Annotated in this window: 45 protein-coding genes (1 of these 45 running past the window's edge); 36 read left to right on the forward strand and 9 right to left on the reverse strand. The window is 34.7% G+C overall.

Going from position 1 to position 43,222, the window contains the following annotated elements; genetic code table 11:
- The 18 genes from ACNART_RS16525 to ACNART_RS16610 all read left to right on the forward strand — a co-directional run.
- A protein-coding gene (locus tag ACNART_RS16525; RefSeq protein ID WP_198632588.1) for a protein-tyrosine phosphatase family protein crosses the window boundary here: on the forward strand, nt 1-490 show its 3' portion. 893 nt of this gene lie to the left of the window's left edge; 490 of the gene's 1,383 nt are visible here — the last part of the coding sequence; its start codon lies off the left edge, out of view; the stop codon is at nt 488-490.
- A gap of 272 nt (nt 491-762) precedes the next feature.
- The gene (locus tag ACNART_RS16530; protein WP_368927880.1) at nt 763-1,350 is read left to right on the forward strand and encodes a TetR/AcrR family transcriptional regulator; all 588 of its coding nucleotides are present in this window, start codon (nt 763-765) and stop codon (nt 1,348-1,350) included.
- Between the two features lie 26 nt (nt 1,351-1,376).
- The gene (locus ACNART_RS16535) at nt 1,377-2,237 is read left to right on the forward strand and encodes a transcriptional regulator (protein WP_368927881.1); all 861 of its coding nucleotides are present in this window, start codon (nt 1,377-1,379) and stop codon (nt 2,235-2,237) included.
- Nucleotides 2,237-2,755, forward strand: coding sequence for a FidL-like protein (locus ACNART_RS16540; RefSeq protein WP_006536331.1), 519 nt, complete (start codon nt 2,237-2,239; stop codon nt 2,753-2,755). Before ACNART_RS16535 ends, ACNART_RS16540 begins: the two co-directional genes overlap by 1 nt.
- A gap of 665 nt (nt 2,756-3,420) precedes the next feature.
- Entirely contained in the window at nt 3,421-3,699 is a 279-nt protein-coding gene (locus ACNART_RS16545) for a BMC domain-containing protein (RefSeq protein ID WP_004249182.1), read from the forward strand.
- A gap of 20 nt (nt 3,700-3,719) precedes the next feature.
- Nucleotides 3,720-4,004 (forward strand): BMC domain-containing protein, encoded by a 285-nt coding sequence (locus ACNART_RS16550; RefSeq protein ID WP_006536329.1) that lies wholly within the window; start codon nt 3,720-3,722, stop codon nt 4,002-4,004.
- A gap of 14 nt (nt 4,005-4,018) precedes the next feature.
- On the forward strand, nt 4,019-4,297 hold the full coding sequence (locus ACNART_RS16555) for a BMC domain-containing protein (protein WP_006536328.1): 279 nt from the start codon (nt 4,019-4,021) through the stop codon (nt 4,295-4,297).
- 73 nt (nt 4,298-4,370) lie between these two features.
- Nucleotides 4,371-6,038 (forward strand): acetaldehyde dehydrogenase (acetylating), encoded by a 1,668-nt coding sequence (locus ACNART_RS16560; protein ID WP_196532949.1) that lies wholly within the window; start codon nt 4,371-4,373, stop codon nt 6,036-6,038.
- 26 nt (nt 6,039-6,064) lie between these two features.
- Complete coding sequence (locus ACNART_RS16565; RefSeq protein ID WP_064721253.1) at nt 6,065-6,328, forward strand: EutN/CcmL family microcompartment protein; 264 nt, start codon at nt 6,065-6,067, stop codon at nt 6,326-6,328.
- Nucleotides 6,329-6,335: 7 nt separating this feature from the next.
- The gene (locus tag ACNART_RS16570) at nt 6,336-7,484 is read left to right on the forward strand and encodes a 1-propanol dehydrogenase PduQ (protein WP_368927882.1); all 1,149 of its coding nucleotides are present in this window, start codon (nt 6,336-6,338) and stop codon (nt 7,482-7,484) included.
- A 56-nt stretch (nt 7,485-7,540) separates the two neighbouring features.
- Nucleotides 7,541-10,972: a choline trimethylamine-lyase gene (gene cutC / locus ACNART_RS16575; protein ID WP_198620596.1), complete on the forward strand. Its 3,432-nt coding sequence runs from the start codon at nt 7,541-7,543 to the stop codon at nt 10,970-10,972.
- A gap of 100 nt (nt 10,973-11,072) precedes the next feature.
- Nucleotides 11,073-12,023 (forward strand): choline TMA-lyase-activating enzyme, encoded by a 951-nt coding sequence (cutD, locus tag ACNART_RS16580; protein WP_198620595.1) that lies wholly within the window; start codon nt 11,073-11,075, stop codon nt 12,021-12,023.
- Between the two features lie 13 nt (nt 12,024-12,036).
- Nucleotides 12,037-12,564, forward strand: a complete 528-nt coding sequence (locus ACNART_RS16585; protein WP_198626485.1) for a BMC domain-containing protein — start codon at nt 12,037-12,039, stop codon at nt 12,562-12,564.
- On the forward strand, nt 12,564-13,208 hold the full coding sequence (locus tag ACNART_RS16590; protein ID WP_198626484.1) for a phosphate propanoyltransferase: 645 nt from the start codon (nt 12,564-12,566) through the stop codon (nt 13,206-13,208). The genes ACNART_RS16585 and ACNART_RS16590 overlap by 1 nt, the downstream gene beginning before the upstream one ends.
- 17 nt (nt 13,209-13,225) lie before the next feature.
- Nucleotides 13,226-13,930 carry a hypothetical protein gene (locus ACNART_RS16595; RefSeq protein WP_198620592.1) on the forward strand — a complete coding sequence of 235 codons (705 nt, stop codon included), beginning with the start codon at nt 13,226-13,228 and terminating at the stop codon, nt 13,928-13,930.
- Between the two features lie 35 nt (nt 13,931-13,965).
- The gene (locus ACNART_RS16600) at nt 13,966-14,373 is read left to right on the forward strand and encodes a DMT family transporter (protein WP_416303642.1); all 408 of its coding nucleotides are present in this window, start codon (nt 13,966-13,968) and stop codon (nt 14,371-14,373) included.
- Nucleotides 14,374-14,457: 84 nt separating this feature from the next.
- Nucleotides 14,458-14,784, forward strand: a complete 327-nt coding sequence (locus ACNART_RS16605) for a DMT family transporter (RefSeq protein WP_004245856.1) — start codon at nt 14,458-14,460, stop codon at nt 14,782-14,784.
- A 172-nt stretch (nt 14,785-14,956) separates the two neighbouring features.
- The gene (locus ACNART_RS16610) at nt 14,957-16,279 is read left to right on the forward strand and encodes a protein-tyrosine phosphatase family protein (protein ID WP_416303643.1); all 1,323 of its coding nucleotides are present in this window, start codon (nt 14,957-14,959) and stop codon (nt 16,277-16,279) included.
- A gap of 84 nt (nt 16,280-16,363) precedes the next feature.
- On the opposite strand, the gene ACNART_RS16615 is transcribed toward ACNART_RS16610, so the two are convergent.
- Both ACNART_RS16615 and ACNART_RS16620 read right to left on the reverse strand, forming a co-directional pair.
- Complete coding sequence (locus ACNART_RS16615; protein ID WP_416303644.1) at nt 16,364-19,441, reverse strand: MexW/MexI family multidrug efflux RND transporter permease subunit; 3,078 nt, start codon at nt 19,439-19,441, stop codon at nt 16,364-16,366.
- A 12-nt stretch (nt 19,442-19,453) separates the two neighbouring features.
- Complete coding sequence (locus tag ACNART_RS16620) at nt 19,454-20,560, reverse strand: efflux RND transporter periplasmic adaptor subunit (RefSeq protein ID WP_416303645.1); 1,107 nt, start codon at nt 20,558-20,560, stop codon at nt 19,454-19,456.
- Between the two features lie 208 nt (nt 20,561-20,768).
- Between ACNART_RS16620 and soxR the strand changes: the two genes are divergently transcribed.
- The gene (gene soxR / locus ACNART_RS16625; RefSeq protein ID WP_196532938.1) at nt 20,769-21,218 is read left to right on the forward strand and encodes a redox-sensitive transcriptional activator SoxR; all 450 of its coding nucleotides are present in this window, start codon (nt 20,769-20,771) and stop codon (nt 21,216-21,218) included.
- Between the two features lie 6 nt (nt 21,219-21,224).
- Here soxR and ACNART_RS16630 read toward each other — a convergent pair whose 3' ends face one another.
- The 7 genes from ACNART_RS16630 to ACNART_RS16660 form a co-directional block, all read right to left on the reverse strand.
- Entirely contained in the window at nt 21,225-21,656 is a 432-nt protein-coding gene (locus tag ACNART_RS16630) for a hypothetical protein (RefSeq protein ID WP_416303646.1), read from the reverse strand.
- Nucleotides 21,646-22,338, reverse strand: a complete 693-nt coding sequence (locus ACNART_RS16635; protein WP_198626480.1) for a MoaD/ThiS family protein — start codon at nt 22,336-22,338, stop codon at nt 21,646-21,648. The genes ACNART_RS16630 and ACNART_RS16635 overlap by 11 nt, the downstream gene beginning before the upstream one ends.
- The gene (locus tag ACNART_RS16640) at nt 22,319-22,879 is read right to left on the reverse strand and encodes a type III secretion protein (RefSeq protein ID WP_349442932.1); all 561 of its coding nucleotides are present in this window, start codon (nt 22,877-22,879) and stop codon (nt 22,319-22,321) included. The genes ACNART_RS16635 and ACNART_RS16640 overlap by 20 nt, the downstream gene beginning before the upstream one ends.
- On the reverse strand, nt 22,863-23,624 hold the full coding sequence (gene sctJ / locus ACNART_RS16645; RefSeq protein ID WP_416303647.1) for a type III secretion system inner membrane ring lipoprotein SctJ: 762 nt from the start codon (nt 23,622-23,624) through the stop codon (nt 22,863-22,865). Before sctJ ends, ACNART_RS16640 begins: the two co-directional genes overlap by 17 nt.
- Nucleotides 23,625-23,626: 2 nt before the next feature.
- On the reverse strand, nt 23,627-23,911 hold the full coding sequence (gene sctI / locus ACNART_RS16650; RefSeq protein WP_151436217.1) for a type III secretion system inner rod subunit SctI: 285 nt from the start codon (nt 23,909-23,911) through the stop codon (nt 23,627-23,629).
- 23 nt (nt 23,912-23,934) lie between these two features.
- Nucleotides 23,935-24,189 (reverse strand): type III secretion system needle filament subunit SctF, encoded by a 255-nt coding sequence (sctF, locus tag ACNART_RS16655; RefSeq protein ID WP_198620585.1) that lies wholly within the window; start codon nt 24,187-24,189, stop codon nt 23,935-23,937.
- Nucleotides 24,190-24,905: 716 nt separating this feature from the next.
- Nucleotides 24,906-25,310 carry a hypothetical protein gene (locus tag ACNART_RS16660; protein ID WP_416303648.1) on the reverse strand — a complete coding sequence of 135 codons (405 nt, stop codon included), beginning with the start codon at nt 25,308-25,310 and terminating at the stop codon, nt 24,906-24,908.
- A gap of 296 nt (nt 25,311-25,606) precedes the next feature.
- Here ACNART_RS16660 and ACNART_RS16665 point away from each other — a divergent pair, with 296 nt between their 5' ends.
- The 17 genes from ACNART_RS16665 to ACNART_RS16745 all read left to right on the forward strand — a co-directional run.
- Nucleotides 25,607-26,362 (forward strand): helix-turn-helix domain-containing protein, encoded by a 756-nt coding sequence (locus ACNART_RS16665; protein ID WP_416303649.1) that lies wholly within the window; start codon nt 25,607-25,609, stop codon nt 26,360-26,362.
- Entirely contained in the window at nt 26,346-28,058 is a 1,713-nt protein-coding gene (gene sctC / locus ACNART_RS16670) for a type III secretion system outer membrane ring subunit SctC (protein ID WP_198620582.1), read from the forward strand. Before ACNART_RS16665 ends, sctC begins: the two co-directional genes overlap by 17 nt.
- A 4-nt stretch (nt 28,059-28,062) precedes the next feature.
- Nucleotides 28,063-29,139, forward strand: coding sequence for a type III secretion system gatekeeper subunit SctW (sctW, locus tag ACNART_RS16675; protein WP_416303650.1), 1,077 nt, complete (start codon nt 28,063-28,065; stop codon nt 29,137-29,139).
- 27 nt (nt 29,140-29,166) lie between these two features.
- On the forward strand, nt 29,167-31,272 hold the full coding sequence (locus tag ACNART_RS16680; RefSeq protein ID WP_198620580.1) for an EscV/YscV/HrcV family type III secretion system export apparatus protein: 2,106 nt from the start codon (nt 29,167-29,169) through the stop codon (nt 31,270-31,272).
- Nucleotides 31,273-31,280: 8 nt separating this feature from the next.
- Nucleotides 31,281-31,694: a type III secretion protein gene (locus tag ACNART_RS16685; protein ID WP_196532927.1), complete on the forward strand. Its 414-nt coding sequence runs from the start codon at nt 31,281-31,283 to the stop codon at nt 31,692-31,694.
- 3 nt (nt 31,695-31,697) lie between these two features.
- Nucleotides 31,698-32,999, forward strand: a complete 1,302-nt coding sequence (sctN, locus tag ACNART_RS16690; protein ID WP_198620579.1) for a type III secretion system ATPase SctN — start codon at nt 31,698-31,700, stop codon at nt 32,997-32,999.
- Nucleotides 32,983-33,447: a type III secretion protein gene (locus ACNART_RS16695; protein WP_198620578.1), complete on the forward strand. Its 465-nt coding sequence runs from the start codon at nt 32,983-32,985 to the stop codon at nt 33,445-33,447. Before sctN ends, ACNART_RS16695 begins: the two co-directional genes overlap by 17 nt.
- Entirely contained in the window at nt 33,425-34,735 is a 1,311-nt protein-coding gene (locus ACNART_RS16700; protein ID WP_368927890.1) for a hypothetical protein, read from the forward strand. Before ACNART_RS16695 ends, ACNART_RS16700 begins: the two co-directional genes overlap by 23 nt.
- On the forward strand, nt 34,732-35,655 hold the full coding sequence (locus tag ACNART_RS16705) for a FliM/FliN family flagellar motor switch protein (protein WP_368927891.1): 924 nt from the start codon (nt 34,732-34,734) through the stop codon (nt 35,653-35,655). The genes ACNART_RS16700 and ACNART_RS16705 overlap by 4 nt, the downstream gene beginning before the upstream one ends.
- Nucleotides 35,656-35,659: 4 nt before the next feature.
- On the forward strand, nt 35,660-36,319 hold the full coding sequence (locus ACNART_RS16710; protein ID WP_198626475.1) for an EscR/YscR/HrcR family type III secretion system export apparatus protein: 660 nt from the start codon (nt 35,660-35,662) through the stop codon (nt 36,317-36,319).
- Nucleotides 36,319-36,573, forward strand: coding sequence for a type III secretion system export apparatus subunit SctS (gene sctS, locus ACNART_RS16715; RefSeq protein ID WP_072069116.1), 255 nt, complete (start codon nt 36,319-36,321; stop codon nt 36,571-36,573). The genes ACNART_RS16710 and sctS overlap by 1 nt, the downstream gene beginning before the upstream one ends.
- A gap of 5 nt (nt 36,574-36,578) precedes the next feature.
- On the forward strand, nt 36,579-37,352 hold the full coding sequence (gene sctT, locus ACNART_RS16720; RefSeq protein WP_349442924.1) for a type III secretion system export apparatus subunit SctT: 774 nt from the start codon (nt 36,579-36,581) through the stop codon (nt 37,350-37,352).
- Nucleotides 37,345-38,403: an EscU/YscU/HrcU family type III secretion system export apparatus switch protein gene (locus ACNART_RS16725; protein ID WP_198626474.1), complete on the forward strand. Its 1,059-nt coding sequence runs from the start codon at nt 37,345-37,347 to the stop codon at nt 38,401-38,403. Before sctT ends, ACNART_RS16725 begins: the two co-directional genes overlap by 8 nt.
- Nucleotides 38,404-38,555: 152 nt before the next feature.
- Nucleotides 38,556-39,071: a type III secretion system translocator chaperone SicA gene (gene sicA / locus ACNART_RS16730; RefSeq protein ID WP_198620572.1), complete on the forward strand. Its 516-nt coding sequence runs from the start codon at nt 38,556-38,558 to the stop codon at nt 39,069-39,071.
- Nucleotides 39,064-41,202 (forward strand): type III secretion system translocon subunit SctE, encoded by a 2,139-nt coding sequence (sctE, locus tag ACNART_RS16735; RefSeq protein WP_368927893.1) that lies wholly within the window; start codon nt 39,064-39,066, stop codon nt 41,200-41,202. The genes sicA and sctE overlap by 8 nt, the downstream gene beginning before the upstream one ends.
- A gap of 28 nt (nt 41,203-41,230) precedes the next feature.
- Nucleotides 41,231-42,082, forward strand: coding sequence for a type III secretion protein (locus ACNART_RS16740; protein WP_416303651.1), 852 nt, complete (start codon nt 41,231-41,233; stop codon nt 42,080-42,082).
- Nucleotides 42,083-42,085: 3 nt separating this feature from the next.
- The coding region (locus tag ACNART_RS16745) for a hypothetical protein (RefSeq protein ID WP_416303652.1) at nt 42,086-43,222 on the forward strand (1,137 nt) is incomplete at its 3' end.

The raw sequence follows: 43,222 nt of genomic DNA on the forward strand, positions 1-43,222 counted from the left end.
TTTTAAGTATTTTGATTATTTTATGAATAATAATGATGTGGCTGTAATAGGAAATAGTTATGAAAAAAAACAAAGTGAGATGTATGATAATTATCCTATTATAAATTTTGAATTATATACTAATAATGTAAGCGATCGAGATAAAGAAAAGTATATTAAATTTGTTCATATAAATAATTGGAGAGCTGGAACATTAATGGATCCTTTTATCTTAGAAAACACGATTAAGTTTATAGAAAAAGAAAAGTTAGAGACAGACAACTATAACTTCCTTATTCATGGAACTGATGGAATGAATAGAACAAGTGAGTTCTTTGTTATAAAGGAGATAATGGATACTATAAATAATAGTGGGGAAAATAACCAATCATTAGAGGATATTATTCATCAATTAAAAGCTGATAGAAGCCCTCACGTGCTTAATAGTCCTGAGATCCTTATTGAACTTGCTGCTTATGCTTTGGCTAAAGGTATTCCTTTGGTTAAATAGTAAAATAATGGGTAAAATTGACAAGTAATAAGTAAATATTTTTAATGGTTTATTGTTTGTTGATAATAGTCAAATTGTTATTATCTCAAATTTATAAATATAAAGATGAAATCAATATTTATATTTTTATTTTATATTTTCAAAAATAATATAGTTAAATAAATAAGGGAGTGTGAAGTGAACTACAATATTTATAATTAATCGACTTGAGTCTAAAAGGGATTGATTTCGATCAATAAGGAACATACCGACTGGTCGGTATTATCCTTGTCATGAATACAACTGCGCATCACCGAAAAAAAGACCCAATCCGAGTTCAAGAACAATTATTGGAAGCGGCAAGCATTATTGTGGCTAATGAAGGAATAGCCTCTCTCTCTTTAAATGCCGTAGCAAAAGAAGCAGGGGTAAGTAAAGGTGGATTACTTCATCATTTCCCCGGAAAACTAGAGTTGGTGCACGCGGTCTTTAAGCGTTTATTAGGTATTATGGATAGCCGTATTGCCGTTATTATGGAAAATGATCCTATTGAAGCGGGGCGTTTTTCTCGCGCATATTTAACTTATATTTCTGATTTAAAACAGTCAGACGAAAGTCGCCAATTAGCCATATTGTCTTTAGCCATGCCAAATGAACCTATTATGCGCAAATGCTGGCGAGATTGGATGTTAGAACATTTAGCCAAAGGCGATAAATTAGATAATAGTTATTTAGGGACTTTAATTCGTTATGCTGCCGATGGTCTTTGGTTATCTGAATTAACAGAAGGCCCTACGATTTCACAAGAAGAGCGTAGTGCATTAGTTAGACGATTATCTGAAATGACATTTGACTATATGGCAAACACAGCAAATCAGTAATTTTAATCAGGATGAATGAGGGCACAATGAAATACAAAATAAATGCCTTAATTTATTACGACGCAACGGATGGCGCGATATCGTTAGAAAAAGAGAGTGTTGATACACATCTTTCTATTACCGCAAATGCGTTACTCTTTTATTTTATTCAGCACCCTGGAGTTGTTAATCGTGATGAAGTATTAAAACGGGTTTGGGATGATAACGGATTAGTTTCATCAAACAGTAATTTAAACCAATATTTGAGTTTATTACGAAAAACATTTCGTCATTATGGCATTGAAAACATTATTGTTACTATTGCAAAAGGGCGATTAGAATTTAATCCGGATATTTCAGTTGAACTCATTGATGATTCAACGCTATTACCTTCAACTCAAACGAATGAAGAAGCACCTATTTTAGTTAAAGATGAAAATCAAATAGCTGTTGAAACAACGACACCTTTATCTTTAACGCAAACTCAAATACCTTTAGAGTCTACGCAAGAAGAAGCGCCCCAAAAAACACAGAAACCTGAAATTTGCTGGTATTTAGCCAGCATTGGTTTTTTATTAGGTACAATATTTCTTGCGGTGATCATCTTTTTTAACCAACATCAATCAAAGCCAATTTCACTAACACCATTAACACACAATGATTGTGAATTACTTTCTAATGAAGCCATGATTAATTCTGCAGTAAGTGATAATTATGTTCGCAATTTTGATGCGGTAAGAAAGAAGCTTAATTTACAGTGTGTAAAAGGCGAGCGATTTGTTTTCTTTTATGGTGATAAATTACAAACAAATGGATTAGGGCGGGTATTTTTAGCACATTGTGCAAAGAACGAAGATAACCCATTTAGTTATTGCGATAATTACTTTTACTATTCTTGGAAATACTAATGAAAATCTCAGGGAAACTTTTATGTTTTTTATCGGCCCTGATTTTTATCTTGGTCGCCACTTATGCAGCAACAAGATTATTAACCATTAAAAATGAAGGTGTCATGGTTTGCTCAACCAAAGGCATTATGCGTTTTGAAAATATGGAAGATGAAAATGTAAATGGTAATATTCATTTTTCATTTGGTGCCAATGGTAAAGGATCGATTGTTGTTGAAGGGTATACCACCTCAAAAGCAGGGTGGTTGTATTTACAACGCTATGTGAAATTTGATTATACAACTAAGCGTGTTTCACCGACTGAACGTCACTATTTTGTTAGCCAATGGGATGCTAGTGCATCATCAATTGATGAATCACCTGATGTGATTTTTGACTATTTTATGCGTGAAATGTCAGACAGTCATGATGGGTTATTTATTAATGCACAGAAGCTAAATGAGAAAACATTACTTTTAAGTTCGCTCAATTCACCCCTCTATATTTGTACCTTAAAACCGGGTAGTAAATTCGATTAATTGCCCTGATTATTTGGTCTCATTTTTGCAAAGGTGGCTTGTACATAGCCGCCTTTTTGTTTGTCTAAAACTCAATATATCCCATCCCCTTAATTAATCTTCTTTTCTCACACATTCCTGATTTTAGCTCTTTTGCTTATTCCTTAATTTGAACCGATTGTCTACATGACATTTATAGTAAAGAGTACCCATCTTTATTTTTTATACACCGTAGTAAAGGTTTAATTTTGATAAATACGTTATCAACAAAAAAATAGCACGATTTGTATATAGACTCTATTTAGCCTTTTTCAATTATTGATCTCACGTTCAAATATCAGTGATATTCCGCACATCTTTCCCGTCGATATGTACCGGCTTTTTGCACCTTTTCAACATCCTTCTAACAAAGTTAATTTGCCTGTTTTTTAATCTATTTTTTATGAGGTTCAATAATTTTATAACGATGAAAAAATGAAATTAACAGTATGAAAATATAAATAGAGGCATAAATAACGCTAAATAGCAGAGTTAAATTCTATATGTGTTCATATCATGGATTTATATTTTGTTTTCTTTTTTGCGCGTTATAGTGATTTTGAAACCAACGTCTGCGTTTAAAAAATCACCACGCAGACACAATGGGCAAACGTAAACCGTTAAACGGCTTCTCGGAGGAAATGAAAATGGGTGATGCATTAGGTCTGATCGAAACCAAAGGTCTGGTGGCATGTATTGAAGCCGCTGACGCTATGTGTAAAGCCGCGAACGTTGAACTTATTGGCTATGAAAATGTGGGTTCAGGTCTCGTGACTGCGATGGTGAAAGGCGACGTAGGCGCAGTGAAAGCTGCAGTGGATTCAGGTGTGGAGTCAGCACAACGCGTGGGTGAAGTTGTTACATCGCTCGTGATTGCTCGTCCTCACAATGACATCAACAAGATTGTTATCAAACACAAGGCATAGTTTCTGCCTTAGGAGAACGTATGGGTGATGCATTAGGACTTATTGAAACTCAAGGGCTGGTTGCTTGTATTGAAGCAGCTGACGCGATGTGTAAAGCGGCAAATGTTGAGTTAATCGGCTACGAAAATGTGGGTTCAGGTTTAGTAACTGCAATGGTGAAAGGTGATGTAGGTGCCGTTAAAGCCGCTGTGGAATCTGGCTTAGAAGCTGCTCAACGTGTTGGTACGGTTGTGACTTCATTAGTCATCGCTCGTCCACATAACGATATTCAAAAAATCGTTGCCCAGTACAAAGTGACTGAATAACGAAGGAAATAAATATGAAAGAAGCACTAGGTCTAGTTGAAACCAAAGGTCTTGTCGCTTGCATTGAAGCTGCTGATGCAATGTGTAAAGCAGCCAATGTTGAACTGATTGGTTATGAAAACGTCGGTTCAGGTTTAGTGACAGCGATGGTGAAAGGCGATGTCGGTGCAGTCAATGCAGCGGTTGAGTCAGGTGTTGAAGCGGCGAAACGTATCGGCACCGTCGTGACTTCTCGTGTTATTGCAAGACCGCATAACGATATCGAGAAAATCGCACAACAGCACAAAGCCTGATTACTCAGGCGTGCTGTAAAGCAAAGAAATAAGTTATTCAGCTAAATTTTTTAACTCCTGTATGGGGGAAGACATGGTTGCATTAGATAAAGATTTGCAATCCAGACAACTGGCTCGTGAGCTAGTTCGTAACGCGAAAAATGCACAACTTGTTTATGCTAAGTTTTCGCAGGAAAAAATCGACAGTATTGTAAAACACATTGCATTTGAAGCCGCTCGTCATGCAGAAGAGTTGGCGAAAATGGCGAACGAAGAAACAGGCTTTGGTAAGTGGGAAGACAAAGTGCTGAAGAATACCTTCGCGTCATTGCGTGTGTATGAACATATGAAAGACATGAAGACCGTTGGCATTATCAATGACGATAAAGTGAAAAAAGTCATGGATGTTGGCGTGCCTTTAGGTGTTATCACGGCGTTAGTCCCTTCAACTAATCCAACATCAACCATTATCTATAAAACCCTAATTGCACTGAAAGCGGGTAATGCGATTATTTTCTCTCCGCATCCAAATGCAAAACAGTGTAGTTTCCGTGCGTTAGAAATTGTTAAAAAAGCGGCGCTAGAAGCTGGTGCGCCAGCAGGTATTGTTGATGGTGTGACATTACTGACTCTGGAAGCGACAAAAGAATTAATGCACAGCAAAGATGTGTCATTGATTTTAGCGACTGGTGGTGAAGGTATGGTGCGTGCAGCTTATGCATCTGGTACGCCAACCATCAGTGGCGGCCCAGGTAATGGTCCTGCATTTATCGAACGTAGTGCGGATATCAAAAAAGCAGTGAGCGATATCATCACCAGTAAAACATTCGATAACGGAGTTATCTGCGCATCAGAGCAATCCATTATCGTAGAACGTTGCATTTATAACGAAGTTCACCGCGAGTTATTAGCGCAAGGTGCTTACTTTATGAATGACGAAGAAGCAACAAAAGTGGCTTCAATGTTACTGCGTGCTAACGGTACGATTAACCCAGCCGTTGTGGGTAAAGATGCGATTTATTTAAGCCAACGTGCGGGCTTTAGCGTACCCGCAAATACGCGTGTATTAATCGCATTACAAGATACTGTTTCACCAAAAAATCCGTATTCACGCGAAAAACTATGCCCAATCTTAGGAATGTATATCGAAGAAGATTGGAAATCAGCGTGCGATCGTGTGGTGCAATTACTGACTAACGAAGGTTTAGGTCATACCTTAGTTATTCATACCAAAAATGAAGATGTTATTCGTCAGTTCTCTTTAGAAAAACCCGTTAACCGTATTCTGATTAATACCCCTGCGGCATTAGGCGGTATCGGAGCAACAACCAATATTACTCCTGCACTTACTTTAGGTTGCGGTGCTGTTGGTGGCGGTTCTAGCTCTGACAACGTTGGTCCAATGAATCTACTGAATATTCGTAAAGTAGGTTATGGCGTGCGTACCGTTGAAGAGTTGAAACAACCTTGTCCTTTAGCACAAGAAGCTGCTCAAGTTGCTGTTTCTGCTTGTGCTGTTTCTAGCGCAAATCACCAGACCAGCATTCTTGATGATGACCGTTTTCGTTCACCTTCTTTAACCCCTGTTCATGCTGAATGTGCCACTGCACAACGTCAAACTCAAGGTGATGATCGCTTTGGTGCATCTCCTTATGCAACGACAGTCAGTGCTTGTGCGCAGCAAGTGATTGAACAAGGTGATATTACCGAAGAAAACGTGGAACGCATTATCAAGGAAGTTCTCGGACGTCTGAGTAAATAACTCATTGATATAAGGCGATATAAACCATGATCCTCGCAAAGGTAATCGGACACGTAGTAGCGACACAAAAAAGCCCAGAACTTAAAGGTAGCAATTTATTAATGATAGCCACCTTAGATGATGAGCTTAAGCCACTGAAAAACAAAACGTATGTTGCAGTGGACAGTGTAGGTGCAGGTATCAACGATGTTGTGTTGGCTGAAGAATACTTTGCACTGAACAAAGATCGTTACAAGGCGATGTCAGTGGTTGCCATTGTTGAGAAGGTTTATCGGGACAGTAAGGAGTAATAACGACATGAGTGAGTTTCTGATAAAACCCAAAATTCAGTTTGGCGCCAATGCACTGGATTTTCTCTCTGGGTTAACTGCCCGCCGCGCATTTGTGGTGACAGATAAAGCAATGGTGAAGTTTGGCTTTGCAAATAAAGTCACTGATAAGTTAATGCAACGAGGTATCGAGTTTCAAGTCTATGATGATGTGGCATCTGATCCTGATATTTCAGCCATTGTTAGTGGTATGAAAATGATGGATGCCAACTATCCAGACTTGGTTATCGCACTCGGTGGTGGGTCTGTTATCGATGCCGCGAAAGCCGTTATGTACTCCCTCTGGCATACCCGTAAAGAGAGCAACAGAACAAAACCACAATTTATTGCGATCCCAACCACAAGTGGCACGGGCTCTGAAGTGACCTCTTTTTCAGTGATCAAATCACGCAGTGAAAAACTGGTCTTGGTTGATGAGTTTATGTTGCCTGATGTCGCCATTCTCGATCCTGAGTTGGTGAAATCTGTACCACCTGCCATTACCGCTGATACAGGTATGGATGTCCTTTGTCATGCGCTAGAAGCTTATGTTTCTAAAGCTGCATCTGATTTCTCTGATGCGATGGCAGAGAAAGCCGTCAAGTTAGTCTTTGGTCATCTTATTGATTGCCACCATCAAGGTGACAACTTAAGGGCTCGCGAAAAAATGCATAACGCATCTTGTATTGCAGGTATGGCATTTACTAACGCTTCGCTGGGTATTACTCACAGTCTTGCCCACGCATTAGGCGGTGTATTCCACGTTCCTCACGGTCGTGCAAATGCGTTATTGATGACACATGTTGTCGCCTTTAACGCCAATCTTCATGGTGATTGTAATAGTGAAGCAGCAAAACGTTACGCCTATCTTGCTCAAAGCTTAGGGCTTCCGGCTAGCACCGTAAGAGAAGGGGTAACCAGTTTAATCGTCGCCATTAATGTATTGAAAGATGAAATGGGTATGCCGAAGAGTATTCGCGATACCGGTGTCAGTGAAGCGGACTTTTATGCCCGTTTAATGGAAATGGTCGGACAGGCTTTACGAGATAGCTGTACGCCGACAAATCCGCGTGACGTGAACACACACCAATTAGAAACATTGTATCGTCAGGCATTTGCCGGTGTATCACACAGTTAATGCTCAACCGAATTAATACCGATTAGGTCAAGTAAAGAACATCAGGAGAGCCTCACATGGCCAAATATTCTTTGACGCCACGCGTAAAAATGCTGGCAGAACGTTTAGTTTCACGTAATAGCTCAATCAGTACAGAGCGTGCGACAATTTTTGATTCATTAGACAACAGCATTGCAGGTGTTCCTCAAGCGATTAAACCTGCACAGCGTTTTTATGAGTTTATCCGCCATTTTCCAAGCTATATTGCACAAGATGAACTGATTATCGGCAGCCAGTCATCAACACCACGCGGTGCGATTTTTCACACTGAAGAAGAAGTGCGTAGTGATTCTATCTACCGTTTCTTAAGTATTAATAATAGCGTTGCATCACCTGATTATATGCTGGTGGTAAACCAAGGTTTCTTAGCAATTAAAGCACAGCTTGAAGACAGAATTAGAAGTATTGGTAGTGCCGTAAATCGTAGCAGTATGGACGAAGCTAATTACTGTAAATCAGCTATTTATGCATGTGATGCAGCACTGTATTTCGCACAAATTCTGTCTGCAAAAGCAGAGAATTTAGCAGCAATGGAAGGTAACCCATACCGTAAAGCTGAATTATTAGATAGTGCGGCTGTATTACGTAAAGTCCCTGCAAAACCAGCAGAAACCTTTAAAGAAGCGGTTCAAGTATTCTATTTACTGCAATTAGTTTTACATCTGGAAAATGGTAGTTACGCAATCAACCCAATGGGATTTGATAAAGCGTTATATCCATTCTATCAACGTGATATTGACCAAGGTCGCTTAACGCAAGCACAAGCCTATGAAATTGTTGAAAGCGTATGGCTGAAATTAGCTGAGCTTTCAGAAGTGCGCGCAACCAAAGAAGTTGATGGTTACCCAATGTTTGATGCAATGACACAGGGTGTGGATATTAACGATCCACGAGTCAGCATCAACGAACTGTCAGAGATGCTGTTATCAGCTCGCGCTAATCTGTCAACCTTACACAGCTCACTGCAAGTGCGTTTATATAATGGCCGTGTGAATTCACAACCTCAATACGCTGCACCTTCTGCAAATTTTGTTGCAGCACCAAGTGCTGATGCGGGCGAATTCAAAGTAATGGAAGGTTTAACGCCTCGCTTACAACGCTTACGTAATCGCTATTTAGAAGCACGCCCAAGTGTCTCTATTTATAGAGCATTAGCATTTACTGAAATTGTTCGTAATAACCCGGGTTTACCACCAATTTTACTGCGCGCTAAAGCTTTCCGTCGCGCATGTGAAACCGCACCTATCTTAATTCAAGATGAAGAGCTGATTGTGGGACATCCTTGTGGAAAAGCGCGTGCTGGTGCTTTCTCTCCTGATATCGCATGGCGATGGGTTCGTGATGAACTCGATACCATGAGTACACGTCCACAAGATCCATTCCAAATTTCAGAAGAAGACAAAAAAGTTATTCGCGAAGAGATTGTTCCATTCTGGGAAGGTCGTTCTTTAGATGAGATCTGCGAAGCACAATATCGTGAAGCGGGTGTGTGGGAATTTAGTGGTGAAACCTTTGTCAGTGACCTTTCTTATCACCAAATTAATGGTGGTGGCGATACTTGTCCTGGTTATGACGTACTGCTTTTCACTAAAGGTATGAACGGTATTAAAGCCGATGCGCAAGCCAAACTGGCTGAATTAAGCATGGAAAACCCTGCTGATATCGACCGTATCTACTTCTACAAAGCATCTATTGAAAGTTGTGAAGGTGTCATTGCTTACGCACATCGCATTGCAGAACATGCGCGTGAATTAGCATCAAAAGAGCGTGATCCACAACGTCGTGAAGAGTTACTGACGATTGCTCAAGTCAACGAAAATGTACCCGCTAACCCACCAAAAACGCTACAAGAAGCATTGCAAAGTATTTGGACAGTTGAGTCATTGTTTGAAGTAGAAGAAAACCAAACAGGTCTTTCTTTAGGTCGTTTAGACCAATACTGCTTCCCAATGTATGAAAACGATATCAAATCAGGCCGTTTAACGCGTGAACAAGCACTGGAAATGATGCAAGCCTTTATCATCAAATGTGCTGAATTAATGTGGATGTCGAGTGAGTTAGGTGCGAAATATTTCGCAGGTTATCAGCCATTTATCAACTTAACCATCGGTGGACAAAAACGCTCTGGTGGCGATGCATGTAACGATTTAACTTATTTGATTATGGATGCTGTGCGCTTTGTGAAAGTGTATCAACCATCACTCGCATGTCGTATTCATAACCAATCACCACAGCAATATATGGAAAAAATCGTTGATGTAGTAAAAGCGGGTATGGGTTTCCCAGCCTGTCACTTCGATGATTCTCATATCAAGATGATGCTGCGTAAAGGCTTCGACTTTGAAGATGCTCGAGACTACTGCTTGATGGGTTGTGTTGAGCCACAAAAATCAGGTCGTATTTATCAGTGGACATCAACAGGTTATACCCAATGGCCTATCGCAATTGAATTTGTATTAAACCGTGGTCGTATGGTGCTGTTTGATAGCTATCAAGGTTTAGATACAGGCGATTTACGCGACCTGCGTACTTATGAAGATTTCGACCGCGCTGTAAAAGAGCAAGTGGCACATATCGTTCGTTTATCGGCAATCGGTACGGTGATCAGCCAACGTGTTCACCGCGATGTTGCACCGAAACCATTAATGTCTCTGCTGGTTGAAGGCTGTATGGAACAAGGTAAAGACGTCACTGCGGGTGGTGCGATGGTTAACCATGGCCCAGGTCTGATTTTCTCAGGTTTAGCGACTTATGTGGACTCAATGGCGGCTATTCGCAAACTTGTTTATGAAGATAAGAAATACACCTTAGAGCAAATCCGTGATGCGCTATTAGCTAACTTTGAAGGTCATGATGAGTTATTACGTGACTGCTTAAATGCACCGAAATTTGGTAATGACGACGATGTTGTTGACCAATATGCGTTAGATATTACGGAATGGACTGAGCGTGAATGCCGTAAATACAAAATGCTCTATTCCACTCTGAGCCACGGCACATTATCTATCTCTAACAATACACCAATTGGTGAGTTAACCGCAGCGACTCCAAATGGTCGTTTTGCATGGAAACCATTGTCAGATGGTATCAGCCCAACACAAGGCGCAGATAAACATGGTCCAACAGCAATCATCAAATCAATCAGTAAGATGAATGTTGAAACTATGAATATCGGTATGGTTCATAACTTCAAATTCCTGAAAGGTTTGTTAGATACTAATGAAGGACGCCAAGGTTTAATTACCTTATTAAGAACGGCTTCAATTCTGGGTAACGGCCAGATGCAATTTAGCTATGTTGATAATGAAGTACTGAAAAAAGCGCAATTAGAGCCTGAAAAATACCGCGATTTGATTGTTCGCGTTGCAGGTTACAGTGCTTACTTCGTTGAATTATGTAAAGAAGTTCAGGATGAAATTATCAGTCGTACTGTGATTGAGAAATTCTAATCATAGCCATAGGGATGGCACAGGCTATCCCTTTTAATCGACAAGACAAGATTTAAATTTATCGAACAGGGATGTTTGATGCAGATTTGGAGGCGTAAAGATGGAGACGGCGGCAGAAACAAGAGGTCGGATATTTAATATCCAGAAATACTCTATTTATGACGGTGATGGTATTCGTACTCTCGTTTTTTTAAAAGGCTGTAATATCCGCTGCCCTTGGTGTTCAAATCCAGAAGGTCTTAGCAGTGAATTTCAAGTGATGTACTCTCGCGACAAATGTGTAGATTGCGGTAAATGCGTTGATGTTTGTCCGGCGGGTGTGCATTACATGACAACCAATGAAAGTGGTAAACAAGTTCATCGTGTTGATCGCGCTGTTGATTGTATTGGTTGTCGCAAATGTGAAGAAGTGTGTATCTCTGATGCGCTTGATATTATGGGAAAAGATGTTTCTGTTTCTGAGTTAATGAAAATCATCATGCAAGATTATGACTTTTACATCTCTTCAGGAGGTGGTGTCACAATCGGTGGCGGTGAAATGAGTTTACAAACTGATTTTGCGGTTGCACTTTTACGAGAATGTAAAAAGATGATGATCAATACCGCCGTGGAAACACAAGCAACCACTAATGTGGCGAATTATGAAAAATTAGCGGAAGTTGTTGATCAATTTCTTATTGATATCAAACACATTGATACCACTCAGCATAAAGCGTTGTTTGGCATTGGTAATGAGAATGTCCGCCGTAATCTAGAGCGTTTAATGGATCTTGGTGCAAATGTGGTTGTCCGTATGCCTTTAGTGCGAGGTTATAACGACTCTTATGATGCGATCACTGGCGCGATTAACTACGCAATGGAACTTTCAAAACGCGGTAATCTTCAGCGCATCGATATTCTTCCTTATCACCAATTTGGACGTAATAAATACGAAAAATTGGAAATGATTTACCCAATGAAAACTGATCCAAGTTATACGCCTGAAGAGCTTGACAGCTTAGAAGCCTTCTTTAAGAAATTTGATTTCGATATCCGTCTTGTCCGCCACTAAGTAGGAGAGAAAGATGAACAGTTTAGGTGTGATTGAAACACGAGGGTTGACTGCAGCCATTCAGGCAGCTGATGCCGCTTGTAAAGCAGCAAACGTGGAAATTATCGGGTACCGAAAAGTGGGTTCTGGGTTGGTATCAGTCTGTTTTCAAGGTGAGATCAGTGCTGTTAAAACAGCGATTGATCATGGTGTTGATGTCGTGAGCCAAAAAGAGTTGGTTATCGGATCATTGGTGATCGCAAGACCAGAGCTAAGTGTTATTACTAAATTACTGACAGTAAAAAGTAAGAAAAAAGCGCCCGCCGTTGCTGAAATAACGCAAGAGACTGCTCTTGAAACAGTCGTTGAAACAATTGCTGAAAAAATAGCTGAAACAAGAGTTGAAGCCCCTGTTAAAAACGAAGTTGAAAACCCTGAAGCTACAAAAGCAGTTGCAGATTTACAGGTTCAAAAGATTGCCTCTGAAACTAAGGCCGCTACAGATAAAGCTCAAAGCAGTAAAAAAGAGATCAAACCAGAAAGCCGCAAAGGTAAAAAATAATGATTAATCAACAACTCATGGGAAAAATTCTCTCTCGCTTACCCGCACATGGCGTAATGTTGGGAGAGACGCAAGGAATGGCTATCCCTGTTGGTATTTCTAATCGTCATGTGCATCTTTCACAGCAAGATGTTGAAGTCTTATTTGGCAAAGGTTATCAACTCACCCCGTTTAAAGATCTTAAACAACCGGGTCAGTTTGCAGCAAAAGAGTGTGTCATTGTTGTGGGATCTAAAGGCTCGATCAGTAAAGTTCGTGTTTTAGGGCCAGTTCGTCCCCAAAGCCAATTAGAAATTTCAAAAGCTGACTGTTTTGCATTAGGTGTAAAAGCGCCAGTACGTGAATCGGGTGATTTAGCCGGTTCTGGCAATGCTGTTTTAATGGGACCTGCGGGTCATGTTGAATTAAAAGAGCAAGTGATTTGTGCTCAACGCCATATTCATATGAGTGAAATTGACGCCAGAATGTTAAATGTCACTAATGGTCAAAAAGTGCATGTCAAAACAGAAGGCGAGCGTAGCCTGATTTTTGATGAGGTCGTTGTTCGAGTCAGTGAGAAATTTTCTTTGGAATTTCATATAGATACTGATGAGGCGAATGCAGCAGGACTTCGTAACAACGATAGCGTATTTATTGTCAGCTAAGGCAATGAGGTGACGTAATGGACAATCAGTTAATTGAAAGGATAGTCGCTGAAATAGAAAAAAGAATGAAAAAGTCAGTGTTGTTAGCGCTTACACCTGCACCGGGATACCAAGATGAAATCTGTCAGCGTATCAACACGTTTTCTCATATCCGATTTTCTCTTTTTGTTACAACACAGGCACAAGTCAGTCATGATTTGTCGAAATGGCGTCATCTAGGAGAAATGCATAACGCGAGTGAGTTCGATTGCCAGCAGTTATCGACTTATCACGCACTGTTTGTTCCTTATTTTGATAAAAAGCTGGTGGGTGAAATTATTAATGGGCTATTTATCAGTGAAGAAGGGAAGTTAATTCATTCTGCACTCGCTCAAAATATTCCTGTTATCGCATTACCTTATTTTTGCCAACCAGAAAGTGAATTAAATGAGATTTTAGGTTTAAATAAAAATAAAGAGTACAACCTGCTTATTCAGGAAAATATTAGTCGATTAAAATCAATGGGTATTATTTTTCATCCTATAAATGATGTTGAAGCTAATTTAATAAACCATGATATTAACCATCAAGCTAAACCTGAATATAAACCTGAAATTAAACAAGAGAATAATAATCGCTATATTACTTTAAATGAAGTAATGAATAAACCTGGAGAATATCATTTATCGAAAGATAAATTGACGGATTCTGCTATTGAATATTTAAAAAGTTTGAAAAATTAATCTTAAATTATATCTGATAACTCAGGAGTCTTATTATGTCACCAAAAGCTAAATCATGGCTTTGGATGCTGGCGGTTATTATTTCAGAAACCTCAGCAACCTCTACCTTAAAAATGTTTGATAATAGTGAAGGTACAACTAAAACATTATTATTAGGCTTAATTGTTGTTCTTTATGTTATTTGTTATTACTCGTTATCGCGTGCAGTAAAAAATATTCCAGTTGGTTTAGCTTATGCGACGTGGTCTGGTACTGGTATTTTAGTAGTTTCTTCTTTAGGTATGTTATTTTATGGTCAACATCCTGATACTGCGGCAATAATAGGTATGGCAGTGATTGCCAGTGGTATTGTGATTATGAATCTCTTCTCCAAAATGGGATCAGAAGAAGAGACAACTGAAACTCCTAATATTAAACAGGCAGCATCGCCAGTTAATAAATAAATCTATTTCTTAATAAATCTAATTTTTAATAAGACTTATCTTTGATAAATAAGAGTTTTATTAAAATAAATAAGGATAACAATTATGTTTACCGGATTCTTATGGCTGGCGCTGTCTATCGGTTCTGAAATCACCGGCACGTCGATGATCAAAAAGACCAATGGCTTTAGTAAATTAGCTCCTTCTGTTTTAGTGATTGCTGCTTACTGTATTTGTTATTTCGCTTTAACGCGTGCAATGGGATATATTCCTGTTGGTGTAGCGTATTCACTATGGTGTGGGTTTGGTATTGTGGGTGTGACTTTAGTTGCCATGATTCTATATAAACAAAAACCAGACTTACCCGCTATATTTTCAATGGCATTAATTATCTCTGGCGGGATAATAATGAATACATTCTCTACGATGTAAGCTAACTTTATAAATTAGATAGTGATTTTACCTTTTTAACTTAAATGCCGATATGTGATTAAACTGTATCGGTATTTTAATTTGTTTTTTATAACTTTTATAAAGGTGTTTTTTTTATATATCAAATCGTTCTCTAATAAGATAATACAGTTTTATATTTAAGGGCATAGATATGATATTATCACCAGTTAATTCAATAAGTGTACCTATTACAAATTCATTAGGATCAAGTGGAGAGGTAAAAAATAGTACTCGGGACAATATAATAAGTATTAAAAATAGCCATAATGAAATTAAGCCAATACTGTTTCCTAAACCACCAGCAGGTTCATCAATATATAAATTATCAAATACGACTTATAGTCTTCCTACTGACTTGTCACCTAAAACACGAATAGTAGATAATAGATTACGTTCTAGACGACAAATTAATAATGCAGATATATCAAATTTTAATTTCACTCAATCTAATAAAGAAGTAAATTTGCGTAATGTGAGAGATAATTTTTTAGTTTCGGTTAAAAAATGCACTGGTAAAGATAAGTATAATGAAAAAGCTGAACAGTTATTTAATAACTTAAATGGTTTAAAATATAGTTCCGCTGATTATCAATCGGTTGAAAATTCTAGATATAGTCAGGAATTAACGTATCGTACAGATACTTTAATAAAATCAGGCGATGTATCATTGCCAGCGAATAATGTTAGTTCTTATAATTCTTCTAATATAACTATTGCATCCCAATATCCTTTGAATAGTAAAGAGAGTTTAAATCATTATTTCAATATGTTATTTAATAACAATATAGATACAGTTTATGTTTTAGCATCGAATGATGATATCAAAAAAGATCTCTCAAAACTGGGTGGTGAATATAATAAAAGTGATTTTGAAAAAGAAGGTTTTAAATATTTTAGAGAAGATTTGGATTTAGATAATATAAATTCTCGCCCCATTGAAAAGTGGGATTTCAGTAAGTTTAAAATAAAAGATAAAAATGGAATAGTTAAAGTTGTAGAAAATAAAAATGGAGAAAATGAATTTTCAGGAAATAAAAGATATTTAAATTGCAAAACATATACTAATTTAGTGACTAAAGAAAACAGTAATGAAAAGAGAATAATAAACTTTGTCCATATTTATGATTGGGCTGATCATACAGGAATAGATGCGACAAAATTAAAAAATACAATTAATGTTATTGGCGATAAATTAAAAATAAACCCAACAAAAGAAAATATAGCGGTTCATTGCCTTGCTGGATTAGGAAGAACAGGGGAATTTATTGCTTTAATGGATATGATGAAAGCAGAACAATTTGGGAATAAAGAAGGAAAAAGTTTAGAAAGTATTATCTCTGATTTAAGAGAAAAACGCAGTGTCCGAGCGCTTTATCAGCCTGAGCAAATTGCTGAACTTTTGAAATATGCAATAAATAATAATATACCGCTACTTAATGATGATATTAAAATAAAACAACATTTGTTTAAATAGCTATAAACAATCCCCATTGCATTCACAATGGGGATTATTTTTACGACATGACTACGACATATGACTTCTTGTTATTATTGAGATTTACAACTCACTCACTTGCTGTAACTGTTTTTGACGTTCTGTTTGGGCGCTGATTTGATGGTTTCGCGCTAAAAAGCTGTACATTGTTGGCAATACAAACAAGGTAAACAATGTGCCAACTAACATTCCTGAGACGATAATTAGTCCTAATCCATAGCGGCTATTTGCCCCAGCACCACTAGCGAATAACAGTGGGATAAGTCCAATCACCATTGCCGCCGTGGTCATTAACACAGGGCGTAAGCGGATTTTTGCTGCTTCAATAATCGCATCACGTCGGTTTAGGTTTTTATGAACTTGCAATTCATTAGCAAATTCCACCATTAAAATACCGTGCTTACTGATAAGCCCAATCAGGGTGACTAAACCAATTTGAGTGTAGATATTTAATGTCACCATACCTAAAGCTAATGGCACTAATGCACCACAAATCGATAACGGAACCGTAATCAAAATAATCAATGGATCAACCAAGCTTTCATACTGTGCGGCTAACACTAAATAGATAATGATAAGCGCCACAATAAAAGCAAAGACTAAGGTATTTCCTTCTTGGGTAAATTGGCGAGAATCAGATTGCCAGTCATGGCTAAAGCCCGCAGGTAATGAATCTGCTACGTTTTCTAAAAAGGCGACTGCTTGCCCCATTGTGATACCCGGTGCGGGGATCGCTTGGAAAATTGCTGCATTTTGTTGATTAAATTGCGTGAGCTTATTAGGCTCAACTTGTGTCGTAATATTTACCACTGTCGATAATGGAATTAACACATTATCTTGAGTACGAATATAGTGCCCAGCAAGTGCTGCTGGCGTTAAACGTTGGTGACGTACACTTTGCGGGATCACATCATAAGATCGACCATCCATACCAAAGCGGTTGATATAATGTTCACCGACTAACAGAGACAGTGATTCACCAATATCCTGCATACGAATACCTAAACTATTGGCTTTTGCTCTATCTATTGCAACTTGAACGACAGGGTTGTTGTAATCTAAATCGCTATCTACCACGACAAACAGACCGCTTTCTCTGGCTTGTTGTTTGATTTGTTCCATTGTTTCAAATAAAACGGGATAACCTAATGGGCTGCGTAATACCATTTGCACAGGTAATCCCCCCACCGAACCGGGCAAAGAAGCTAATTGGAAAGCAAAAATACTGGTTCCTTCAATATGACTTACGCGGTTTTGCAAGTCAGCTTGGATTTGATCTGCATTGCGGTCACGTAAATCCCAACCATCAAAGTTGATCCCACCAAAGCTTGCCGAAGGGCCATCTGTGCCATTAATTATCCATGTGCTATCTGTTTCAGGCAGACTCATATAAATTTCATCAAGCTTCTGATTAAAACGTTCTGCATAGGCTAAATTTGCATGTTGTGGTGCTTTTACGGCGGTTAAGACGCTCGCCTGATCTTCTGAAGGCGCTAATTCTTGTTTTGTCTGGCTATATAAAAACGGCAAGCTGACAAATACGGCTAAGGCGAAAACGAGGGTTAACCAGCGGTTAGCTAAAGAAAAATTGAGTACGTAACCATAATAATGAGCCAATTTATCAAAGACATACTCGGCAATTTTTGCCATTTTGCCTTCATTTTCTTTTGGTTTTAACATTAATGAGCTCATCACGGGTGATAAGGTTAATGCCACAATACCGGATACAATCACACTACCTGCCAGTGTTATCGCAAATTCTTTAAATAGTGCGCCAGTTAAACCTGCCATTAAACCAATAGGCGCATAAACTGCGGCTAATGTAATGGTCATTGCAATAACAGGGCCTGCAACTTCTCTTGCACCCACTAGCGCCGCTTGAACCGGTGATAGTCCTTCTTCAATATGGCGATGCACATTTTCAACAACCACTATCGCATCATCCACGACTAACCCAATGGCTAAAACCATTGCCAATAAAGTCAGTAAGTTAATGCTAAAGCCAAAGGCAAGCATTAATCCTGCTGCACCCAGCATAGATAACGGAATGGCAAGTACAGGAATAAGAACAGAGCGAAATGAGCCCAAACAGAGATAAATAACAGCAATAACAATTAAAATTGCTTCAATTAATGTTTGTACTACTTGGTCAATAGAGGCTTTGATAAAACGTGAAGTTTCAAAAGCAAGCTCCACTTCAACACTTGGAGGTAAGGTTTTTTCAATATCAGCGAGATTTTCACGAATACCATCAACAATAACGAGAGGGTTGCCTGTTGGTGTGGGAAATAGACCTAAAAATACCGCTTTTTTGCCATTCATAATACCACTGGTTTCGGTGGCCGCCGCACCAAGCTCCACTGTGCCAATATCACGTAAACGCACCAGACTATTGCCATCATTACTAATCACCATATCTTTAAATTCTTCGACATTAGTGAGATCAGTATTGACATAAACGTTGGCAATCACAAACTCACCCTCGACTTTACCCGCAGCGGCTTGATAGTTATTACGACGAACAGCCTCTGCCACATCGCTGGCTGTTAAATTGCGTCCTGCTAGTCGATCAGCATCTAACCATAAGCGCATTGCCAGTTGTTGACCGCCAAATACTTGAACTTTAGCCACACCATTAATAGATGAAAAGATGGGTTCAACAACACGAGAAAGATAGTCGGTTAGTTCAGGAATAGAGAGCTGTTCACTAGAAAAACCAACATATGCAACGGCTGTTGATTCACCAGATGAAAGCTCGATAACGGGATCATAAGCTTGCTCAGGTAGCTTATAGCGCACTTGATTCACCTTTGCCATCACTTGCGTTAAAGCTTGAGTAGGGTCACGGTTTAGCTCCATTCTCACCGTGACTAAGCTTTTCCCTTGTACCGAAGAAGATGAAATATAATCCACGCCCTCAACAGAGGAAACGGCTTGTGTGATCGGTTGTGTCACAAATCCTTGCATTAATTCAGATGAAGCGCCGGGATAATCCGTTGCTATCGTGATCGTTGAATTTTGCAACATCGGATATTGGCGAATGGGCAATTTACTGAACGCAAATGCGCCCAGTAAAAAAATCAGCGTGCTAACAACTAACGCCAAAACAGGGCGCCGAACAAAAATATCGGTAAATTTCATTATTAGCTCCCGTTATGGTTTTGTTGTTGCTGATTGAGCCAACGCCAATGTATCTTGCTCAATGGGTTCAATTGCTATCCCATCACTTAATTTAATTTGGCCTGATGAAACAATTTGATCTCCAAGGGCTAAACCCTCTTTTATTTCAATCATGCCGTTGTAGCGCAATCCAACTTTCACAGAGACACGCTTAGCGATAAGGTTTTTTTGATTGTCAGATTGCGCTACAAACACGGTATCTCCATAAGCAGTATAAGTGACTGCCGTTTCTGGTACGGTTAATACCATAGGACTATCAGGATAAGTAACTTGAACACGAGCAAACATGCCCGCTTTTAATTTATTGTCAGTATTCGGTAAAACAGCCTGTATTTGCACTGTACGAGAAGGGCCAATAAGAGGATCAATCGCATTTATTGAACCCGTAAAAATAATATCTGGGTAAGCATCGACTTCGATATTGATTGGCTGTTTGGTTGAAATTTTCGGTGCAGCTTGTTCATCAAGGGAGAAATTGAGCTTTAAATGGCTTGCATCAACGAGTGAGGCAACACGTTCACCCGCATTAAGATATTGCCCTTCATGGACAAGTTTTATTCCAACAATGCCGTCAAAGGGCGCTTTAATTGCTTTTTGTGCAATCCGCGCTTTCACTTCACGAATGGAGGCCACAATCATATCGCGTTCTGATAACGTGCTATCTAATTGCGCTGTTGCCACCATATTTTTACTATAAAGCTGTCTGGTTCGAGAATAGAGTTTTTCTGCGTTGGTTAATTGCGCTTGTAAACGTAATAACTCAGCTTGTTCAGGTTCATCATTTAATTTCGCTAAAACTTGACCCGCTTTAACAGTTTGCCCCGACTCAAAATTAATCACAGCAATTCGACCATTGGTTTCAGCAGCTAAATAAACTTGGCGCGCAGCTTCTAATTCTCCAACCCCTTGCATATTGTTGGGTAATTTTGATGATTGTACGGTTGCTAATGCCACTTTTGTTGGAGGGTAAGCAAATTGCTGCGTTTCCTCATCATTTGATGAAGTTGTCGCGTAGACTATCGCACCTGCACTGAGCAAAAAAAGCGAGGCACAGACGGTAAAAGTGAGTTTTTTATTCATATTATTGCCTATCCCATGATGAGCATTTTTCTATTTTTATTGATTGAATTGTTGCCACAGTGCTTTGAAATAACGGTTATTTGCCGTTGCTATAAATCATTTCTCAACGATCTTAAACATAGAAGTCAGTATTCCACTGGCTTGACTTAATTTGAGGAGAGGACTATAAAACCTCAAGTTAAGTTGAGGTCAAGAGGAAAAGTTAAAAATGAAAAAAGAAAAAATAGATTTCAATAGAGCACTTACTGTTGGTGAGGTAGCAAAACGAAGTGGTGTTGCAATTTCAACGTTACATTTTTATGAAGAAAAAGGATTGATAGAAAGCTATCGAAGCGCAGGTAATCAACGCCGTTACCCTCCAGTTGTATTGCGTTATGTGGCAATTATCAAAGCGGCGCAGAGTACAGGTATTCCACTAAAAGAAATTCAGGAAATACTAGGAAAATATCCACCAAATAGTAAATTGACCGCAGAACAATGGCACGAAATATCAACGGATTGGAAAGTGCGATTAGATGAAAGAATTCACCGCCTTAAGCGACTACGTAACGGACTTGATCACTGTATTGGCTGTGGTTGTTTATCGCTAAGTGATTGCCCATTACGTAATCCAGATGACATTTTAGGTGAGAAAGGTGCAGGAGCTCAGATCCTATAATTAACGTTAAAATGAAAACGAAGCGCTATCAGGTTTAAAGAAGCTATCATAATCGTCTTGGTTATCGTTCATTCCTAATAAGTCGAGTGTAAATTGGTGATAAAAACCTTGGTAAGAAAGAAGTGAAATTAACGCCTGATTAATGACCTCTTTATTATCACTATTTTCTAATTCACTTTCTTGGCGAGCATACATTAATAGCGCAACTTGACGTTTTTCTTTTAAGGTTTGATTGCCTTCATTTTTAACATCAAATTGATTTAATAACGCTAAGATATCTTTGACTGTATTCACGTTGGCCGTTTTTAAATTTTGGTAAAAAGTAGGATTTAGTGTCGCCATTAAAGGATCTAATTCCTTATTTACGATACTTTTTGATGCAGGAAAATGAGGCTGTGGTTCATATAAAGTCTGTGTTTTCAAAGCATCAATCTTCATTATTGCCCCCACTGGATGTTTCTATTTGAGGATGCATATCATCCGATATATCAAACGTATTAATAAATTTCAGCAGAGCCTCTTTAATTTCTTGAGTAAATGTTGCTTGATAAGATTCAGAAAAAGGTTGGTGAAATTGTGCTTTTAAATCATTGAGTAACAGTGCAGGATCAAAAAAAGTCACTTGATCACCAGCATGAATAGCAATGACCTTGTTGTCATGAGATACCAATTCAATATTGATATTATTGAGTTCTTTCTCAAGATATGGACGTAGCGTTGCAGGAATATCTAGCGTAATTTTTTTCTCTGAAGGTGTTGCTGAAATTAAACGACGTGTGAGTTCAACTTGTATTTCTGGTGAGTCAAAAAATTGAGCAATAGTTGCGGTTATTTGCTCTCTTTGTTGAAATTCATAGTGTGCCAGTTGCTCTTGATATTGAATTGAGAATTTTAATATATCCCCTAATAATGCTTGTAATCCTTTACTATAAGCTTGGTTTGCTATCTCCTTATTATGCGCATCTAATTTATCATTAAAATCTCGGAGCATTTTTTTTGTCGCGTGTTTGGCCGCTAATCCAGCTTTATAAATATTATCAAGCTGTCGAACATAGCGAGCCCGTATTAATACACCTTCACGAGTGTATGTTAAAAGATCTTTAGACAGCGAGCGCAGCATAATCTAATACCAAAAGAAAAAGTGAACGGGATAAAAAGAGTGACTGAGGAAGTTCAACCAGTGATGATTGTGGTGCAAAAAGCAATGTAAAACGTTGAGCCAGTGCGGTTGAAATTGACTGAATAAAATCAAGCAGTAATTGATAACCAACACTAATTGGATCACTCACTTTAAGTGAAAGCACACTATTTTTATTTCCGTTTAAAACAGGATAAAGAGATAAGAATGCTTTTAATGGTGGATCTAAACGATAGTAATTTCCCGATAATAAAAGTGTTTCTCGAGAATAAAAATAGCCTAAGAATAAAGCACAACGAGGAAGTAATGCCCAATGGGTAAAAATCTTTTCTACGATAATATCAATGTCACAATCTAGTTGATTAATAAGTTGATATCGTTGAATTAATTGGCGATTGGCTAATTTTTGCCATATCGCACTTTCTTCTTTTGAGGCTAATACAGAATAATTAGCATGAATATAACTAAGGGGTTCATACATTACCTTAGATATCGTTTCAAATTGTTCAGGAGTTAGATTCATTATCACTCTCTATCTTCTGTATTTTTTTACGTCGATACATTACTAATGCAATCACAATGACAGCGGCAATAATCACTAATAATAAGCAGGGGAATAACCAAGAGCTAAAAGATGAATTAGGATCATCTTGATGTAATTGGTTGTTTATTAACGTGAATTTATTGATATTTCGTGGATATAGCAAAACGGTAATATTATTCTCATCCATATCGCTAAAAGCATTATGAATGAAAGCACGAACATCTTCGCTTAATTGGTCATTATCTAGCATACCCTCTTCATAAAAAACTAAAGCTGAAGAATGAGGTGTTGGAATAACACGTTCTGTGGGGGATATTGGATAACTCACATGTACCCTAGCATCAATAACATGGTCAATTGTAAGTAATGATTGTTCTAATCGCTGCTCAATAGCTGAAATTAAACGGGCTTTTTCTGCTTGAGGCGACGATACCAATGCGTCTGATGGAAATAATTGAGTAACCTCAATACGGGAGAGTGTGGGTAATTGATATTCTTCTAAGATCTGAATAGCAATTCCCATATCTTCTTTTTTGACCGAAACATCAAATAACCCTTTTCCTAATGCTTTACGAGTACTGGTTATTTGGTGTTTTTGTAAAACAGCTTGAATTTCCGTTGCCTGTCTTTGATCCAAATTAGTGAGTAGAGATTGATCTTTACAGCCACTTAATAATGGAAACAGGCAACATAATAATGCCAAAAACAAATATCGCATTTTCATTACTATTGTGCCTTGAGTAATGTTTCAACAATATTCAGTGATTTTCTGGCTAACGTGCTCGCTAAATTCATTGTAATTGTATAGTCATTAAGTGTTGTTTGTAGTTGTGTGTAACTTTGAACATCACTTAATTGGCTTAATGTTGTTAGCTTTTCTTGGATCTGTTTTTCATATTGAAAACCACTTGTGATGCTGTTTACCATTATTGAGGATAAATTATCATCACTTGTGCTTTTATCGTTTGGTAATGTAGCCAAATGAACAGGAACAACTGGGGTAATCGCCATATACAGCCTCCATTAAATAAAAACTAACGCATATTCCCGATAATGCTCATTGCCAAATCTTTCACAACTTTAATCGACGTTGATTCTGCATTACGCGTAATATTATATTCAGCAAGCTTTGCTTGGTAATCGGCTAAGGCCGCAGCATTTGATGTATCTGTTTTTAATGCATTTAATGCAATTTTTAATGCCTCACTTTGTTTTTGTACAGGCTCTTGAAAATAACTATCAACTTGGTTAATAGTGCTGACATCATCGGCAACAGAATAAGCTGGCATAATAGTATTCCTCTAAGATTGATTCTAAATTATCGGTTATAAATATCGTTATTATCCTTGAGGAAAATAACGATGTTGGTTATCAAGAAAGATATATCCATGATCTTCTTGTAATGTTGCTTTATTTTTCAACATAGGATTGCTTATATTTTCACGGTAAAAAATAAATTTTCTGCCAAAAATAGCCGTTTGTTTTTTGATATAAGTATCCAGTTTTTCTTTGTTACTGATATTTAATGCATCATCAAAAATAAAGGTTAATCCGTTATTTTTTTCTTCAATGGTATAACCTATTGTTTTAGTTAGCTCAAATTCATTTATATCATTAATAATGTTGGGTATTGATATTCCTTTAATGGTTGGCTGGCAATTTTTTGAAAAATCAGAATTGATATTATTGATTATTTTTAATTTTTCAGTTTCATTATGATAAAAAAAACTAACAATAGGTTTGAATTTATCTTTAAAAATTATATGTATTTTTTGATGATTATTACCGGTAGATAAGTTTTTTATTTTTTCCAGATAGATAATTTTATTTTCTAATGTATTTTCTATTTTTGACGTCGGGTATAAATTATCATAAATGCAATAATATCCATTTTTTCCTTGATATCCTTTAAAATTTAAACTTTTTGATAAAGTTGGAATAATTTTTTCTTCTGTCGGTCTCTTTATATAAAAAACTAATGCTATAAAGAATAGTGTTATTAATATTAATAATAAAAGATTTTTTTATTTATGATGCCTGTTTTTTTCTTTTTTTTAAAATCAAATGATGCGAAAGATAAATCATTTTTATCACTAATAAAAAAGATAGGCGTATCATTGCTATATATTGGACTATCGACTTTCAACGAATATTCTTTATCGATTTCTTTTTGTATTAAGCTAATTTCAATTCTATATTTATTATTTTCACTATTATCTTCATCAAGTATAATAGCGAGCTTTTTCTCATCTTCCTGTTTATCACAAGGGATATAAAGTATGGTTTTATCATTTTCTTCTTTATTTTCAATGTATTCTTTATTATATAAGAATAATGAATAGCGATTGGGTGGTAGAGGAATGATTGTTCCTTTTAATGGGCCACTGAGGATGTAAATATAATAAAGCATGGATTTAGCCTAATGATAAATTGTTATTAATTCATAATATAAATATAGTTTAGCCAAACGAGCATAAAAATTCTTTTAAAAAAAAGCACATGTTTTTTATTTGATAGTGGTATTGATATTTTACTATCACTTTTTTTAAATAATAAACAGAAAAAATTTGTTATTCATCTTTATAGTTAATAATAGGTGATATTATTGTAAGATTATATAAAGTAAAACCATAAAAATGAGTTAGCTAAAAGTTTATTATCTTTAATTTTTTAAATTTACGATAAGTATAAGTCGAGGTATTTGCTATGTTAATAAATGATATAAAAATAAGTGGCGATAAAAATATATTGCTGGGGAATTCATTGTTCTTTTGCATTCCTTTAAATAATGATTTCCCAGTAAAAATATATGATGAAAAAACGACTAAAATTATAAAAGGAAAGGCTTTTATTTATAATGCCAAAAATGAAGATGTTATTTTTCAATCTGAAAATCAGTCATGGAAAATTGAGAAATGTTCATTTTTTATTTGTGCGAGGTTATTGGCGTTTATTGATTATGCTCGTGATTTTTCAAAAATGACAGCAATAGGATCTGAATTTGATATTAATCAACAGATTTTTTATATAGAAGATACTAATAAATCTCTAGAATACGTATTAATAAATGAAGCAATAAAAACAGAAAGTCAATTAGAGCCTTTATTTGTCACGATAAGACACAGTGAAAGTTATTGGCTTATTTTGCATCTCATTAGCTATTTAGATGAGAAGAAAAATAATATTGCACAAATCGGAAAGCGATATGGAGTATCAGGTACACATTTTAGACGACTATGTAAACGTTATTTAGGTAATTGTGGAAAAAGTCAATTGCGTTCATGGCGTGCAGCATCTTCAATTTTAACCACGCTATCAACCGATGAATCATTGACACAAATTGCAGTCGATAATGGGTTTAGTTCAGCGTCTCATTTCTCTAATGAAATTAAGACATTATTTGGTATTACGCCAACAGAATTTCGCCGAATTGGTCAGCATCTTTATGAAAATAAAAAATAAGATTTATTGTGCTATTGGGCTAGCACTTTGCTGCAGTTTGTCTTTTCAAACTCAAGCTGCGCAAGGAAAAGTTATTTATACACATCAGGTGAAAAAACCTGATGTTTTTATTGCGGTTGATACTCGAGTAGAACAATTCTTTCTTGTGTTATCAGATAAACTAAATAAACCTTTTATTCTGAGTAATGCGGTAAAAAAGGAAAGAGTAACTGGAAATTTTGATATTTCCTCACCAGAAGAAGCATTTGAATTGATGATAAAACGCTTGTCATTACTCTATTTTAATGATGGAAAATCAATTTATATTTATGAGAACAGTGAGATCCTGCAAGAGCTATTTCAGGTACAAAATATAGGTTTAATCGAGCTAAAAGAATATTTACAAGATGTGGGATTATATGATCCTCGTTATCCACTGCGAGCAGGTCGTGATCAACGCACTTTTTATATTTCTGGGCCCCCTGTCTATATTCGGTTGGTTAAAGCGGCGGCTGAATTTTTAGATAATGATGTGCAAGAGCAAATTAATGAAAATATAAATAATCAAGTACCAACGGGAAGTTCTCGTTATGGTGATGAGTTTGTACAAATATTTCCATTAAAAAACACTTTTGTACAAGACCGAGCTTACACTTTACGTGATGAAAAAATTGTTTTACCTGGTATCACTTCTGTTTTACAGCAACTATTTATGTCTTCTGAGGGAATCAAAAGAACAGCAATAGAGCCTAGCCGTAATATAGAAAATGACAATGCACAGCAAGATGATGAAACGATAAATAGCATTCAAGAAGCTAATGCTCCTATTATGACCAAAATGGGACAATACAATGTCGAATTAGTCCCTTTACCGGGCTCAAATAGTCTTTTAGTTAAAACGAGCCGAGAAGGCTTAGCGCTGATTGGTTCGCTGATTACTCAATTAGATAAACCGAAAAGGCAAGTTGAACTGTCACTATGGATAATCGATATTTCTAAAAATAAAGCCGATAGTTTAGGGGTTAATTGGCAGGCGAGTTATGGCTCGAGTAAAGGTACTTTCTTTTTTAATACGGCAAGTTTAAGTGCAGCATCTGGTTTGAGTTTCTTAGGAAAAATCAAAGCATTGAGTGAAGATGGTGAAGCACAAATGGTGTCTCGTCCTATTTTATTAACTCAAGAAAATACACCTGCTATTTTTGATAACAACACCACTTTTTATACACAAATAAAAGGCGAACGCGTTGCTTCATTAGAATCAACAACGTTTGGTACGATGATCAGTGTATTACCTCGCATTGGTAATTTGAATAAAGATATTGAGATGATCATTAATCTTGAAGATGGTGCTGAGAAAAAAGATGAGAATGGTGATGATGAAAGTGTTGAAAAATTACCGGTTATAAACCGTACAAACATTAGTACTGTTGCCCGTGTTTCTGAAGGTGGAAGTTTATTAATTGGTGGATATACACGCGAAGATAATGTGAAAGCTGAGAATAGCGTTCCTTTTTTAAGCACTATTCCTTTAATTGGCCGAGCATTTAGTTATCAATCTGAGAATAACAAAAAAATGATCCGTATTTTTATGTTGCAACCTCGATTATTAGAAAATTCGGATACTGAAGATTTTGGATCTTTAATTGAAAATCCATTTCAACCGATTGATAAAAAAACATCTCAAGCATTAAAACAACTTCAAGCCTTTATGAGGTAGCACTATGATCGGGCCAATTAATACCTCTACTTCCACAAATTTAGCAAACAACAGTATTGGTAAAAAAAGCCAACAAGAAACAGAATATAAACAACCAAAAATAAATGAAAGTCAAAACTATCAAAATCAATTAATCGAGATATCTGATGATATGTCTATGGTTGCAACACTGTTTTCTCAACGCTTTGGTCAGTCATTAGATAAAAAAGCAAATAGAGGGCAAAGCACATTATATATTGCAGAAGAGGGGGCTGATAAGAAACTCGATAAAGTCATGATGTTATTTAGAAAATCAGGGCGAAGTTTGCAAGAATTGCTCAGTTATTTACGTAAAATGTTCCCTGATGAAAGTGATCTCGTGATGGTTTTACGAGAATTACTTAGAAAAAAAAAGTTAGGTGCACAATTAGATGCAGGTATTGAGAATGAGATAAACCGTTTACTTGAAGGGGAGAATGGAAAGCAAATTAGAGCTGGTATTAATATTGCGCTTCAGACTAAAACATTTGCAAAGTTGCTTTCTCTCAATGCTCAGACATTAAGAGATCTTTATCGTAGTTTTATTAACCTTGATTTTGAACCTATTTATTTTTTTAAGATGTGGGTAGAAGAGTATGACATTAAACAATGCACAATTATTTTGAGTTTTTTAACACAAAGCTTGATTTGTGATATGCAATCATTAATGCCCAGTTGTTCTCAAAGTTCAGAGTTTGGTTATTTTCTAGACCGTGTTAATAAGTTACGGACTTTATGTAGCTTTATCGAAATCAATATAGAAAAACTAGAAAAACAAGATTTAAAAAATACAATAACAGATAAAGAGCTGTATCAATTGGTTTTTCATGGAATGACATTTCCAGAAGAAATGGAAAAATATTTAATATCTCTTTTAGAAAATAAATGGATAGATTATTTAGTTAATATAAAAATGAAATTATTACAAGGAATAAAAACGATATTTAATAACTATCCAGAGTCATTATATTTATCTTATGAATTTAGAGATGAATGCCAAATAATCATACAAAAACTTATAGATAATTACCTTCGATTAGAACAATATCAACAAAGAAAATAAACAAAAAATAATTTATGGATAATTTCTATGATTTATAGATTCCTATTGGCAATAAAAAATAGACCAGAACTAATCGTATTATCGGTTATGATTTTGGTTATTATGATGTTAATTATACCTTTGCCAACATATATTGTGGATTTCCTTATTGGATTGAATATTACTATTTCTCTTCTTATTTTTATGAGTTCATTTTATATTACTCGAATATTGAACTTCATGACCTTTCCAGCATTATTACTGATTACGACACTTTTTCGTCTTGCTCTTTCTATTAGTACAAGTCGATTAATCTTATTGGATGCGGATGCTGGTGAAATTATTACTTCATTTGGTGAGTTTGTTATTGGTGAAAATTTAGTGGTAGGTTTTGTTGTTTTCTCAATTGTGACTATTGTGCAATTTTTGGTAATTACTAAAGGTTCTGAACGTGTTGCAGAAGTTGCGGCGCGTTTTTCTTTGGATGGTATGCCCGGAAAACAAATGAGTATTGATGCTGATTTAAAATCTGGGATCATTACTAATGAAGAAGTGAAAATAAGAAGAAAAGAATTAGGTCAAGAAAGTCAATTATATGGCTCCTTCGATGGTGCAATGAAATTTATTAAAGGCGATGCAATTGCGGGCATTGTCATTATTTTTGTTAACTTAATTGGGGGAATTTCTGTCGGTATGGCGCAAATGGATCTCTCAATTTCACAAGCGTTACATACTTATACACTTTTGACCATTGGTGATGGGCTTGTTGCTCAAATTCCTGCATTGCTGATTTCTATCAGTGCGGGTTTTATTGTTACGCGCGTTGGTGGTGAAAATAATAATCTTGGTTTTAGCATAATGAATGAATTGTTAGCTCAAGATTTTGCGTTGTTAGTAACTGCAATCCTTGCCTTTGTTATTGGTTTTTTACCTGGTTTTCCAACCCCTGTTTTTCTTATTTTATCGGTAATATTAGGAGGCTATTTCTTTAAAAAACAATGGAAAAGTAAGAAAAAAGAAGCCTCTACAGAAAGTGGGGATGAAAAAAATGAAGATGATGCTTCAGATCCTGATAGTAAAAAAGGCATTATTTCAAATCTATTTTCAAATAAAAATGAATCAGACGATGAAAATAGTTTATTAACTGAGAATATTACCTTATCTCAAGCAGAAACATTACCTTTAATTATTACGGTTTCCGCTAAAAAGAAAGCGTATCTTTCAAAACTAGTTTTTGAAAAATGGTTGAAAAAAGAATTTATTTTACAATACGGTGTGTTGCTTCCCGATATTGTTATTCATTATTCGGATAAAATTGATGAAAATAAAATTATTATCTTAATAAACGAAGTTAAAGCGGATGAATTTGATTGTCCTTTCCCCTTTGTTTATGTTGAAAATCCTAATGATGAACTTTTTTCTTTAGATTTTAAAATGATAGAGATTAAGGATAATGATGTTATCCATTATTGGATTAATAAGAATGATACAGATAAATTAACATCGTTAGGTTATAAAGTAGAATTGCCAGAAATCTATTTTTATAGAAAATTTTCCAACTTGATTACATTGAATATTGTTGAATTTCTTGGAATACAAGAGACAAAAAATATTCTTGATAAAATAGAGGAAAATTCACCTGAACTTTTGAAAGAGTGTTATAGACAAGTCTCTATTCAACGAATTAATGATGTTTTACAACGCCTAGTACAAGAAAAAATTCCTATTAGAAATATAAAAACAATAATAGGAGGTTTAGTACAATGGGGAAGTAGAGAAAAGGACCCTGTACTTTTAACTGAACATATCCGATCACTGCTTTCACGTTATATTAGCCACTTTTTTTCAAAAGATGGAAAATTTAATGTGATTATTTTATCTCATAATGTAGAAGAGATTATTCGTAGTGGAATAAGGCAAAGTTCTTCGGGAACATTTTTAAATTTAGAACCTGCGGAGCTTGATATGATAATAGAAAAAATATCTACTGCTATTGATGAGATTAAATATATTCAAGATTATGTGTTTTTAACAGCAATAGATATAAGGCGATTTGTTAAAAAACTAATAGAAACACAATATCCACAGTTATCTGTATTGTCTTATGATGAAATTACATCTGATATTGAAATTAACGTTTTACAATCTATTTAGGAGAGATTATGTCTTTTGATCTAGCAAGTTTAATTATGGATGCCATGAATGTAATTGGACGCAATGATTTATTCTCAGAGGGAAAATCTGTTGATAATCATTCAACAATAACAATTAGTTTAGGCGATATGCCTGATATTAATTTATTGGTTGTTGATGAGGTTCCTATGATCTGGTCTGTGCTTGGTGAATATGATGAAAACTTATTATCACAATGCAGTACATCATTATTATTAACCAGTATTAATAATCAAATGGAGAGTTTTTATCCGGGGCAGCCTGCTTTAGTGAAAGTAGAATCTGAATTAGAACTACGTGCCTCATTTATGCCCATTGCTTTACAAAATGGTGAATCAATGGCGAAAGCGATTGATGAATATTTCCAAATGATGAATAGCGTTCATCAACAGTTTATTGGGTAAAAAATGAATAACACATTTTCAATATTTCATCACGCGGCTCATCCTATGCGAATACAAGGTAATATTCTTGAAGTCATGCTACGTGATGTATTTATTGGAGAAATTTGTCTATTAAAAGATCCCATCATTAATGGTCAAATTATTGGTGAAGCGATAGTGATTGGTTTCCGTAATGGTATTACGATTTTAAGTATGATGGGAAGTTCGCAAGGTTATTCTTTGCAAATAATCGTAGTACCGACGGGAAATGCTTTTTCAGTCGCTTTAAGCCCTAATGTTTTAGGGAGTATGATTGATATTAAAGGTAACTATTTATTACGCTTTAGTAATAAAAAAATGGAAGAAGAAAACTTCTATTCATATTTACCTATTGATGGTCATCCTCCCTTATTTAGTGAAAGACGGCCTATCACTACAATTTTTGAATCAGGTGTTCGTGCAGTTGATGGATTATTAAGTTGTGGATTAGGGCAACGAATGGGAATTTTTGCCAGTGCAGGAACGGGTAAAACAATGCTTATGAATATGTTTATCCGTTTTTCTCAAGCCGATGTTTTTGTTATCGGGTTAATTGGTGAAAGAGGGCGTGAAATCACAGAGTTTGTCGAGGAATTAAAAGCAGATAAACGATGCGAAAAAACAGTATTAATTTGCTCAACTTCAGATCAACCCGCAATAGAGCGTTGTAACGCAGCATTAGTTGCCACCACAGTTGCTGAATACTTCCGAGAACAAGGCAAGAATGTCGTATTATTTATTGACTCAATGACACGTTATTGTCGAGCTTTAAGGGATGTCGCTCTTACGGCTGGCGAACTTCCTGTTCGTAAAGGTTATCCTGCTTCTGTCTTTGATAAATTACCCGCGATCCTAGAAAGACCTGGAGTGACTGAAAAAGGTTCAATCACGGCATTTTACACTGTCTTGCTTGAAAGTGATGATGAACCAGATGCCATAGGAGAAGAAATTCGTTCTATTTTAGATGGACATATCTATCTTTCACGAAAAATTGCCGCTTCGGGTCATTATCCTGCGATTGATATTTTAGGCAGTGTGAGCCGTATTTTTCAGCAAATAACCCATGTTGAGCAACAAAAAGCAGCATTGAAAATAAGACAAATATTGATGCGTTTACAGGATATTAAATTATTACAAGAGGTGGGTGAATATCGTGTAGGTGAAAATGAATTAAACGATCTTGCTGTAAATAAACAATCAGCAATAGAGGCGTTTCTTGTTCAATCCTTCAAAGAAAAAGCCGATTTTCAACAAACTTTGAACCAACTTTATGCGCTTACCTCTTAATCAACAGGTATTGATGAATGCTATTGCTAAGCGCCAGCAAAGAATAGAAAGAGAGCAACAAAAGCATCAACAGTTAATAAAAGAGGCTGAAGATAAGAAAAAAGAACAAATGCGATTAGCTTCTGCGCTAGAAAATGAAATCCCTATGTATGAAAGAGTGGGGCATTATTCAACGCTTTCGTTAAATCAACAAAAACGTAAACAAGCTATTGTCTTAGCGTCATTGAATATTTCCATTACTCAAATTAAGGAAATAGAGTATCAATTAGATAAATTAAAAAAAGGAAGTCTAAAGTTACAAAAAGAAAGGGAAGTGGTGATCAAAAAACAAAAGAAAATGAAGCTTTATCTTGAAAGAAAAGCATTAAAAAAAGAGTTATATATTGAAAGATTAGAACAGAACGAAATACAGGAGATGGTATTGTATGATATTAATAAAGACAGATAATGTTATCTTAAATACAAATTTATCAAATGAAAGAATTAGTGAAAATAAGTCTGTTTTTTCTAAAAAATCATCACTTTCTTCTACTGATTTAGAATTATCAATGACTGATAATGAGAGTGTTTCTTCTGAAAATGTCAGTAAGATAAAACAAAAACTAGATGACTTTTATCATCTAAATCATAAGGATGATATTGACCTAAAAAGTCATCTAAAAATAAATTCCAATAAAACAAAAACTAAAGACGAAAAGGATAAAAAGGATGAAACCGATTTTTTAAATTTAGAAGGACTATTATTAACACAAAGGAAAATATATTCACAAATTTGCGTTCATGCAAAGCAAGTGAAAATAGAAAAAAAATCACTATCTAATCATGAAAGTAAAAAAATACCTGTTTCTCATAAGATAACGGTAGAGAGTAATTTAAAAGTTACGAATGATCTTAAATCAAGTAAAGACATAAGTGTTGGTGCTTCTGATGGCAAAAAGGAAAATAAATTAGATATTAATGGGGCAGGTTTGCTTGATGAAAGGAAAGTCGTCAATCAGAAAGTAAAAAGTGTAGAGAAAAATAAAGTTATTAATCATAATGTAGAAGAAATAGATAATAAAATTAAAACTCATAAATTTATCAAGAACAATGAAAAACAAGTAGAAAACAACATAGAGAACAATACAGAGAATAAACAGTATTCCTATGGGGAAGAACGCTCTTTTTCTAAAGATAATACTGCATTTAAAATAAAAGAGAATACATTGGGTATTCAAAATGACCTAATAGAAAAATTAGATCATTCAGCCCATAAAAATAGTCATTCAAAGAGTAATGAAATAGAGAAAAATAGTCTTTCATTTAATACTGAAAAACGAAATTCGAATATAGATAAATTGGATGAAAAAAAAGTAAAAGAAGAAGTTAGTAATATATCTATATTTAATAATATAAAGCCAGAATATCAACAGAAAATACAAGAACCCTTAATTGATAAAAAACTGCTTGATATACCCGCTTTAAGTCTTCTTTATAAAGAAGTATCAAAGATGACTCAACCTCCTAGTATTACTTATGTTTTTAAAAAATGGGGAAGTGAGCTTCATCAGATGAAAGTTAATTTTGATATCAATAAAAAGATCGAATTGATTGCTTCTACTGGACGCGTTTATCAGTCCTCTTTAGACAATTTTAATCAATATCAAGGACGATTAGCGCTTTCATTAGAAAATGATAATTCTCATTGGCAGATTAATGCAATTGATCCTTCCAATGATAAAGAAGATGAAAAATGATCTTATCAGATGTTAAAGAAAGTATTACTCAAGATCAAAATAGCGATTCAATGAATATTCTATCTTCTTTATATGAAGCTCAATTGCCGATCACTTCTGCTTATTATTTTAAAATAAAAGGTAAAAATACATTAGGTTCATTTACAGGGCTTATTGCCGTTAACCAAGTCATGGATAGCCTGTATTCTGAAAAAAAAATAGATTGGGAGCAGGTTCCAGAAGCTTATCTTCGCGTTCTATTCTCACAGAAATGTTCACAATTATTGTTTCCTTTTTCGAAAGAAGAGATGTCAGTAGCGGTAGAAAATATCTGTTTAGGAGAGCAAAAAGAAGTTAACTATCCCGTTGTAAATACCTCAATAGGAGATGTATTTATTTGCTCTTTTGAGGGGCATTATGAATGGATGTTATCTTCAAAAAATAAAATAAATGCTATTGCTCAATTCCAGCTTGGTAATAGCAAAATGACCGTTTCGTTATTAAAAACCCTTTCTTTGGGGGATATTGTGTTGATTGATAGCATTGATTCTTCACTTATTATTGGTGAAAAAAAATGGATGCGTTATCAATGGCAAGAAGGAGAAAACACGGTGGTTTTAGATGAAGAGTTACTAGCCAATGAGGTAGAGGAAGAAGCATTAATTGAAGATATTGATACAAATACAGCGACACAAGAAAATGAGGATTTAAAATCAATTGGTACTATTCCCATCACCTTGTCTTTTTTACTCGCAAGTAAAGTATTATCTATTGAAGAAATTGAAAAACTAGCCCCAGGACAACAAATTATATTACCTGATAATGCTTCACGACAGATTACATTAGTTGTTAATGGTGTTGCTATTGCTCAAGGGGAATTAATTAAAGTGGGTGAGCGATTAGCTGTAGAAATTCAACGTTCCCATTTACAGCAAGATTAAATATATGGAAAGCTCAACGACGCTCATTTTAACGTTAGCACTAGCAACATTAGCTCCTTTTATTATTGCTGCCGGAACCTGCTACTTAAAATTCTCTATCGTACTTGTGATGACTCGTAATGCTTTAGGTGTTCAGCAAGTGCCTTCTAATATGGTACTCAATGCGATTGCATTAATGATGGCTTTGTTTGTTATGACACCAATAGCAAAAAATACCTATCATTATCTTATTGAAAACCCGGTTGATATAACTTCTCCTGATTCTTTTGAGCGATTTTCTGACGATGCATTAGGGGAATATAAACAATATTTATACAAATATTCTGATCCTGAGTTATTAGATTTTTTTGAACAAGCACAAGGAAACCGACCTGATAGCTATGGCGAGAAAGAAAATATAGAAAAATCGTTGTTATCACTGCTTCCCGCATATGCATTAAGTGAAATAAAGTCTGCTTTTATTATTGGTTTTTATCTTTATCTACCTTTTATTGTTATTGATTTAGTTGTTTCTTGTATTTTATTAGCGCTGGGGATGATGATGATGAGCCCAGTCACATTATCAGTGCCGTTAAAATTAATTTTATTTATCGCTATGGATGGTTGGACTCTCTTAGCTAAAGGACTAATTAATCAATATCTTGAACTCATGGCGGTAAGGTAATGGATATGGTTTATGCGGCTAATAAAGCCGTTTATTTAGTGATATTACTTTCAGCGGGACCTATTGCCATTGCGACATTTATTGGATTGGCGATTGGCTTATTACAGACCATTACACAAATCCAAGAACAAACATTACCTTTTGGTGTAAAACTTGTTGGTGTTTTTGTTTGCTTATTAGTCACTATGGGTTGGATGGGCGATAAAATATTAGTGTATGCAAAAGAGATGATGACGTTAGGATTTGCAGGATAAATAATATGTTAATACTGCTAGGGTATATACAGACTTATTTAATCGATCTTTTTTTACTTGTTGCAAGATTATTTCCTATCTTTCTTTTTATTCCTTTTTTAAATAGTCGAGTTCTTAATAGTCAATTATTAAAATATATTATTATTTTTTATATTGCTATGGGAATTAGACCCAGCATTATTATTACAGATGAAGTAAGAAATATATGGGAAATTATATTATTAAGTGAATTACTTCTTGGCGTTTTAATAGGGCTTCTTTTTGCTACTCCATTTTGGATCGCGTCTGCATTTGGCGAGTTTGTGGATAACCAACGAGGGGCGAGTATTGGGGATACTATTAACCCAACTACGGGAATTGAGTCTTCTGAATTCGCTTCATTAACGGGTTTATTTTGCGCTGCCTATTTTTTATCGACAGGTGGCCTAACCTTATTGATGACTACGATAAAAGATAGCTATGATGTATTTCCCATTGGTTATTTTAACAAAGAAATTGGTTATTCTTTTATTGGGCACTGGCTTAATAGTATGATTCATACTGCGCTTGTTTTAGTCTCACCCGTACTGATTATTATGTTTTTAAGTGAAGTTGCACTGGGTGTTTATTCTCTATTTTGTCCTCAACTAAATGCATTTTCACTGTCATTATGTATAAAAGGAATTATTGCCTTTATATCATTACTTCTTTTCTTTACTTCGGCGATGACCACAGAACTTTATGCATTTTTTAATAATAGATACTTTTATACGATCTTTATGAGTATTTATCATGGCTGAAAAAACAGAAAAACCCACTCAGAAAAAACTCGATGACTCTGCAAAAAAAGGGCAAAGTTTTAAGAGTAAAGAGTTAACGTCAGGACTTGTTTATCTTATCGGTGTTATGTATTTATTTCATCAAGTTGATTTAGGTGAATTTAGTCGTTTTTATCAATCTCTTTTACTTCATCCAACAAATATTACATTAAAGAGTTACGTCGATGTGATATCAAAACTATTCTTTGATATTGTTTTGCCGATACTTGTTGTTGCTTTTTTATCTGGTGCTATTCCTTCTTTATTTAATTCGCGTTTTAAACTTGCAACTGAAGCTATTAAGATTGATCTTAATCATATCAATCCAATTTCAGGATTTAAAAAAATATTTAGTATAAGAACAATAAAAGATTTATTAAAAACATTATTATTTATAGTTATATTTTTAATTACTTGTTATGTTTTTATTATTTTACATGGTAAGGAAATATTTATATTATACCGCTCTGATTTAAATGTTGTTGTTGATAAATGGTGTTCACTCGTCGTTAATTTTGTATTTATATTTTTTATTCTTTCAATACCTATTCTTATTTTAAATATTATTGCTGATTTCTTTATCTTTATGAAAGATATGATGATGGAAAAACATGAAGTTAAGCAAGAATATAAAAATATGGAAGGCGATCCAGAAATAAAATCAACTCGTCGACAGTTTCATCAAGAATTGCTTGATGAACCGATGAAAAAAGTAATTCGAGATTCATCTGCTGTTATTGTCAATCCAACCCATGTGGCTGTTGGTATCTATTTTGATCCTGATAATGGCATTATGCCTTTAGTTTCATTGAGCTGTATTAATGATAAAGCATTGGCGGTGAAAGCTTATGCTAAAAAAGTAGGAACACCAGTTGTTCGTTATCCTGAACTGGCGAGAAAAATTTATCATAAATATCATTTATTTGATGTAATGATAGATCAAGATTTATTAGATGTTATGGATATTCTTATTTGGCTTAAGAAAATAGAAATTGAAGGATTATTAAGAGAAGAAATGGACTATATAAATTAGTAATAAATCAACCTAGCGCATATATATTTTAATTATAAAAATAATGTATTTATTTTTATAAATATAGGCGTGTGTTTTATTAAAGTAATTAATTAATGATTAAATTAGAATTTCATTATTAATTATTCATCATCGATGAAAGGATTAACATCATGTCAGTATATAAAAAAATGTCAGAAAATGAACTTGATCAATTAGCAAACTACATTGTTTCTATTGTTCAGAACGGGACATCACTCAAGGACGAAGGCGCTATCCCAGAAGGATTTATGGAAGGAATCTATTCATTTGCTTATGACTTTTACCAGAAAGGAAAACTGGATGAGGCCGAAGCAATTTTCAAATTTTTGTGTCTCTACGATTTTTATAATGTTGATTACATTATGGGGCTTGCTGCTGTTAAACAATTGAAAAAACAGTATCAAGCGGCAATTGATCTTTATGCTTTAGCTTATCTCAATGCGAAAAATGATTATCGACCTGTCTTCTATGCTGGGCAATGTAATTTATCGCTTGGTGAAAAAGAAAAAGCAAAATATTGTTTTAATCAAGTTTCAGAAAAGATTAACGATCAATCTATCAAAGAAAGAGCCAATGTTTATTTAGAATCATTAAAAGATATTCCTCTTGTTGTTCTTAATGCAGATAAGGAAGAACAGTATGAATGATATTAATAAGGTTAATGATAAAATTATATTTTCTACACCTCTACCTTCTAAGGAGGTAGAAAATGTCACTATAAATACGACACAGCAAGCTCAAAGAATTAATACTGTAAATGAGCATGTTGTATCTTCACAAATTAAAGATAAAGAAAATAAAATTTCTGCACCTGCTCTTAGAGCACCTATTGAGCAGAAGAAAAATAATCAAAGAATTAATGTTCAAAATGATGTGCAGTATAAAATCAATGTTTTTTCTCAACAAAATAAAAAAGAAAATGACAAGGCTGCTTATAGCCAAGAAAAAGGTAACAAACTAGATATATCTCAAAATCAAAAATCCTCTTTAGCATTCTCAGCACCAAGCCAATCAGAGAATAAAAAATCGACGAAAGATTATGATTTTTTATTTTTACAACTCTCTTATCAGAATGTCATTCATCAGAATGTTTTAGATAAAATTAAAGATCCAGATAAGCTTGATTATTATATAGATAAGCTAAATAAATTGTCTCAAGGCATTGATGGCTTAAAAGAAAAATTTAACTCTGTTCTAGATACTATAAAGAATAGTAAAGATGCTTATGTTGATTATTGGATGGAAATTAATAGTCAAATTAAATCGAATAAATTCAAAACAGAAGCTGAAGTCGAAAAATTCTTAAAAAATAATAATATTCCTAGGTCATTAATTGAAGATTTATTATCAGGAAATATTAAATCTAAAAGTGATATGGAAAATTCACTTAAAAAAGCATTTCCATTTTTGAATTTACCAGATGATATTTCTAAATTATCGTTAGATGATTTAGATAAATTATACAGTACGTTATCTGATTTTTTTGATAATGCTTTTAAATATATGCCTAATGTTTCTATTAGTGAAGATAGAATTAATCAGATCACTTCACATAAGGACGAATTAAAAGCCTTAATAAATAAAAAAGAAAATACATCAATAAAAACAAATTTAGATGAAATCAGAGAAACCTATAGAGTCCTTACATCTACTCAAAGTGCATTAGAACTTGAAATAATGTCAGACTCCTTATCAGGAATGGCATTATTAACTTTCTTATTAGCGAAAACACGTGAATTAACACTCAAAGTAATGTTGCAACGTTCTGAAAATGAACAAGCGCTCTTTGAGGAAATGCAAGAAGTGACGGAAAAATCACTTAAAGAAAAAATTGACGATCAAAAAGCTCAAATAAAAAAGCAAGAAGAAATCCAATTTTGGGCAGGTATTGGTTTGAAGCTGTTAGCTGGATTATTAGCCATCGTTGCGGGTGTTGCTTCTATTTTTACGGCAGGCGCTTCCATGGCTTTAATGGCGGTTGCAGTTGTATTAATGGTCGCCGATGCTGCATTAACTATTGCAGATGAAGTGTATCAAGCGATACATGGCACATCGTTTATGGATGAATTAATGCAACCTCTTACTGAAGCTTTGATGGAGGCTTTAGATAAGGTGGTCGATTTTCTAGCGGATATGATTTATGGCTCTTTAGATGCATTAAAGAAATTAGGTATAGATAAAAAAATCATTGAGGATATAAAAAACTCAATACAAGATAAATTAAAAATGGGACTTAAGGCTTTAATTACCGCGGTTTTATTTATTGCCGCAATTGCATTAAGTTTTGTTGTTGGTCCAGCTGTAAATGGTATAACCAATGTAGCCAAGAAAATTGTTAATCAACAAGTCAGAGATATGTTGAAAAGAGTCTTCAATGAAGCACTTGAACTTATGATGGGAAAAATGATTAAAGAAATCATTGTTCAAGCACTTGAAGAAGCCATGAAGAAAATTAATAAACTACTTGCTAAAGAGTTCAGTCAGAAAGCAGGTGTTATGTTAAACAGAACCGTAGTTATTTCTAAGTTAGCCAATGCAACAGCAACAAATGCAGTTAATATTTATAGTAGTGTTCTTTCTGCAAAAATTATGCAATCTGTCGCTGATAGTAAAAAATTAGATGCCATATTAAATCTTATTCAAAAGCTAATGGATAAGATAATGGAAAGTTATCATGAGAATATCGATACCATCACTGAAATTTTAAAAAATATGAGTGAAAAATCTTCTATAAGTAATCGAACTAAATCAGATATGATCAGAAATATATCTATTTAATAAAATTTATTTTTATTAAGGAGTTAATATGAATATGAAAGTAAGTAATGATAATTTATTTAATAACTATAAGTCTGAACTTAATGAAGTCAGTGGAAATAAAGATTTTATTAATGATAGTAAACTAACTAAAGAAAATTTAGAGAGTTTAAGTAAAGATATTGATAATAGATTAAATAGTATTTTAGAAAAAGCAAAAAGCATATCAAAGCCAATTCTAACTGAACCAGAAGTAAAAACACCGGATATAAAAAAGATATTAAAATCACTCGAAGTTGATAACGATAATGATATTTATGATCATATAAAAACAGAAAGTTTAGGTATGTTTAATTTTGTATCTTCGGATATGATGAAATTAATCAATTTGATTGTTAAGTATTTAGAAGCAATGATTAAAAAGTTCGAAGCATCTAGAGAAATGGGTGTGATGCTGATGAATATTGAGTTAAATATCGCTGATCAAATAAAAGATAATCTTAATAAAAAAGCCAATATTATGATTGGTGCCGCAATTACGAGTGCGGGTATTTCAATGGCAATACATGGTATGGGGGCTTTTGTTTCTATTAAAGGTATGGGTAAAGATCTTATTGGTCATTCTAACCCAACGATGATCACCGGTAACTTAGTGACTTCAACTGCGGATCCTTTGGCTAGAGTAGCAGACCAAACTTTGCAATCTCAAGGAATTGTATTGGATGGTAAACAGAAAGTATTAGAAGCAAGAGGAAGTATTAATAATCATGTCATTAATAATAATAATGAGATGCAACGCGAAGTAACGGAAGTGATAAAAGCATTGTTACAAGCCATTGAAGCAATTATTCATGCGCAGCAGGATGCTGCTTCTGCAATTGGTTCGAATGTAAGAGGATAATTTATGGCTAAAGCTATTGATTCAGGGATGTCTAATATAGCAAGTCATTCGAAAATCTATTCTTCAGATAATGATATTGTTTCTACATCTAAAAATGAAAAACATGTTTTAGATGATATGAAAGAGTTATTAATAAATATAAGGCGAGAAAAAAAAGATTTTGATCTTGATAACTGGATTGATTGTAATAATTTAAAAGGAAAAACAGAGAGGGAAATATATGTTTCTCTCTCTGCACAATATGATAAAAATATTATTTTTCATAATCAATGTTTAAGCTCTATAAAAAAATTAGAACCCATTATAAAAGATATACGTCCAAATCATGGTTATCCTACTGATTCATTAAGTGATTTTTTTTATGAAGTTAAGCAATCAATCGTTGTAGGTAAAAATGATTATTTAGATATTCTAAAGGATGTTTTTTCCAATTATATGGATTATGTAAGGGACTTAAGAGCAGCAATAACATCCATTACCCAATATACCAAAGCGGGTAAGAAAGATGGGTGTATTGCAATTAATTATATTGAACTTAAAAAAGTATTGGTGAATGTTAAAAAAAGTTATCATGAAAAATTAGGAGAGAAATCATTTTTTTACACTAAACTTTTATTTGAATGTCAAAATGATGGGAGTTACATTAGAAAATTAGGGGGGCATTTAATAAGTTATAAAGAGAAAGAACAAGTTTATCAATCATTAAATGCAATAGAAAAATTATTAAAAGATATAAAAGGTATTAAGGTAATAAAAGAAAATCACTCATTAGAAATAAAAAATAATATTGAATTTAATTTTATTGGCCATATCGATTTTGATGATCTTGATAATCTCTTGGAAAAAATAAATACTGATATTTCTATGGATGGCGTATTATCGGACGCTGAGATAGAGAAAAAAAGAAAACAACTACTTTATGATAATACATCTTTATTTGGTTTAGTTAAACCTGGTTTTGATATTGAAGAAGAAATGAGAAAGATAAAAGCAGATAATGAAAATAAAAAAGAAGAAGTAAAATATAAAAATGTTTTACAAACTGAATTTGATTTATTTAAAAAATCGCTTGATTCATTAGAAAAGAGAATGAATTCTAATCTTGATGAACTCTCTAAAAAATATAGCTCAGCAAATAGC

Origin of the sequence: Proteus sp. LHD240705 (assembly GCF_047921555.1) — a bacterium.
Lineage (GTDB): Bacteria > Pseudomonadota > Gammaproteobacteria > Enterobacterales > Enterobacteriaceae > Proteus.

Excerpts from the sequence above, each read along its gene's own strand:
- ACNART_RS16545 (WP_004249182.1), top strand. The coding sequence starts at position 3,421 with ATGGGTGATGCATTAGGTCTGATCGAAACCAAAGGTCTGGTGGCATGT.
- ACNART_RS16620 (WP_416303645.1), bottom strand. The coding sequence starts at position 20,560 with ATGAATAAAAAACTCACTTTTACCGTCTGTGCCTCGCTTTTTTTGCTC.
- ACNART_RS16680 (WP_198620580.1), top strand. The coding sequence starts at position 29,167 with ATGATTTATAGATTCCTATTGGCAATAAAAAATAGACCAGAACTAATC.
- sctS (WP_072069116.1), top strand. The coding sequence starts at position 36,319 with ATGGATATGGTTTATGCGGCTAATAAAGCCGTTTATTTAGTGATATTA.
- sctW (WP_416303650.1), top strand. The coding sequence starts at position 28,063 with ATGATCGGGCCAATTAATACCTCTACTTCCACAAATTTAGCAAACAAC.
- ACNART_RS16640 (WP_349442932.1), bottom strand. The coding sequence starts at position 22,879 with ATGAATCTAACTCCTGAACAATTTGAAACGATATCTAAGGTAATGTAT.
- cutC (WP_198620596.1), top strand. The coding sequence starts at position 7,541 with ATGGCCAAATATTCTTTGACGCCACGCGTAAAAATGCTGGCAGAACGT.
- ACNART_RS16615 (WP_416303644.1), bottom strand. The coding sequence starts at position 19,441 with ATGAAATTTACCGATATTTTTGTTCGGCGCCCTGTTTTGGCGTTAGTT.
- soxR (WP_196532938.1), top strand. The coding sequence starts at position 20,769 with ATGAAAAAAGAAAAAATAGATTTCAATAGAGCACTTACTGTTGGTGAG.
- ACNART_RS16605 (WP_004245856.1), top strand. The coding sequence starts at position 14,458 with ATGTTTACCGGATTCTTATGGCTGGCGCTGTCTATCGGTTCTGAAATC.
- ACNART_RS16570 (WP_368927882.1), top strand. The coding sequence starts at position 6,336 with ATGAGTGAGTTTCTGATAAAACCCAAAATTCAGTTTGGCGCCAATGCA.
- sctC (WP_198620582.1), top strand. The coding sequence starts at position 26,346 with ATGAAAATAAAAAATAAGATTTATTGTGCTATTGGGCTAGCACTTTGC.
- ACNART_RS16630 (WP_416303646.1), bottom strand. The coding sequence starts at position 21,656 with ATGAAGATTGATGCTTTGAAAACACAGACTTTATATGAACCACAGCCT.
- ACNART_RS16610 (WP_416303643.1), top strand. The coding sequence starts at position 14,957 with ATGATATTATCACCAGTTAATTCAATAAGTGTACCTATTACAAATTCA.
- ACNART_RS16635 (WP_198626480.1), bottom strand. The coding sequence starts at position 22,338 with ATGCTGCGCTCGCTGTCTAAAGATCTTTTAACATACACTCGTGAAGGT.
- ACNART_RS16530 (WP_368927880.1), top strand. The coding sequence starts at position 763 with ATGAATACAACTGCGCATCACCGAAAAAAAGACCCAATCCGAGTTCAA.
- ACNART_RS16550 (WP_006536329.1), top strand. The coding sequence starts at position 3,720 with ATGGGTGATGCATTAGGACTTATTGAAACTCAAGGGCTGGTTGCTTGT.
- ACNART_RS16600 (WP_416303642.1), top strand. The coding sequence starts at position 13,966 with ATGTCACCAAAAGCTAAATCATGGCTTTGGATGCTGGCGGTTATTATT.
- ACNART_RS16555 (WP_006536328.1), top strand. The coding sequence starts at position 4,019 with ATGAAAGAAGCACTAGGTCTAGTTGAAACCAAAGGTCTTGTCGCTTGC.
- ACNART_RS16660 (WP_416303648.1), bottom strand. The coding sequence starts at position 25,310 with ATGCTTTATTATATTTACATCCTCAGTGGCCCATTAAAAGGAACAATC.
- ACNART_RS16665 (WP_416303649.1), top strand. The coding sequence starts at position 25,607 with ATGTTAATAAATGATATAAAAATAAGTGGCGATAAAAATATATTGCTG.
- ACNART_RS16535 (WP_368927881.1), top strand. The coding sequence starts at position 1,377 with ATGAAATACAAAATAAATGCCTTAATTTATTACGACGCAACGGATGGC.
- ACNART_RS16705 (WP_368927891.1), top strand. The coding sequence starts at position 34,732 with ATGATCTTATCAGATGTTAAAGAAAGTATTACTCAAGATCAAAATAGC.
- sctI (WP_151436217.1), bottom strand. The coding sequence starts at position 23,911 with ATGGCGATTACCCCAGTTGTTCCTGTTCATTTGGCTACATTACCAAAC.
- sctT (WP_349442924.1), top strand. The coding sequence starts at position 36,579 with ATGTTAATACTGCTAGGGTATATACAGACTTATTTAATCGATCTTTTT.
- ACNART_RS16725 (WP_198626474.1), top strand. The coding sequence starts at position 37,345 with ATGGCTGAAAAAACAGAAAAACCCACTCAGAAAAAACTCGATGACTCT.
- sctJ (WP_416303647.1), bottom strand. The coding sequence starts at position 23,624 with ATGAAAATGCGATATTTGTTTTTGGCATTATTATGTTGCCTGTTTCCA.
- sctE (WP_368927893.1), top strand. The coding sequence starts at position 39,064 with ATGAATGATATTAATAAGGTTAATGATAAAATTATATTTTCTACACCT.
- ACNART_RS16740 (WP_416303651.1), top strand. The coding sequence starts at position 41,231 with ATGAATATGAAAGTAAGTAATGATAATTTATTTAATAACTATAAGTCT.
- ACNART_RS16590 (WP_198626484.1), top strand. The coding sequence starts at position 12,564 with ATGATTAATCAACAACTCATGGGAAAAATTCTCTCTCGCTTACCCGCA.
- ACNART_RS16565 (WP_064721253.1), top strand. The coding sequence starts at position 6,065 with ATGATCCTCGCAAAGGTAATCGGACACGTAGTAGCGACACAAAAAAGC.
- sicA (WP_198620572.1), top strand. The coding sequence starts at position 38,556 with ATGTCAGTATATAAAAAAATGTCAGAAAATGAACTTGATCAATTAGCA.
- ACNART_RS16685 (WP_196532927.1), top strand. The coding sequence starts at position 31,281 with ATGTCTTTTGATCTAGCAAGTTTAATTATGGATGCCATGAATGTAATT.
- sctN (WP_198620579.1), top strand. The coding sequence starts at position 31,698 with ATGAATAACACATTTTCAATATTTCATCACGCGGCTCATCCTATGCGA.
- sctF (WP_198620585.1), bottom strand. The coding sequence starts at position 24,189 with ATGCCAGCTTATTCTGTTGCCGATGATGTCAGCACTATTAACCAAGTT.
- ACNART_RS16595 (WP_198620592.1), top strand. The coding sequence starts at position 13,226 with ATGGACAATCAGTTAATTGAAAGGATAGTCGCTGAAATAGAAAAAAGA.
- ACNART_RS16540 (WP_006536331.1), top strand. The coding sequence starts at position 2,237 with ATGAAAATCTCAGGGAAACTTTTATGTTTTTTATCGGCCCTGATTTTT.
- ACNART_RS16560 (WP_196532949.1), top strand. The coding sequence starts at position 4,371 with ATGGTTGCATTAGATAAAGATTTGCAATCCAGACAACTGGCTCGTGAG.
- ACNART_RS16585 (WP_198626485.1), top strand. The coding sequence starts at position 12,037 with ATGAACAGTTTAGGTGTGATTGAAACACGAGGGTTGACTGCAGCCATT.
- ACNART_RS16700 (WP_368927890.1), top strand. The coding sequence starts at position 33,425 with ATGATATTAATAAAGACAGATAATGTTATCTTAAATACAAATTTATCA.
- cutD (WP_198620595.1), top strand. The coding sequence starts at position 11,073 with ATGGAGACGGCGGCAGAAACAAGAGGTCGGATATTTAATATCCAGAAA.
- ACNART_RS16695 (WP_198620578.1), top strand. The coding sequence starts at position 32,983 with ATGCGCTTACCTCTTAATCAACAGGTATTGATGAATGCTATTGCTAAG.
- ACNART_RS16710 (WP_198626475.1), top strand. The coding sequence starts at position 35,660 with ATGGAAAGCTCAACGACGCTCATTTTAACGTTAGCACTAGCAACATTA.